The sequence below is a fragment of the Variovorax sp. MPBD4-3 genome (genome assembly GCF_058809745.1).
Window position 1 is genome coordinate 1 of the sequence record NZ_JBXASW010000019.1, and the last position, 55772, is coordinate 55772.

The 55772-nt window shown below is 65.8% G+C and carries 54 protein-coding genes (1 of these 54 running past the window's edge); 31 read left to right on the top strand and 23 right to left on the bottom strand.

The window, feature by feature from the left end; genetic code table 11:
* Positions 1–807, bottom strand: an 807-nt coding sequence (locus AC1RVW_RS13950; RefSeq protein ID WP_493200555.1) for a phospholipase D-like domain-containing protein, incomplete at its 3' end; no start/stop codon positions are given.
* Positions 808–985: 178 nt separating this feature from the next.
* Between AC1RVW_RS13950 and AC1RVW_RS13955 the strand changes: the two genes are divergently transcribed.
* From AC1RVW_RS13955 to AC1RVW_RS13970, 4 genes are all read left to right on the top strand, one after another.
* Positions 986–3106 carry a TonB-dependent siderophore receptor gene (locus tag AC1RVW_RS13955; protein ID WP_106935567.1) on the top strand — a complete coding sequence of 707 codons (2121 nt, stop codon included), beginning with the start codon at positions 986–988 and terminating at the stop codon, positions 3104–3106.
* A 30-nt stretch (positions 3107–3136) separates the two neighbouring features.
* Entirely contained in the window at positions 3137–4285 is a 1149-nt protein-coding gene (locus AC1RVW_RS13960) for a PepSY-associated TM helix domain-containing protein (RefSeq protein WP_493200557.1), read from the top strand.
* A complete protein-coding gene (locus tag AC1RVW_RS13965; RefSeq protein ID WP_106935565.1) occupies positions 4282–4470 on the top strand; it encodes a hypothetical protein in 189 nt (62 codons plus the stop codon). The genes AC1RVW_RS13960 and AC1RVW_RS13965 overlap by 4 nt, the downstream gene beginning before the upstream one ends.
* 74 nt (positions 4471–4544) lie before the next feature.
* Positions 4545–6668, top strand: a complete 2124-nt coding sequence (locus AC1RVW_RS13970) for a TonB-dependent receptor domain-containing protein (protein WP_493200559.1) — start codon at positions 4545–4547, stop codon at positions 6666–6668.
* Positions 6669–6985: 317 nt separating this feature from the next.
* On the opposite strand, the gene AC1RVW_RS13975 is transcribed toward AC1RVW_RS13970, so the two are convergent.
* Genes AC1RVW_RS13975 through AC1RVW_RS13985 form a run of 3 tightly spaced genes read right to left on the bottom strand, consistent with a single transcriptional unit; the run spans position 6986 to position 9743 of the window.
* Positions 6986–7864: an ABC transporter permease gene (locus tag AC1RVW_RS13975; protein ID WP_081268065.1), complete on the bottom strand. Its 879-nt coding sequence runs from the start codon at positions 7862–7864 to the stop codon at positions 6986–6988.
* A gap of 20 nt (positions 7865–7884) precedes the next feature.
* Complete coding sequence (locus tag AC1RVW_RS13980) at positions 7885–8706, bottom strand: ABC transporter ATP-binding protein (RefSeq protein ID WP_493200561.1); 822 nt, start codon at positions 8704–8706, stop codon at positions 7885–7887.
* Positions 8707–8708: 2 nt separating this feature from the next.
* Positions 8709–9743 carry an ABC transporter substrate-binding protein gene (locus AC1RVW_RS13985; protein ID WP_493200563.1) on the bottom strand — a complete coding sequence of 345 codons (1035 nt, stop codon included), beginning with the start codon at positions 9741–9743 and terminating at the stop codon, positions 8709–8711.
* Positions 9744–9917: 174 nt separating this feature from the next.
* Here AC1RVW_RS13985 and AC1RVW_RS13990 point away from each other — a divergent pair, with 174 nt between their 5' ends.
* Entirely contained in the window at positions 9918–10592 is a 675-nt protein-coding gene (locus tag AC1RVW_RS13990; RefSeq protein WP_081268062.1) for a response regulator transcription factor, read from the top strand.
* A gap of 1 nt (position 10593) precedes the next feature.
* Positions 10594–12024 (top strand): sensor histidine kinase, encoded by a 1431-nt coding sequence (locus AC1RVW_RS13995; RefSeq protein ID WP_234382816.1) that lies wholly within the window; start codon positions 10594–10596, stop codon positions 12022–12024.
* Between the two features lie 21 nt (positions 12025–12045).
* Here the strand turns inward: AC1RVW_RS13995 and metK are convergent, their stop codons facing one another.
* Complete coding sequence (gene metK / locus AC1RVW_RS14000; RefSeq protein ID WP_081268060.1) at positions 12046–13233, bottom strand: methionine adenosyltransferase; 1188 nt, start codon at positions 13231–13233, stop codon at positions 12046–12048.
* A gap of 217 nt (positions 13234–13450) precedes the next feature.
* Here metK and AC1RVW_RS14005 point away from each other — a divergent pair, with 217 nt between their 5' ends.
* Complete coding sequence (locus tag AC1RVW_RS14005; protein ID WP_409194980.1) at positions 13451–14341, top strand: lysophospholipid acyltransferase family protein; 891 nt, start codon at positions 13451–13453, stop codon at positions 14339–14341.
* Positions 14338–15222, top strand: coding sequence for an LpxL/LpxP family acyltransferase (locus AC1RVW_RS14010; RefSeq protein ID WP_081268058.1), 885 nt, complete (start codon positions 14338–14340; stop codon positions 15220–15222). Before AC1RVW_RS14005 ends, AC1RVW_RS14010 begins: the two co-directional genes overlap by 4 nt.
* Positions 15223–15317: 95 nt before the next feature.
* Here the strand turns inward: AC1RVW_RS14010 and AC1RVW_RS14015 are convergent, their stop codons facing one another.
* Positions 15318–16229 carry an alpha/beta fold hydrolase gene (locus tag AC1RVW_RS14015; RefSeq protein ID WP_493200566.1) on the bottom strand — a complete coding sequence of 304 codons (912 nt, stop codon included), beginning with the start codon at positions 16227–16229 and terminating at the stop codon, positions 15318–15320.
* A gap of 85 nt (positions 16230–16314) precedes the next feature.
* Complete coding sequence (gene yihA, locus AC1RVW_RS14020) at positions 16315–17055, bottom strand: ribosome biogenesis GTP-binding protein YihA/YsxC (RefSeq protein WP_081268056.1); 741 nt, start codon at positions 17053–17055, stop codon at positions 16315–16317.
* A 73-nt stretch (positions 17056–17128) separates the two neighbouring features.
* Here yihA and AC1RVW_RS14025 point away from each other — a divergent pair, with 73 nt between their 5' ends.
* The 5 genes from AC1RVW_RS14025 to msrQ all read left to right on the top strand — a co-directional run bounded on the left by AC1RVW_RS14025 (position 17129) and on the right by msrQ (position 23245).
* Positions 17129–17809 carry a c-type cytochrome gene (locus AC1RVW_RS14025; protein WP_081268055.1) on the top strand — a complete coding sequence of 227 codons (681 nt, stop codon included), beginning with the start codon at positions 17129–17131 and terminating at the stop codon, positions 17807–17809.
* A gap of 121 nt (positions 17810–17930) precedes the next feature.
* Entirely contained in the window at positions 17931–20102 is a 2172-nt protein-coding gene (locus AC1RVW_RS14030; RefSeq protein WP_285414964.1) for a cytochrome c biogenesis protein ResB, read from the top strand.
* Complete coding sequence (gene ccsB / locus AC1RVW_RS14035; RefSeq protein WP_493200569.1) at positions 20099–21415, top strand: c-type cytochrome biogenesis protein CcsB; 1317 nt, start codon at positions 20099–20101, stop codon at positions 21413–21415. Before AC1RVW_RS14030 ends, ccsB begins: the two co-directional genes overlap by 4 nt.
* Before the next feature lie 116 nt (positions 21416–21531).
* Complete coding sequence (gene msrP / locus AC1RVW_RS14040; protein WP_409194983.1) at positions 21532–22554, top strand: protein-methionine-sulfoxide reductase catalytic subunit MsrP; 1023 nt, start codon at positions 21532–21534, stop codon at positions 22552–22554.
* 28 nt (positions 22555–22582) lie between these two features.
* Positions 22583–23245 carry a protein-methionine-sulfoxide reductase heme-binding subunit MsrQ gene (gene msrQ / locus AC1RVW_RS14045; protein ID WP_493200571.1) on the top strand — a complete coding sequence of 221 codons (663 nt, stop codon included), beginning with the start codon at positions 22583–22585 and terminating at the stop codon, positions 23243–23245.
* 27 nt (positions 23246–23272) lie between these two features.
* Here the strand turns inward: msrQ and lysA are convergent, their stop codons facing one another.
* From lysA to AC1RVW_RS14060, 3 genes are all read right to left on the bottom strand, one after another.
* Positions 23273–24562 (bottom strand): diaminopimelate decarboxylase, encoded by a 1290-nt coding sequence (lysA, locus tag AC1RVW_RS14050; protein WP_493200573.1) that lies wholly within the window; start codon positions 24560–24562, stop codon positions 23273–23275.
* Positions 24559–24837: an LPS translocon maturation chaperone LptM gene (gene lptM / locus AC1RVW_RS14055; RefSeq protein ID WP_493200575.1), complete on the bottom strand. Its 279-nt coding sequence runs from the start codon at positions 24835–24837 to the stop codon at positions 24559–24561. The genes lysA and lptM overlap by 4 nt, the downstream gene beginning before the upstream one ends.
* Before the next feature lie 766 nt (positions 24838–25603).
* Entirely contained in the window at positions 25604–26179 is a 576-nt protein-coding gene (locus tag AC1RVW_RS14060) for a recombinase family protein (RefSeq protein WP_493200643.1), read from the bottom strand.
* A gap of 63 nt (positions 26180–26242) precedes the next feature.
* Between AC1RVW_RS14060 and AC1RVW_RS14065 the strand changes: the two genes are divergently transcribed.
* Positions 26243–26647: a hypothetical protein gene (locus AC1RVW_RS14065; protein WP_493200577.1), complete on the top strand. Its 405-nt coding sequence runs from the start codon at positions 26243–26245 to the stop codon at positions 26645–26647.
* A 50-nt stretch (positions 26648–26697) separates the two neighbouring features.
* On the opposite strand, the gene AC1RVW_RS14070 is transcribed toward AC1RVW_RS14065, so the two are convergent.
* The 10 genes from AC1RVW_RS14070 to AC1RVW_RS14115 form a co-directional block, all read right to left on the bottom strand.
* Positions 26698–27861 carry a zonular occludens toxin domain-containing protein gene (locus tag AC1RVW_RS14070; protein WP_493200579.1) on the bottom strand — a complete coding sequence of 388 codons (1164 nt, stop codon included), beginning with the start codon at positions 27859–27861 and terminating at the stop codon, positions 26698–26700.
* Positions 27862–28161, bottom strand: coding sequence for a DUF2523 domain-containing protein (locus AC1RVW_RS14075; RefSeq protein ID WP_493200581.1), 300 nt, complete (start codon positions 28159–28161; stop codon positions 27862–27864).
* 1 nt (position 28162) lies between these two features.
* Positions 28163–29638 (bottom strand): virulence factor TspB C-terminal domain-related protein, encoded by a 1476-nt coding sequence (locus AC1RVW_RS14080; protein ID WP_493200583.1) that lies wholly within the window; start codon positions 29636–29638, stop codon positions 28163–28165.
* A 152-nt stretch (positions 29639–29790) separates the two neighbouring features.
* Positions 29791–30003, bottom strand: a complete 213-nt coding sequence (locus tag AC1RVW_RS14085; protein WP_493200584.1) for a major capsid protein — start codon at positions 30001–30003, stop codon at positions 29791–29793.
* A gap of 304 nt (positions 30004–30307) precedes the next feature.
* Positions 30308–30685 (bottom strand): hypothetical protein, encoded by a 378-nt coding sequence (locus AC1RVW_RS14090; protein WP_493200586.1) that lies wholly within the window; start codon positions 30683–30685, stop codon positions 30308–30310.
* A 201-nt stretch (positions 30686–30886) separates the two neighbouring features.
* Positions 30887–31087 (bottom strand): hypothetical protein, encoded by a 201-nt coding sequence (locus AC1RVW_RS14095; protein WP_454914139.1) that lies wholly within the window; start codon positions 31085–31087, stop codon positions 30887–30889.
* Between the two features lie 52 nt (positions 31088–31139).
* Positions 31140–31451 carry a hypothetical protein gene (locus AC1RVW_RS14100; RefSeq protein ID WP_454914286.1) on the bottom strand — a complete coding sequence of 104 codons (312 nt, stop codon included), beginning with the start codon at positions 31449–31451 and terminating at the stop codon, positions 31140–31142.
* 24 nt (positions 31452–31475) lie between these two features.
* Positions 31476–32627, bottom strand: a complete 1152-nt coding sequence (locus AC1RVW_RS14105) for a replication initiation factor domain-containing protein (RefSeq protein ID WP_493200589.1) — start codon at positions 32625–32627, stop codon at positions 31476–31478.
* Between the two features lie 516 nt (positions 32628–33143).
* Positions 33144–33581 (bottom strand): hypothetical protein, encoded by a 438-nt coding sequence (locus AC1RVW_RS14110; protein WP_493200590.1) that lies wholly within the window; start codon positions 33579–33581, stop codon positions 33144–33146.
* Between the two features lie 74 nt (positions 33582–33655).
* On the bottom strand, positions 33656–33862 hold the full coding sequence (locus tag AC1RVW_RS14115; RefSeq protein WP_493200592.1) for a hypothetical protein: 207 nt from the start codon (positions 33860–33862) through the stop codon (positions 33656–33658).
* Positions 33863–33900: 38 nt separating this feature from the next.
* On the opposite strand from AC1RVW_RS14115, the gene AC1RVW_RS14120 reads away from it, so the two are divergent.
* Complete coding sequence (locus AC1RVW_RS14120; protein ID WP_493200594.1) at positions 33901–34155, top strand: hypothetical protein; 255 nt, start codon at positions 33901–33903, stop codon at positions 34153–34155.
* An 11-nt stretch (positions 34156–34166) separates the two neighbouring features.
* Here AC1RVW_RS14120 and AC1RVW_RS14125 read toward each other — a convergent pair whose 3' ends face one another.
* A complete protein-coding gene (locus tag AC1RVW_RS14125; RefSeq protein WP_493200595.1) occupies positions 34167–34493 on the bottom strand; it encodes a hypothetical protein in 327 nt (108 codons plus the stop codon).
* Between the two features lie 100 nt (positions 34494–34593).
* Here AC1RVW_RS14125 and AC1RVW_RS14130 point away from each other — a divergent pair, with 100 nt between their 5' ends.
* Positions 34594–34857 (top strand): hypothetical protein, encoded by a 264-nt coding sequence (locus AC1RVW_RS14130; RefSeq protein WP_493200597.1) that lies wholly within the window; start codon positions 34594–34596, stop codon positions 34855–34857.
* The gene (gene cyaY / locus AC1RVW_RS14135) at positions 34857–35189 is read left to right on the top strand and encodes an iron donor protein CyaY (protein ID WP_081266477.1); all 333 of its coding nucleotides are present in this window, start codon (positions 34857–34859) and stop codon (positions 35187–35189) included. Before AC1RVW_RS14130 ends, cyaY begins: the two co-directional genes overlap by 1 nt.
* A gap of 12 nt (positions 35190–35201) precedes the next feature.
* Here the strand turns inward: cyaY and AC1RVW_RS14140 are convergent, their stop codons facing one another.
* Positions 35202–37613: a penicillin-binding protein 1A gene (locus AC1RVW_RS14140; protein WP_493200599.1), complete on the bottom strand. Its 2412-nt coding sequence runs from the start codon at positions 37611–37613 to the stop codon at positions 35202–35204.
* Between the two features lie 239 nt (positions 37614–37852).
* Between AC1RVW_RS14140 and AC1RVW_RS14145 the strand changes: the two genes are divergently transcribed.
* Genes AC1RVW_RS14145 through AC1RVW_RS14195 form a run of 11 tightly spaced genes read left to right on the top strand, consistent with a single transcriptional unit; the run spans position 37853 to position 48489 of the window.
* The gene (locus AC1RVW_RS14145; protein ID WP_081266475.1) at positions 37853–38932 is read left to right on the top strand and encodes a pilus assembly protein PilM; all 1080 of its coding nucleotides are present in this window, start codon (positions 37853–37855) and stop codon (positions 38930–38932) included.
* The gene (locus AC1RVW_RS14150; RefSeq protein WP_081266474.1) at positions 38929–39552 is read left to right on the top strand and encodes a PilN domain-containing protein; all 624 of its coding nucleotides are present in this window, start codon (positions 38929–38931) and stop codon (positions 39550–39552) included. The genes AC1RVW_RS14145 and AC1RVW_RS14150 overlap by 4 nt, the downstream gene beginning before the upstream one ends.
* 6 nt (positions 39553–39558) lie before the next feature.
* The gene (locus tag AC1RVW_RS14155; RefSeq protein WP_081266473.1) at positions 39559–40236 is read left to right on the top strand and encodes a type IV pilus inner membrane component PilO; all 678 of its coding nucleotides are present in this window, start codon (positions 39559–39561) and stop codon (positions 40234–40236) included.
* On the top strand, positions 40233–40772 hold the full coding sequence (locus AC1RVW_RS14160) for a pilus assembly protein PilP (protein WP_285414968.1): 540 nt from the start codon (positions 40233–40235) through the stop codon (positions 40770–40772). The genes AC1RVW_RS14155 and AC1RVW_RS14160 overlap by 4 nt, the downstream gene beginning before the upstream one ends.
* A complete protein-coding gene (locus tag AC1RVW_RS14165) occupies positions 40769–42940 on the top strand; it encodes a type IV pilus secretin PilQ (RefSeq protein ID WP_081266471.1) in 2172 nt (723 codons plus the stop codon). The genes AC1RVW_RS14160 and AC1RVW_RS14165 overlap by 4 nt, the downstream gene beginning before the upstream one ends.
* Positions 42941–42963: 23 nt before the next feature.
* Positions 42964–43512, top strand: a complete 549-nt coding sequence (locus AC1RVW_RS14170) for a shikimate kinase (RefSeq protein ID WP_081266470.1) — start codon at positions 42964–42966, stop codon at positions 43510–43512.
* Positions 43513–43546: 34 nt separating this feature from the next.
* Positions 43547–44656, top strand: a complete 1110-nt coding sequence (gene aroB / locus AC1RVW_RS14175) for a 3-dehydroquinate synthase (RefSeq protein ID WP_081266469.1) — start codon at positions 43547–43549, stop codon at positions 44654–44656.
* Positions 44653–45783, top strand: coding sequence for a deoxyguanosinetriphosphate triphosphohydrolase (locus AC1RVW_RS14180; protein ID WP_081266468.1), 1131 nt, complete (start codon positions 44653–44655; stop codon positions 45781–45783). Before aroB ends, AC1RVW_RS14180 begins: the two co-directional genes overlap by 4 nt.
* A complete protein-coding gene (locus tag AC1RVW_RS14185) occupies positions 45780–47036 on the top strand; it encodes an MFS transporter (protein WP_493200603.1) in 1257 nt (418 codons plus the stop codon). The genes AC1RVW_RS14180 and AC1RVW_RS14185 overlap by 4 nt, the downstream gene beginning before the upstream one ends.
* Positions 47033–47608, top strand: coding sequence for a DUF1415 domain-containing protein (locus AC1RVW_RS14190; protein WP_285414973.1), 576 nt, complete (start codon positions 47033–47035; stop codon positions 47606–47608). The genes AC1RVW_RS14185 and AC1RVW_RS14190 overlap by 4 nt, the downstream gene beginning before the upstream one ends.
* On the top strand, positions 47605–48489 hold the full coding sequence (locus tag AC1RVW_RS14195) for a class I SAM-dependent methyltransferase (protein WP_493200605.1): 885 nt from the start codon (positions 47605–47607) through the stop codon (positions 48487–48489). Before AC1RVW_RS14190 ends, AC1RVW_RS14195 begins: the two co-directional genes overlap by 4 nt.
* 16 nt (positions 48490–48505) lie before the next feature.
* Here the strand turns inward: AC1RVW_RS14195 and AC1RVW_RS14200 are convergent, their stop codons facing one another.
* Positions 48506–49213 carry a DUF1266 domain-containing protein gene (locus tag AC1RVW_RS14200; RefSeq protein ID WP_493200607.1) on the bottom strand — a complete coding sequence of 236 codons (708 nt, stop codon included), beginning with the start codon at positions 49211–49213 and terminating at the stop codon, positions 48506–48508.
* Between the two features lie 68 nt (positions 49214–49281).
* On the opposite strand from AC1RVW_RS14200, the gene AC1RVW_RS14205 reads away from it, so the two are divergent.
* From AC1RVW_RS14205 to AC1RVW_RS14215, 3 genes are all read left to right on the top strand, one after another.
* On the top strand, positions 49282–49977 hold the full coding sequence (locus AC1RVW_RS14205; protein ID WP_081266463.1) for a transposase: 696 nt from the start codon (positions 49282–49284) through the stop codon (positions 49975–49977).
* A 185-nt stretch (positions 49978–50162) separates the two neighbouring features.
* A complete protein-coding gene (locus AC1RVW_RS14210) occupies positions 50163–54920 on the top strand; it encodes a glutamate synthase-related protein (protein WP_081266462.1) in 4758 nt (1585 codons plus the stop codon).
* 34 nt (positions 54921–54954) lie between these two features.
* Positions 54955–55772: the 5' portion of a glutamate synthase subunit beta gene (locus AC1RVW_RS14215; RefSeq protein WP_106935546.1), read on the top strand. 661 nt of this gene lie beyond the right edge of the window; 818 of the gene's 1479 nt are visible here — the first part of the coding sequence; the start codon lies at positions 54955–54957; the stop codon falls past the right edge of the window.

Genomic DNA, 55772 nt, shown 5'->3' on the forward strand with positions numbered 1-55772 from the left:
GGCGTTGGCGGGGGAGGTGGCGGCCTCGAAGTCGGCTTTCAGCGTCTCGGTCGAGCGGCTGGTGCTGGCGACCCGCTGCAGCGGGTAGACCACGTCGCTGTTCCAGTAGGTGTCGAAGATGGCCGCGGCCTCGGGCACGACCGGGCCGGCCAGCAGCAGTTCGAAGTCGATGAAGTTGGCGCTCTCGCTGCGCAGGAAATATTCGTCGGCGAGGTTGCGTCCGCCCGCGATGGCCATCGCGCCGTCCGCCAGGAACAGCTTGTTGTGCATGCGGTGGTTGAGCCGGCGGAAGTCGGAGAAGAACTCCAGCCAGCGGCCCGACGAATGGTCGCGCGCATTCACGAAGGGGTTGAACAGCCGCACTTCGGCATTGGGTTCGGCGGCCAGTCCGAGCAGCAGGCGGTCCATGCCGGCGGTGTAGAAGTCGTCGAGCAGCAGCCGTACGCGCACGCCGCGCCGCGCGGCATTGCGCAGTTCGCGCAGAAGCAGCCGGCCGGTCTTGTCGTTGCCGAGCTGGTAGGTCTGCACGTCGAGGGAGGACTGGGCCCGCCGCATCAGCTCGAGCCGCGCATCGAGCGCGAACGAGGCCTCGATCAGCGGGCGCATGCTCGTCAGCCCGTCCGGCGGCGTGTTCAGGGCGATGGCCGCGCGGCCGAGCTCCGTGGCCGGCGAGGCGGCGATGGATTTCACCGGCGGCTCGGGCGCGCGCGGCGGCAGGCCGGCGCAGCCGGTCAGTGCAAGGGCAATCAGCCACAGAGCCGGACCGCGCAGCGCGGGAAACAGAAAGGCAATGAGCTTGATGAACATGGGGCCTGCCGACGCATGAGAGGAAGCGTGCGGGCGGGATCGTAGCCTTTCGGCCCTTTTTTGAAGACGCAATTTCGCAACGCAACGCCCTTGCGATCCTGCTGGAAATCGGCCGGCCGAGACTTTTTGACAATTAGAATGAGAATGCTTCTTAATTGTGTCTTGGAGTGGAGAAGGAATGTCTAGATTGGTGGCGCGGCGCAAGGCCGCATCGGTGCTGGTGGGGTGCCTGGCTATTTACACGCAGCACCAGGTGCTGGCCCAGACGGCGAACGCAGCTTCCCTGCCGGAAGTGAGGGTGGACGCGAATGCCGAAGCCGAGACCGCGAAGACGTCGGTGATCGGCTACCGCGCAAAGAATGCGGTCACGGCCACCAAGACCGACACGCCGCTGGCCGAGACGCCGCAGTCGGTGACTGTCGTCACGCGCGACCAGATGGTCGACCAGGGCGCCACCAACCTGCAGGACGCGCTCACCTACGCCGCCGGCGTGCGCTCCGACGCCTACGGCATCGATTCGCGCTCCGACAGCTTCTCGGTGCGCGGCAGCGACCCGTCCGTCTACCTCGACGGGCTGCAGACCTATTCCTCCGGCTGGTACACCGCCACGGCGCGGCCCGACCCGTACACGCTGGAGCGCCTCGAAGTGCTGCGCGGGCCGGCCGGCATGCTGTTCGGCGCAGGCACCGCGGGCGGTGTGATCAACATGGTCAGCAAGCTGCCGCAGCAGCAGGCCTACCGCGAGGTGGGCGTGCAGCTCGGCTCCTTCGGACGCAAGCAGCTCCAGGCCGATCTGACCGGCCCGCTGACCGCCGACGGCGAGTGGTCGTACCGCCTTGTGGCATTGCAGCGCAAGTCCGACACGCAGGTCGACTACGTGCCGGACGACCGCTCGCTCATCATGCCGTCGCTCACCTGGCGCCCCAGCGCCGCGACCTCGCTGACGCTGCAGGCCCTGTGGCAGAAGGACAAGACCGGCAGCACCTCGCAGTTCTTCCCCTGGCAGGGCACCATCCTGCCGAACGTCAACGGCCCGCTGCCGTCCAGCCGTTTCATCGGCGAGCCGGGCGACGGCTACGACACCGAGCGCAAGACCTTCGGCTGGCAGTTCGAACACAAGTTCAACGAGCGCTGGACCTTCAGGCAGAACTTCCGCGCATCGCGCACCTTCAACGACTCGCACTACCACTACGCGGATTCGTTCTCCGTGCCCGGCGGCTGGTCGCTCGACCCCGCCGGCCAGCGCCTGCTCGGCCGCTACAACGACAAGTCGCTGGCATGGACCAGCATGACCGGCATCGACAACCACGTCGAAGGCCATTTCGACACCGGCGCGCTGCGCCACACGCTGCTGGTGGGCGCGGAGTATTCGCGCCAGCGCCAGGACAAGACCGAAGGCTCCGTCTACAGCACCATCGACGCCTACGCGCCGGTCTATGGCGTCGGCTACGTGCCGGTCACCGAGCTGACGCGCAGGCCGCGCACCACCCAGCGCAACGCCGGCATCTACGTGCAGGACCAGATGAAGCTGGACAACTGGATCTTCGTGGCCGGCCTGCGCTACGACCGCAGCACCGCCGGCACCGCGGGCAGCGCCTCGGAGACGACCAGCGCCACCTCGCGCCGGCTGGGCGTGATGTACACGCTGCCTTCGGGCTGGTCGCCGTACCTGAGCTACACCGAATCCTTCACGCCCCAGGCCGGCACCAACGCCGAGGGCAACCTGTTCAAGCCGCTGCGCGGCGAGCAGGTGGAGGCCGGCGTCAAGTACCAGCCCGCCGGCTCGCCGACGAGCTTCACCGCGTCGGTCTTCTCGCTGAAGGAAAAGAACCGCCTCGTCTCCGACAGCACCAACCCGGACTACGGCCGGCAGGTCGATGCGACGAAGAACAAGGGCGTGGAGCTCGAGCTGAAGACGACGCTGGGCCGCAACTTCGACCTGATCGCCAACTACACCAACATCGACGTCGACGCCAAGCTCACCGAGCAGCCGCGCAACCAGGCCTCGGTGTGGGGCAAGTACCGTTTCTCCATCGCCGGGGTGCCGGGCTTCTCCGCCGGTGCGGGCGTGCGCTACATGAGCGGCTTCACCGACGTGGACGGCTCCAGCGCCGGGCCTCGCGTGCCCTCGGTGACCCTGCTCGACCTGATGCTGGCCTACGAGTCGGACAGGTGGCGCTACGCGCTGAACATCAACAACGCGACCGACAAGACCTACTTCAGCACCTGCCTGTCGCGCGGCGACTGCTGGTTCGGTGCGCGCCGCAGCGTTGTGGCCAGCGCCACCTATCGCTTCTGATCGCCGCCCTTCGAGCGGAGCCGCCACGACATGAACAGCCGAACAATCAAGACCTGGGCCTGGGTGCACAAGTGGAGCAGCCTCGTGTGCACCGTGTTCATGCTGCTGCTGTGCATCACGGGCTTGCCGCTGATCTTCCACCACGAGATCGGCCACCTGCTCGGCACCGAGGTCGAGGCGCCGAAGATGCCGGCGGACACGCCGCGCATCAGCCTCGACCGCGTGCTGGAGATCGCCAAGGCCAAGCACCCCGACCGCGTGGTGCAGTTCGCCTCGCAGCCCGAGGACGACGAAGGCCTGTGGTTCGTCACGCTCACGCCCACGCCGGCGCCCACCGACGACTTCAAGTCGGTCGCGGTCGACGCGCGCACGGGCGACGTGCTCGCCCAGCCCAAGTTCGACGAGGGCTTCATGTACGTGATGTTCAAGCTGCACGTCGACCTGTTCGCCGGGTTGCCGGGCAAGCTGTTCCTCGGTTTCATGGGCCTGCTGCTGCTGGTGGCCATCGTCTCGGGCGTGGTGCTCTATTCGCCGTTCATGCGCAAGCTCGACTTCGGCACGGTGCGGCGCGACAAGCGCCCGCGCCTGAAGTGGCTTGACCTGCACAACCTGCTGGGCGTTGTCACGCTGGTGTGGCTGTTCGTGGTGGGCTCCACCGGCATGATCAACACCTGGGCCGATCTGCTCATCAAGTACTGGCAGTACGACCAGCTCAGCGCGCTGCTGGCGCCCTACAAGAACGAGCCGGTGGTGGCGGTGTCGCAGCGCGGCTCGGTGCAAAGCTCGATGGAAGCCGCGCTGCAGCGCGCGCCCGGCATGAAGCTGTCGTTCATCGCGTTCCCGGGCACCTCGTTCTCGAGCCCGCACCACAACACCTTCTTCCTGCGCGGCAACGAGCCCTTCAGCTCCAAGCTGTTCCAGCCGGTGCTGGTCGACGCCAAGACCGCGGAGGTCACGGCGGCGCCGAAGCTGCCCTGGTACCTCACGGCGCTGCTGGTGTCGCAGCCGCTGCACTTCGGCGACTACGGCGGCATGCCGATGCAGATCCTGTGGGCGCTGCTCGACATCGCGACCATCATCGTGCTGGGCAGCGGCCTGTACCTGTGGCTCAAGCGCGGCAGCTCCGCACCCGCCGCGCAGCCACCCGAGCCGGCCGCGGCAATGAAGGCCCGGGCATGAAGCATCGTCACGGCTTCTGGCGCATGTGGGGCTGGCCGATCGTGCTCGGCCTGCTCACGACACTGGGCCTGGTCTCCGCGCTCTTCAGCGACGGCGGCTTCGGCGACATCCTTGCCTGGATCGCGCTGGGCGTTCCGGTTGTCGTGTGCGTCTGGTTCGGCTGGCTGCGGTCTTCCGCCCGCTAGGACGCCCGGCTTGCGCCGGCACCCGGTGAAAGCCTGAGGTCCCGGGCGGGCGGCATGGCCCCAGAATGGGCGCGATGAAACTCTCGCCCGTTGCCGCCGCCGCCGTTGCCTGCCTGTCGCTTCATGTCCCGTCGCCTGCCGATGCGCAGGAGGCGGCACCGGCCGCACTGCGCGAGATCACGGTTTCCACGCCGCGCGGCGAGGTCGCGCCTTTCAATGTGCCCGGCTCGGTCGACCGGGTCGACGGCGCAGAAATGCGCGACAGCCGCCTGCAGGTCAATCTCTCCGAAAGCCTGGGCGCCGTGCCCGGGCTGCAGGTGCAGAACCGGCAGAACTACGCGCAAGACCTGCAACTGTCGATCCGCGGCTTCGGCGCGCGCTCCACCTTCGGCGTGCGCGGCGTGCGGCTGTACGTCGACGGCATTCCCGCCACCTTGCCCGACGGGCAGGGCCAGACCTCGAACATCGACATCGGCTCGGTGGACCGTGTCGAGGTCTTGCGCGGACCGTTCTCCGCGCTCTACGGCAATTCTTCCGGCGGCGTGGTGCAGGCCTTCACCGCATCGGGCGAGGGAGCGCCGCGGCTGGCGTATTCGCTCGCGGGCGGCAGCTTCGGCACCTGGCGGCAGTCGCTGCAGCTCAGCGGCTCGCAGGGCGCGGTCGACTACATGCTCGACGCCAGCCGCTTCCGCACCGACGGCTGGCGCGAGCACAGCGCCGCGCGGCGCGACATCGCCAACGGCAAGCTGGGCATCGCGCTGGACAACGGCGACAAGCTCACGCTGGTCATGAACAGCGTGCGCATCGCCGCGCAAGACCCGCTCGGCCTCACGGCCGACCAGTACGCGCTGGCGCCGCGCAACGCGCCGCTCGCCACCCAGTACGACACGCGCAAGACCGTCGAGCAGACGCAGGCCGGGCTGCTCTACGAGCGCCGCATCGATGCCGGCCAGGCACTGCGCCTCATGGTCTATGGCGGGCAGCGCGAGACCACGCAGTACCAGTCGATTCCGCCTTCGGCGCAGCAGAACCCGCTGCATGCGGGCGGCGTGATCGACCTGTCGCGGCAGTACGGCGGCATCGACCTGCGCTGGAGCGCCGCGCTGCAGCTCGCCGACCGGCCGCTCGACGTGGTTGCCGGGCTGGGCTACGACAACCTGCGCGAAAAGCGGCGCGGCTACGAGAACTACCTGGGCCCGCTCGCAAACCCGGTCCTCGGCGTGCAGGGGCGCCTGCGCCGCAACGAGCTCAATACCGTCTGGAACCTCGACCCCTACGCGCAGGCGACATGGCGCCTTGCCGAGCGCTGGACGCTCGAGGCCGGCGTGCGCCGCAGCAGCGTGCACTTCGATTCGCACGACCGCTACATCATGGGCGCCAACCGCGACGACAGCGGCAGCGCGCGTTACAGCAAGACCCTGCCCGTGGCGTCGCTGCGCTACCAGGCCACGCCCGACTTCGCGCTGTACGGCTCCGCCGGCCGCGGCTTCGAGACGCCGACGCTCAACGAGCTGTCGTACCGCGCGAACGGCGCCAGCGGCCTCAACTTCGCGCTGCGGCCTTCGGTGAACGACAGCCTGGAGGTCGGCGCCAAGGCCCGGCTCGCGGGCGGGCTGCTGACGGCGGCGCTGTTCCAGACCCGCACGCGCGACGAGATCGTGACCGACACCAACGTCGGCGGCCGCGCGACCTTCCAGAACGCGGGCCGCACCAAGCGCAACGGCTTCGAGCTGGGCTGGCAGCACGAGACCGCCAGCCATTGGCGCACGCAGCTGGCCTACACGTGGCTGGACGCGACCTACCGCGATGCCTTCTGCTCGCCGTCGCCTTGCGCCACGGCCAACACCGTGGCGTCGGGCAACCGCATTCCCGGCATCGCGAGGCAATCGCTTTTCGCGTCGCTGGGCTGGGTGCCGCCCGAGGGCTGGCGTGCCGGTGCGGAAGTGCGAGCGCTCGGGCGCATTCTGGCCAACGACGTCAACACGGCCGTGGCGTCGGGCTATGCGGTGGCGGCGGTCTATGCCGGCTACCTGAAGAAGTGGGAGCGCTGGGAGCTCAACGCCTTCGCGCGCGTCGACAACCTGTTCGACCGCCGCTACGTAGGCTCGGTGATCGTCAATGAAGGCAACGGGCGTTTCTACGAACCCGCGCTGGGCCGGAACTGGACCGTGGGGTTGAGCGGCGCCTACAGGTTCTGACGTGTGGTCGTTCGGGGCGCGATCCCGCCGACGGGGTACTCTGCTCCGCGAATGTCCCCCGGCCTGCGGCCTCCTCCTTTATTTCGCTGCGCAGAGCACCCCGCCAGCGGGATCGTTCAGAGCACTGGCTGGTCGAGCCGAACAAGCGCTGCGTCCATGTGCGAAGGGCGCCGGGTAGCTCCCGCAGCGAAACAAAGGAGGAGGGCGAAGCCCGGGGGACATTCGCGGAGGGAGCTACCCGGTGGCCTTCGCACGCGCCCCGAAAAAAAAACGGCGGGCAACAAGCCCGCCGTTTTCGCCATATCGAATGGAGAAAATCAGAACGCAGCAGGCCGCCACTTCAACAGCCGCTTCTCCAGCGAACTGAGCAGGAAGTCAGCCGCCAATGCAACCACAGCCAGAACGATCATCGCCGCGAACACACCGCTGGCGTTGAACGCGCCCTGGGCCGTGGAGATCAGCAGCCCGATGCCTTCCTTCGCGCCGAGGAACTCGCCCACCACCGCACCCACCAGTGCAAAGCCGAAGCTCACGTGCAGGCTTGCCAGGATCCACGACATCGCCGACGGAATCACCACCGACATCGTCACCTGCCGCGGCGAAGCGCCCAGGATCTGCGCGTTCGCGATCATGTACTTGTCGGCCTCCCGCACACCCTGGAAGGCGTTGCCGAACACCACGAAGAACACCATCACCACCGCCAGCGCCACCTTCGAGGCCATGCCCAGGCCCAGCGCAATCACGAAGATCGAGCCCAGCACCACGCGCGGAATCGAGTTGGCGATCTGGATGTAGAGGCTGAACACATCCGACAGCAGCTTGTTGCGGCCCAGCACGATGCCGCACAGCACGCCGGCGATCGAGCCGATCAGGAAGCCGATCACCGTTTCCTCGAGCGTCACCGCCACCTGCATCCACAGCGAGCCTTGCGAGGTGCCGTCGCGCATCCATTCCACGAGCTGGTCGTAGATCATCGAAGGCATCGAATAGAAGAACGGGTCGATCCACTTCAGGCGCGCCGCGATCTCCCAGCCGCCGAGCGCGATCACCAGCACCGCCAGCCGCAGGCCGATGATCATGCGGCGCCGGCCGCGGATGGCCGCCTGCGCGACCTCGGATTCACGCGCCAGCGCGGCGTCGCTGAGCGACGAGGGCAGCACGGCTGCCGTCGGTGTGGTGGTGGAGGGTGTGGTCATGGTTCTTGTCGTCGTCGTGTTCACTGGATCACCACTTCTTCGCGCAGGTCGTCCCAGATGTGCTTGGAGAGCTCGATGAACTGCGGGTCGTAGCGCACCTCGGACATGACGCGCGGGCGCGGCAGGTCGATCTCGTACACGCGCTTGAGCGTGGCGGGGCGCGCCGACAGCACGAACACGCGGTCGGCCAGCGCAATCGCCTCTTCCAGGTCGTGCGTGACGAACACCACGCTGCCGCCGGTGCCCGACCACAGCTGCAGCAGCTCGTCCTGCATCAGCGTGCGGGTCTGCATGTCCAGCGCCGAGAAGGGCTCGTCCATCAGCAGGATCTCGGGGTTGTTGATGAAGGTCTGCGCCAGCGCCACGCGCTTGCGCATGCCGCCCGAGAGCTGGTGCGGGTAGTGCTTGCCGAACTTCGAGAGGCCCACGCGATGGATCCACTCCTGGGCCAGTTCCATCGCCTCCTTCTTCGGCTTGCCGCGGAAGATCGGGCCGGCGGCCACGTTGTCCTCCACGCTGCGCCACGGGAACACCGCGTCGGCCTGGAACACGAAGCCGATGCGCGGATCGACGCCGGTCACGGGCTTGCCCATCACCTTCACGTCGCCCACGGTGGGCCTGAGCAGGCCGGTGATCATGTTCAGCGTGGTCGACTTGCCGCAGCCCGTGGGCCCGACGATGGCGACGAACTCGCCGCGCGCCACCGACATGCTGAAGTTGCGCAGCGCCACGGTGGCGTTGCCGTCCTGCGAGATGAAGCGCAGCGACACGTCGTTGAAGTCGATCGCCGACGTCACGGCGCCGTTGCTGCTGTTGCTGCTGGGGGGTGTTCCGTTGCGCATGGTCACTTGGCCGCCGCTGCCGACAGGTAGGCGTTGGTGTAGGTCTTCGACAGATCGATGTTCTTGCTCTTGACCAGCGGCTTGTAGGTGGCGAGCACCTTCAGCACGGTCTCGGGGCCGCCGGCAGGCATCTTGGCGTCGGTGGTGAACATCGGCAGCGAGGCCTTCAGCGCCTGCACGTAGAGCTCCTTGTCGTTGCCGTAGTAGTCGCGCGGCACCTTCTCGGCGATCTCTTCGGCGCTGTGGGTGTGGATGTATTCCATGGTGCGCGCGAAGGCGCGGGCCAGCTTGGTGGCCTCGGCCTTGTGCGACTCGGCCCAGGTGTTCTGCACGTACAGGCTGGCCGCGGGGTAGAGGCCGCCCAGCGCCTTGACGGTGTCGGGCTCGGTGCGCAGGTCGACCAGCACCTTGGCGTCGCCGGTCTTGAGCATCTGTGACACGGTGGGCTCGGTGGTCATGCCGGCCTGGATGCGGTCCTGCTTCATGGCCGCGATGAAGGTGTTTCCTGCGCCCACGGGCAGCAGCGAGTAGTCCTTGGAGGCCACGCCGGCGCGGTCGGCCAGATAGCGCGTGAGGAAGTCGGTGGAAGAACCCAGGCCGGTCACGCCCAGAGTCTTGCCGCCCTTGGCGTCGGCCATGGTCTTGAAGCCGACGGCCGCGGCCTTGGTCGACACCAGCTCGACTTCGCCCGGCACCTTGCAGAACACGGCGATGGCCTGGATTTCCTTGCCCTTGCTCTGCAGGTCGATGGTGTGGTCGTAGAAGCCCACCACGCCCTGCACGGCACCGGCGATCAGCTGGTTCTCGGCGTCGACGCCGGCCGGCTGCGACTGCAGCTCGACATTCAGGCCTTCGTCCTTGAAGTAGCCCAGCGCGTCGGTGAGCTTGGCCGGCAGGTAGATGATCTTGTTGATGCCGCCCACCATGATGGTGATGGGCGCATCGGCGGCCTGCGCGAGCGGCGCGGTGGCGGCAAGGGCGGTGCACAGGGCGGCGGCCAGCAGGGTGCGGCGGGTGGCGAATGGCGACAGGGACATGGTGTCTCTCCGTGTTGGTATTGGATCGGGAGTCCGCGCACATCTGCCGCGGGACGGGGCCAGTCTAGGAAGCGGCGTCTTTCGGCCAGCTTTCGGCGGTCCGCATGATTTGTCATGGTTATCCCTAGGACTTGCCGATGCTTCCTAGAATCCACGGCCACCACCCCCGACCCCATGAAGCTGCTGCTCATCGAAGACAACCCGCAACTCGCGCATTGGCTCTCCAGCCTGCTGCGCGAGCAGGAGTTCGTGGTCGACCACGTGGACGACGGCGACGCCGCCGACCGGCTGCTCACGCAGACGGCCTACGACGTGGTGCTGCTCGACCTGAACATCCCGCAGCTCTCCGGCAAGGCCGTGCTGCGCAGGCTGCGCGAGCGCGGCGACACGGTGCCGGTGATCATCCTCACGGCCACCGCGTCGCTCGACCAGAAGGTGCTGTGCCTGGAGATCGGCGCCGACGACTATCTCGTCAAGCCCTTCGAGATCCGAGAGCTGGTGGCGCGCATCAAGGTGCTGGTGCGCCGGCAGATGCCCGGCAAGGCCAACGACATCGCCTGCGGCGACCTGCGCTACGACCTGCGCACGCGGCAGTTCGCGCTGGCGGGCGAAGAGCTGTCGCTGCCGCCGCGCGAACGCACGCTGCTTGAAACGCTGATGCTGAAGGCCGGCAGCACCGTGTCGAAGCAGGCGCTGATCGACGCGATGTTCGGCCTGGACGACGAGCCCAGCGCCGATGCGGTCGACATCTACATCCACCGGCTGCGCAAGAAGCTCGAGGCCAGCCAGGCGACGATCATCACGCTGCGCGGCGTGGGCTACCTGCTGCGCACGCGCCAGGAAGACTAGGGTGCCCGGGCGCGCCAGCCTTCGCCTGCGCCTTGCGCTGTGGCTGCTGCTGCCGATGTCGGTGTTCGTGGCCATCTGCGGATACCTCAACTGGCGCAACGCCGCGGAGGTGGCCGACTATGTGCAGGACCACGACCTGCTGTCGTCGGCCAAGGTGCTGTCGGACCGCCTGATCTGGGAAGACGAGGACGTGAAGGCCAGCGTGCCGCCGTCGGCGCTGAGCCTGTTCGTGTCGCCCGAGCGCGACCGCGTGTTCCTCAGCGTGACGGGCGCCAACGGCGAGGTGCTGGCCGGTTCGGCCGACTTCCCGCTGCCCGCCGTGCGCAAGCCCGTGGGAATCGACCGTGCGCAGTGGTACGACACCCGCTTCGCCGGCGTGCCGCTGCGCGCCGTGGTCACCACGCGCGCGATGTACGAGGCAGGCGGCGCGCGCGACATCACCATCGCCGTCGGCAAGACCGAGGGCAGCCGCGACCACATGCTGCGCACGCTGTGGTGGCCGTCGATGGAGTACCTGCTGGTGGCGCTGGCGCTCTCCATCGCGCTGGCCGTTGCGGCGTTGACGCTCGAGCTGCGCCCCATCGTGCGGCTGAGCCAGCAGCTCGCGCAGCGCGACCCGCTGCACCTCGACCTGGTGGTGGACCCGGGCGCATTGCACTCCGAGCTGCGGCCGGTGGCCGACACCATCAACCGCTTCGTGGCGCAGCTGAAGGCGCACTCCGAGGCGCAGCGGCGCTTCATTGCCGACGCGGCGCACCAGTTGCGCACGCCGCTGGCCATGCAGGCCTCGCAGATCGAGTTCGCGCGCTACACGCGGCAGCACCGCGGCGAATGGGACACGCGCCGCGCCGACATGGATGCGATGTGGCAGGAGATGCAGACCAGCAACCGCCGGCTGGTCGACGTGACGAACAAGCTGCTGCTGCTGGCGCAGGCCGAGCACGGCGACGCGCACACGCGGCTGGAGCCTGTCGACCTTGCGGCGGTGGCGCTGCGCTGCGTCGAGCAGCTCGCGGCGCTGGCGGACCGTCGCGGCATCGACCTGGGGCTGGAGTCGGAGGCCGGGCCGGGCGAGGCCGTGGTGCAGGCCCAGCCGGCGCTGCTCGATGCGCTGGCCACCAACCTGCTGGACAACGCCTTGCGCTACACGCAGGAAGGCGGCCGGGTGACGGTCGGCGTGCGCAAGGTGGAGGGGGTGGTCGAGCTGACCGTGGAAGACAACGGCCCCGGCATTCCGGCCGAGGCGCGCGAGCGCGTGTTCGAGCGCTTCTACCGGGTGTCGCAGGACACCGAGGGCACGGGCCTGGGGCTGGCCATCGTGCGGGAGATCGCACGCGCCTTCGATGCGAACGTGGACTTGGCAGCCAATCCGCGCGAGGCGCGGGGGCTGCTGGTCACTGTGCGTTTTCCTTCGGCTGCCGCCGCTGCCTGAGGAAGCAGCGGCCGGGGCTCGTCAGCCCTTGATGCCGGCGGCTGCGCGCAGGGCGGCTGCCTGGTTGGTGGCTTCCCAGGTGAACTCGGGCTCTTCGCGGCCGAAGTGGCCGTAGGCGGCGGTCTTCTGGTAGATCGGGCGCAGCAGGTCGAGCATCTGGATGATGCCCTTCGGGCGCAGGTCGAAGTGCTCGCGCACGAGTTCGGCGATCTTCTCGTCGGAGATCACGCCGGTGCCTTCGGTGTAGACCGTGATGTTCATCGGCTCGGCCACGCCGATGGCGTACGCCACCTGGATCTGGCACTGGCGCGCCAGGCCGGCGGCCACGATGTTCTTGGCCACGTAGCGCGCGGCATAGGCGGCCGAGCGGTCGACCTTGGACGGGTCCTTGCCCGAGAACGCGCCGCCGCCGTGCGGGCATGCGCCGCCGTAGGTGTCGACGATGATCTTGCGGCCGGTGAGGCCACAGTCGCCCTGCGGGCCGCCGATGACGAAGCGGCCGGTCGGGTTGATCAGGTAGCGCGTGTCCTTGAGCCACTCCTTGGGCAGCACGGGCTTGATGATCTCCTCGATGATGGCTTCGTTGAACGAGGCCTTCATCTTGGTCGGCGTCTCGCTCTGGTCGGGGCTGTGCTGGGTGGAGAGCACCACGGTGTCGATGCTGTGCGGCTTGCCGTCCACGTAGCGCATCGTGACCTGGCTCTTGGCGTCGGGGCGCAGGAACGGCAGGCGGCCGTCCTTGCGCAGCTGGGCCTGGCGTTCGACGAGGCGGTGCGCGTAGTAGATGGGCGCGGGCATCAGCTCGGGCGTTTCGTCGCAGGCGTAGCCGAACATCAGGCCCTGGTCGCCGGCGCCGGTGTTCAGGTGGTCGTCGGATGCGTGGTCCACGCCCTGGGCGATGTCGTTGGACTGCTTGTCGTAGCAGACCATCACGGCGCAACCCTTGTAGTCGATGCCGTAGTCGGTGTTGTCGTAGCCGATGCGCTTGATGGTGTCGCGCGCGACCTGGATGTAGTCGACGTGCGCGTTGGTCGTGATTTCGCCGGCGAGCACCACGAGGCCGGTGTTGGTCAGCGTCTCGGCGGCCACGCGGCTGCGGGGGTCCTGCTCGAAGATCGCGTCCAGGATGGCATCCGAGATCTGGTCGGCGACCTTGTCGGGGTGGCCTTCGGAGACGGATTCGGAAGTGAAGAGGAAATCGTTCGCCATTTGTTCAAAACTCCTTGAAGTGATTTGGCGCGTTGCCAACTCTGCGGAGCCCTGGCGAACGCTTTAGCAGATGCCGGTTGCCCGGCGGGGCACAATCGCCTCGGCGCTTGTGTTTGTCGCCCTGCAAGTTGTTCCGTAACTCGGCGACAATTTGGATTCTATTCGAGCCGTGCCTACCATGCGCGCGCGTCCGTTTTTTGACCCCCTCCCGTTTTCAATGATCACCCTGTTTCGCCTGCTTGCCCGCTTGCCGATGCCGTTGATGCATCGTCTCGGCGCCATGCTGGGCTGGCTGGTCTGGTGGTGCGCGCCGGGCTACCGCCGCCGCTTCAAGGCCAACGCCGAGAGCGCGGGCTTCGCTCCGGGCCAATACCGTCCCGCCATCGCCGCCGCCGGCAAGATGGCGTCCGAACTGCCCTGGCTCTGGCTGCGCCCGCACGGCCAGACCGTGCTGGACCGCGTGGTGCGCTGGGAAGGCGTCGAGGCCTTCGAGGCCGCCATGCAGGCGAAGAAGGGCGTGATCCTCGTCGCGCCGCACCTGGGCAGCTGGGAAATGTGCGGCCAGGCCATCGGCGAACGCTTCCTCGCGGCCTACGGGCCCATCACCGCGCTGTTCCGCCCGGCGCGCAAGAAATGGATGGCCGACCTGATCGCCGCCGGCTCGCGCGACCGGCCCGGCCTGCAGACGCTTCCCACCAACAACAGCGGCGTGCGCGGCCTCATCCGCACGCTGCGCAGTGGCGGCTACACCGGCATCCTGCCCGACCAGGTGCCCCCGCTGGGGCAGGGCGTCTGGGCGCCGTTCCTGGGCCGCCCCGCCTACACCATGACCTTGCTTCCCCGCCTCGCGCAACAAACCGGCGCGGCCTGCTTCCTGAGCGTCTGCGAACGCCTGCCCAAGGGTGCCGGCTACGTGATCCGCTTCGAGCCGATCGTCGGCACCGCGCTGACCGACCCCTCCGCCTCCATCGAGGAGGCCGCCGCGGCCATGAACGACGGCATCGGCCGGCTGATCCACAGCCTGCCCGGCCAGTACGTGTGGGACTACGCCCGCTACAAGGAGCCGCGCGCCGAGCGCGTGGCCGCCGCCACCGGAGAGGCCGCATGAGCCTCGGTTCCCGACTCGGCATCGGCTTCATGCGCGCGATCGCGCCGCTGCCCCTGCCGCTGGTGCGCGGCTTCGGCGCGATCCTCGGCCGCATCCTGCATACCGTGGCCGTGCCGCGGCGGCGCGTGGTCGACACCAACCTCGCGGTCTGCTTCCCCGGGAAGTCGGAGGCCGAGCGCCGCGCCATCGCGCGCGAGACCTTCGTCTTCGTGGCGCAGTCGTGGCTCGACCGCGGCTGGCTCTGGCATGCGCCCGAGAAGGTGGTGGCGAGCCGGCTCAAGGTGGTCGGCGCGGCTTCGGAGATCCGCGAGATCGCCGAGGGCGACGCGCCGATGATCCTGTTCGCGCCGCACTTCTACGGCCTCGACGCCGCGGCCACCGCGCTGACCATGCACACGGCGCGCCCCTCGGCCACCATCTACACGACCCAGCGCGACCCGATGGTCGATGCCTGGATCCGCGAAGGCCGCACCCGCTTCGGCGACGTGGCGGCGCTCAACCGGGTGGACGGCATCAAGCCGGTGCTGCAGGGCCTGCGCAAGGGCGGCTTGCTGTACCTGCTGCCCGACATGGACTTCGGCCGCGACCAGACCATCTTCGTGCCGTTCTACGGCGTGCAGGCGGCCACCGTGCCTTCGCTGTCGCGCTTTGCGCGGCTGGGCAAGGCCAAGGTGGTGCCGGTGGTGTCGAAGCTCACGCGCGACGGCTACGAGATCCAGGTGCTGCCGACCTGGCAGAACTTCCCGACCGACGATGTCGAGGCCGACACGGCGCTCATGAACGAGCGGCTGAAGGGCTACATCGACACGATGCCTTCCCAGTACTACTGGGTGCACCGCCGCTTCAAAACGCGCCCCGAGGGCGAGCCTCCTATATATTGAAAGCCCCCCGGCTTTTCACTTCGCTTCGCTGCGTGTAACTCCACCCCCCATGGGGGAGGCGCGGCTCGCCTAGGGGCGGCCCGGCGGCGGCCGCCTCAGTTGCGCTGCAGGAAGCCCTCGATCTCGCGGGCGACCAACTGCGGCTGCTCGTGCACGATCCAGTGGGTCGCGTCCGGCACCTTCTTGATCTCGAGCTTCGGCACGTAGTCCTCCAGGCCGTCGAGCAGGCCGGGCAGCAGCGCCGCGTCGTCGAGCGCCCAGAACACGAAGGTCGGCACATTCACCGTGAGCCGTTCGCGCGGCAGCACCGGAATGCCGTCGATGGTCTGGCCCGGCAGCGGCGGCTTCATGGGCGTCACGCGGTACAGGTTGCAGGCGCCCGTGAGGCCCGCGCCCCAGACTTCGCGGTACTTCTGCTTCACTTCTTCGGTGAGCCAGCCGAAGCCGTCCGGGCCGGCCTTCATCAGCGTGAAGAAGGGCCACATGCGCTTGAAGTCGTCGGCCGCGAGCAGCGCCTCGGCGTCGGGGCGCGCGAGGAAGTTCATGTAGGCGCTGGCTTGCTGCTGCGCCGCGCTGTTGCGCAGTTCGCGCGTGAAGGTGCCCGGATGCGGCGAATTGATGATGACCAGCTTGCCGACCTGCTGCGGGAAGGCGTTGGCGTAGCCCCAGCCGAAGGCGCCGCCCCAGTCGTGGGCCACCAGCGCGGCCATGGTGCCGTCGGCGCTCTCGGTGGCGGCGAGCTGCTGGATGTCCTGGATCAGGAGGTGCGGCTTGTAGGCCGCCACGTCGGTCGGCGCGCTCGATTTCTCGAAGCCGCGCAGGTTGGGTGCCACGCAGCGGTAGCCGCCGTGGGCGGGATCCGCGAAATATTCGAGCAGTTCGTCCCAGATGAACGCGGCCTCCGGAAAGCCGTGCAGGAACACCATCAGCGGCCGGCCCGGCTCGCCGGTGGCGCGGCAGCTCAGGGTGGTGCCGTTGGGCAGGCTGCGTTGGAATGTCTCGATCATGCTCTTGTCTCCTTCGGGTTGACTGTCACTATTCTTTTGATAGTGAACTATGCAGATGGGACGCCCGGTGCAGCCTGTTGCCGGGTCAGGCCTCCGGCGGTGGCGCGGGAGGCTCCGGCGGCGCCTCGCCGCCTTCCGGGTGCACCCAGCGCCACAGCAGTTCGGCAGCCTCGCCGACGCCCTGCTTCTTCAGCGCGGAGAACAGTTTCACCTCGCCGCCGCCGGCGTTCAGTCGCGTAATCGACAGCACCTTGGCGGCTTCGCTGCGCGTGAGCTTGTCGGACTTGGTCAGCAGCACCAGGAACTTCAGGCCCTGTTCCACGCGCGGGCGGATGACGTCGAGCAGGATTTCGTCGAGTTCGGTCAGGCCGTGGCGCGGATCGCACATCAGCACCACGCCGCGCAGGCTCTCGCGCGTCATCAGGTAGTTGCCCATGACGCGCTGCCAGCGCAGCTTGGCCTCGCGCGGCACGGCCGCGTAGCCGTAGCCGGGCAGGTCGGCCAGCACCGCGTCGTCGACCTTCTGCTTGCCGATGCCGAACAGGTTGATGTGCTGCGTGCGGCCGGGCGTCTTGGAGGCGAAGGCCAGGCGCGTCTGCTGCGTGAGCGTGTTGATGGCGGTCGACTTGCCCGCGTTGGAGCGGCCGACGAAGGCGATCTCGGGCAGGTCTACAGGGGGGAGGTGCTCCAGCTGCGGGGCGCTGGTGAGGAAGTGGGCTGTGTGCAGCCAGCCCAGCGCCACGCGCTCGCGTTCGGCGACCTGGGGGTCCGCGGCGGGCGCCGCGCGGGGAGGATAGGCAGCGGGCTTGGCGCGCGGGGAGGGCATCTACGGACTTTCGAAACTAGACCCACATTGTAGAATCGTGAGGTTTTGCGCCAATAAATTCGAAGCCCCCGATATGAAGTTGTTTGCCAATATTGTGCTTGCGGCCCTCGTGGGCCTCGCATCCAGCGTGAGTTCTGCAGCCGATGAACCCGCCGCGGCTCCCGCTGCGGCGCCGGCCAAACCGGCCAAGCCGGACCCCGCCAAGGGGGACACGCTGTTCAGCGCGAGCACGCCCACGGTCCAGAGCTGTGCCTCGTGCCACAACGCCGACGGCAACTCGACCATCGCGGCGAACCCCAAGCTGGCGCAGCAACACCCTGAATACATCCTCAAGCAGCTGCAGGACTTCAAGTCCGGCAAGCGCAAGAACAGCATCATGAGCCCCATGGCCGCCAACCTGAGCGACCAGGACATGCGCGACATCGCCTGGTTCGTGGCCTCCAAGAAGATCAAGACCGGCTTCTCGAAGGACAAGGACACCGTGGCGCTGGGCGAGAAGATCTACCGCGGCGGCATCGGCGAGCGCTCCATTCCCGCCTGCGCCGGCTGCCACAGCCCCAACGGTGCCGGCCTGCCGGCCCAATACCCGCGCCTGGGCGGCCAGAACGCCGAATACACCGTGGCCCAGCTCAAGGCCTTCCGCGGCGACGGCACCCCCGTGCGCACCAACAGCGCGCCCATGACCGGCGTCGCCGCCAAGCTCAACGACCGCGAAATCGCCGCCGTGGCCGACTACATCGCCGGCCTGCGCTGATGACGGCGCGCCCCCGAGCGTGAACTAACCGCCGACAACAACCCCAAACAAAGGGCGGGCCGATCCACCAGGATGGCCCGCCCTTTTGCTTTTCCCCCGTCTTCCCTTACTTTTCGCCCCGATGTCCGTCTCCACCCATGGCCTTCGCGTTCATCGCGGCCCGCAAATGCTTCGCGCTGCGGTGGAACTGCTGTCGTCGATGCGCTTCGCGATCGCGCTGCTCACCGTCATCTGCATCGCGTCGATCATCGGCACCGTGCTCAAGCAGCACGAGCCGATCAACAACTACATCAACCAGTTCGGGCCCTTCTGGGCCGAGCTGTTCCGCGCGGCGCGCCTCGACACGGTCTACAGCGCCTGGTGGTTCATGCTGATCCTGCTGTTCCTGGTGATCAGCACTTCGCTGTGCGTCGCGCGCAACACGCCGCGCATCCTGGTCGACCTCAAGACCTTCAAGGAAGACATCCGCGCGCAGAGCCTGAAGGCCTTCGGCCAGCGCGCCGAGAGCCGCCTGGGCGAAACCCCCGAGGCCGCCGCCAGGCGCATCGGGCAACTGCTGGTGAGCGGCGGCTGGAAGGTCAAGCTGCAGCAGCGCGAGGCCACCCATGGCAGCCGCCCGACCGGCGCGGGCTGGATGGTCGCGGCGCGCGCGGGTGGCGCCCACAAGCTGGGCTACATCGCAGCCCACAGCGCGATCGTGCTGGTGTGCATCGGCGGCCTGCTGGACGGCGACCTCATCGTGCGCGCGCAGACCTGGTTCAACGGCAAGAGCGTGTTCACCGGCGGCGGCATGATCGCCGACGTGGCGCCCGAGCACCGCCTGTCGGCCAGCAACCCGACCTTCCGCGGCAACATCCTCGTGCCCGAGGGCGGGCAGGGCAGCGTGGCCATCCTGAACCAGGCCGACGGCGTGCTGCTGCAGGAACTCCCGTTCTCCATCGAGCTGAAGAAGTTCATCGTCGACTACTACTCGACCGGCATGCCCAAGCTGTTCGCCAGCGAAGTGGTGCTGCACGACCGCGAAACCGGCGAGCAGGTGCCGGCGCGCATCGAGGTCAACCATCCGGCCAGCTACAAGGGCGTGGAGATCTACCAGTCGAGCTTCGACGACGGCGGCTCCAAGGTGAAGCTCAAGGCGGTGCCGATGGCGGCCGCGGCCAAGCCCTTCGAGGTCGAGGGCATCATCGGCGGCCCGAGCACCGAAATCACCAACGGCAAGGACAAGCTCACGCTCGAATACGCCGCGCTGCGCGTGATCAACGTCGAGAACTTCGCCGACGCCGGCGCCATGAGCAGCGGCGCCGACGTGCGCAAGGTCGACCTGCGCCACGACATCGAGTCGCGCCTGGGTGCCGCCAACAAGGTCAACAAGCCGAAGGTGCTGCGCAACATCGGCCCGAGCATCGGCTACAAGCTGCGCGACGCCGCCGGCCAGGCGCGCGAGTACCAGAACTACATGGTGCCGGTCGACACCGGCGACGGCCAGCCGGTGTTCCTGCTCGGCATGCGCGAGAAGCCCGAAGACCCGTTCCGCTACCTGCGCGTGCCGGCCGACGAGCAGGGCTCCATGGACGGCTTCGTGCGCATGCGCGCCGCGCTCGCCGACCCCGACATCCGCGCGCGCGCCATCGAGCGCTACATCGCCAAGGCCACCGATCCGAAGCGTCCCGAAATGGCCGAGCAGCTGCGCGTGTCGGCCACCCGCGCGCTGGCGCTGTTCTCGGGCAGCGAGCGCGCCAGGCCGGACGCCACCGCCCTGGGCGGCTGGCAGGCGATCGCGGAGTTCATGGAAGTCAACGTGCCCGAGGCCGAGCGCGAGCGCGCGGGCGGCGTGCTGGTGCGCATCCTCAACGACGTGCTGTTCGAGGTGCTCAACCTGAGCCGCGAAGGCGCCGGCCTGGCCGTGCTGCCGAACGACGAGAAGTCGCAGGCCTACCTCACGCAGGCCGTGCTGGCCATCAGCGACGCGCACTTCTACCCGGCCCCGGTCGCGATGATGATGACCGACTTCACCCAGGTGCAGGCCAGCGTGTTCCAGGTGGCGCGCGCCCCTGGCAAGAACGTCGTCTATCTGGGCTGCCTGTTGCTGATCATCGGGATTTTTGCCATGCTGTACGTGCGCGAACGGCGCCTCTGGGTGTGGCTGACGCCCGAAGGCAATGCGGCCGACGGCGCCACCACTGCCACGATGGCGTTCTCGGTCAATCGCAAGACCATGGACAGCGACCGCGAATTCGAGCACCTCAAGCACAAGCTGCTCGCCCTGAAGAAGACGGAACCCGAGACAACATGAACACCACGACCCTCACGCTCAATGAAAGCTGGCTCTCGCGCCGCAACCTGTTCGATTGGGTGTTCGCGGCGCTGGTGCTGGCGGGCGGCCTGTTCGCGTTCACGCGCTACGCGGGGTCGATGGACTACTACGAGAAGCCGATCCTCGCCGCCGCGGTGATCTCGATGATCGCCATCGGCTGGTTCTGGCGGCCGCTGCGGGTGCTGGCCATCGTGGTGGCGGCGGCGTCGCTGCTGTCCATCAGCTCCTACCAGGGCGACCTGGCGCGTGCCGACACGGTGTTCTGGCTCAAGTACTTCCTGTCGAGCCAGTCGGCCATCCTGTGGATGAGCGTGCTGTTCTTCATGAGCACGCTGTTCTACTGGCTCGGCTTCTTCGGCGGCAGGCAGTCGGACACCTTCGACATGATCGGCTCGCGCCTCGCCTGGGCCGCCGTGACGATGGCGCTGATCGGCACCATGGTGCGCTGGTACGAGAGCCACCAGCTCGGCCCGGACATCGGACACATCCCCGTGAGCAACCTGTACGAAGTGTTCGTGCTGTTCTGCTGGCTCACGGCGGCGTTCTACCTGTACTTCGAAGAGCGCTACAACACGCGCGCGCTCGGCGCCTTCGTGATGCTGGTCGTGAGCGCGGCGGTCGGTTTCCTGCTCTGGTACACCATCGTGCGCGAGGCGCACGAAATCCAGCCGCTGGTACCCGCGTTGCAGAGCTGGTGGATGAAGCTGCACGTGCCGGCCAACTTCATCGGCTACGGCACCTTCGCGCTGGCGGCCATGGTGGCCTTCGCATATCTCATCAAGGAACAGGCCGACGAGAAGCGCTGGTACAAGCTCACGCCGATCTGGCTGCTGGGCGTGGCGCTGTGCTTCGTGCCCGTGGCCTTCCGCCAGCGCGTGCAGGAAGCCGGCGGCAGCTACTGGGTGGTCTACGCGGGCATCTCGGCGCTGATCGCCGCGGGCATCCTGCTCGGCCGCAAGCGCATCGCGGCGCGGCTGCCTGCCAACGACGTGCTCGACGACGTCATGTACAAGTCGATCACGGTCGGCTTCGCCTTCTTCACCATCGCCACCGTGCTCGGCGCCCTCTGGGCGGCGGATGCCTGGGGCGGCTACTGGAGCTGGGACCCGAAGGAAACCTGGGCGCTGATCGTCTGGCTCAACTACGCGGCGTGGCTGCACATGCGGCTCGTGAAGGGGCTGCGGGGCACCGTGGCCGCGTGGTGGGCGCTGGGCGGCCTGGCGGTCACCACCTTCGCCTTCCTGGGCGTCAACATGTTCCTGAGCGGCCTGCACAGCTACGGAACGCTGTAGGCGCAAGCCCGCAGTCTTTCGCGAAGAATTGAAACCGCGCGCCCTGCCGGCGCGTAACCAAATCGGGGCCGGTCACGAACTACCCTGAGCACAAAGATTCCAGCGAAAGGCTTGCCATGTCGTTTCATTCCCGTCCGCTTCGCCGCCACAGCAGCGACGACAACGGTTTCATCCATCCGGTGCCGAGCGAAATCACGCCGCGCGCTGCATACGAGAGCCGGCGCGACCTGCTGAAGCTCATGGCCGGCGGCGCGGCGGGCGCGGCGCTGGCGAGCTTCGCGGCGCGCGAGGCGTGGGCCCAGGCGGCGGCGCCAGGCAAGCTCGCGGCGCTGCCGGGCGCCAAGTCGGCCGTGCCGGGTGCCATGTCCATGGACAAGCTCACCGACTACAAGGACGCCTCCACCTACAACAACTTCTACGAGTTCGGCACCGACAAGGCCGACCCGGCCAAGAACGCCGGCACGCTCAAGACCCGGCCGTGGACGGTGGAGGTCGAGGGCCTGGTCAAGAAGCCGGGCAAGTACGGCATCGAAGACCTGCTCAAGCTCAGCGCGCAGGAAGAGCGCATCTACCGCCTGCGTTGCGTCGAGGGTTGGTCGATGGTGATTCCGTGGGTCGGCTACTCGCTGGCCGAGCTGATCAAGAAGGTCGAGCCGCAGGGCAACGCCAAGTTCGTCGAGTTCGTCACTCTGGCCGACCCCAAGACCATGCCCTTCGTCGGCTCGCGCGTGCTCGACTGGCCCTACACCGAAGGCCTGCGCATGGACGAGGCGATGCACCCGCTCACGCTGCTGGCCTTCGGCATGTACGGCGAAGTGCTGCCCAACCAGAACGGCGCGCCGGTGCGGCTGGTGGTGCCGTGGAAGTACGGCTTCAAGTCGGCCAAGTCGATCGTCAAGATCCGCTTCGTCGAGAAGGAGCCGAGCACGGCCTGGAACAAGGCGGCGGCCAACGAATACGGCTTCTATTCGAACGTGAACCCGAACGTCGACCATCCGCGCTGGAGCCAGGCCACCGAGCGCCGCATCGGCGACGGCGGCGGCCTGTTCGCCAAGCGCCGCAAGACGGAAATGTTCAACGGCTACGAAGCCCAGGTCGGCCAGCTCTACGCCGGCATGGACCTGAAGAAGAACTACTGAGCCTGCGTCGCCGTCCGGCCGTTGCCCCATGAACAAGCTGCTCATGCATCCGGCGACCAAGCCGGTCATCTTCCTGCTGTGCCTGCTGCCGTTCGCGCGGCTGGCCTACGGAGCCTTCACCGACGGGCTCGGCGCGAACCCGGCCGAGTTCCTGATCCGTGCCACGGGCGACTGGACGCTGCGCTTCATCTGCATCGTGCTGGCGGTGACGCCGCTGCGCGTGATGAGCAAGTGGAACGCGCTCGCGCGCTATCGCCGCATGCTGGGCCTGTTCGCGTACTTCTACGTGGTGCTGCACCTGCTGTGCTACAGCTGGTTCGACATGGGCTTCGAGTGGGGCGACATCGTCAAGGACATTGCGAAGCGGCCGTTCATCCTGGTGGGTTTCACCGCCTTCGTGCTGCTGACGCCGTTGGCCGCCACCTCGTTCAACCGCGCGATCAAGGCGATGGGCGCAAAGCGCTGGCAGATGCTGCACAAGCTGGTGTACGTGATCGCGGGGCTCGGCCTGCTGCACTTCTTCTGGATGCGCGCGGGCAAGAACAACTTCGCCGAAGTGTTCGTCTACGCGGCGATCATCGCGGTGCTGCTTGCCTGGCGCGTGTGGGACTTCGCGCGCAAGCGCAAAGCAAGGGCTGGCGCTGGCGCCGCCACGGCGCGCGGCGGCAACAAGCCGCTGCGCACCGGCTGACCGCAAGGACTGCCGGGCAAGGGCGGATCAGCCGTCGATCTCGGCGCGCAGCTGGTCTTCCATCGTCTCGCGGCGGCGGATCAGCTTGGCGGTGGCGCCGCTCACCAGCACCTCGGCGGCACGGCCGCGCGTGTTGTAGTTGCTGGACATGCTCATGCAATACGCGCCGGCCGACAGCACGGCGAGCATGTCGCCAGCCACCACGTTGAGTGCGCGGTCGCGGCCGATCCAGTCGCCGCTTTCGCAGACCGGGCCGACCACGTCGTAGACCGGTGCATCGCCGGCGCGGGCGCGCACCGGCACGATGCGCTGGAAAGCCTGGTACATCGCGGGCCTTGGCAGGTCGTTCATGGCCGCGTCGACGATGCAGAAGTTCTTGTCTTCGCCGGGCTTGGTGTAGAGCACCTCAGTCACGCACACGCCCGCATTGCCGACGAGCGAGCGGCCGGGTTCGATGACCAGCTTGCGCCCGCCGAAGCCGCGCGCGTCGAGCTTGGCGAGCAGCTGCTGCCAGAGCGCATCGGCCTTGGGCGGCACTTCGCCGTTGTAGTCGATGCCCAGGCCGCCGCCGAAGTCGAGGTGATGGATCGGCACGCCGGCCGCCTCGATGGCCTCCACGAGGTCCAGCACGCGGTCGCAGGCGTCGAGGTACGGAGAGGCTTCGGTGATCTGCGAGCCGATGTGGCAGTCGATGCCGACCACCTCGAGGCCCGGCAGCCTCGCGGCGTGGCGGTAAGCCTCCACCGCGCGGTCATGCGCGATGCCGAACTTGTTGCCCTTCAGGCCGGTGGAAATGTACGGATGCGTCTTCGGATCGACGTTCGGATTGATGCGGATGCTGATCGGCGCGCGCCGGCCTTCGGCGGCGGCAACCTCGTTGAGCACGTCGAGTTCGGCCTCGCTCTCGACGTTGAAGCAGGCGATGCCGGCCGCGAGGGCCTGGCGCATCTCGGCGCGCGTCTTGCCGACGCCCGAGAAGATGATCTTCTTCGGATCGGCGCCGACCGCCAGCACGCGCGACAGCTCGCCGCCGGAGACGATGTCGAAACCGCAGCCCGCCTCGGCGAACACGCGCAGCACGCCGAGCGACGAGTTGGCCTTCATGGCGTAGCAGATGAGGGCATCGCGCCCCTCGAAGCCGCGCTGGTACGCGGCCAGGGCGTCGAGCATCCACTGCTTCGAGTAGACGAAGAGGGGGGTGCCGTGCTCGCGGGCCAGCGCGTCGAGCGCGACACCTTCGACATGCAGCGCGCCATCGCGCTCGGCGACGTGGGGTTGGCCGGGCAGGGAGGAGGACGAAGAAACGCTGCCGGTCATTTGCGGGTTCCGCTGCTGTCGTTGGTGTTGTTCGTGGTGGTGCCGCTGGCTGGCGTGGCTGGCGTGGGGGGAGTGTTCGTACTCGAGGTGGAATCCGATCCGCCCGGCGTCAGCAGTTGGGGCAACGTCGCCCGCTGGGCCGCCGCGGGATCGGTCGGGAGGTACAAGGCTCCCTTCTGGCCGCAAGCGGCCAGACCGGTGGTGGCTGCGGCGAGGCAGACCATGAGCGCAGCGCGGACGCGGGTGCTCACTAGAATTTGGCGAACGTTCAACATAGCGAAATTGTACTTTTCGACACTACGCCGACTTGTCAGGTCAGGCGTCTCTAGCCGCACTTGTTGCTCGGATAGTGAAATGCTCTCAGCAATCGCAACTAACGACGCCTTGCGCTAGAACTTTTCTGTGCCCCCTAAGGTAGTCTGGGCAGAAAAAAAGCCGGTGAGGCTTAGCTCACCGGCTTCTAGAGTACCGACCTAGCGCTTGCGCGATGGCGGCGTTACAGGCTTCGGTGCCGGACGCGCGGGGGAGCGGACGATTGTCTCCACGACGGTCGTAGCTGGGCGGCGCTGCGCTTCGCGGACCGGAATGAACTCGCCAGAGCGCGCGTCGCGCCCGATTTGATGCTTGGACATAGTTACCCTTTCTAAGGCTATTTACAGGTCAAGCTGTCAATCCAAACTAGTCCATGGCAAGATTCGTTTGTGGAACGTCTCTATTGATGGACACACCCCGACAGCCAAATGTTGGGCTTCAACGCCGGGCCGGAATCCCGGCGTTGTCGTTTTGGACAGGGACACTATATCTAGGGTCCGCCTACGCTTAAACCCCTAGATGTAGTGATCAACCCATTTCCGGGCAGGTACCCTCCCGTTTGTTACAAGTTCGACTTAGCGCTTATTGGGAACTTTGGATGTAGGACGAGTTTTGTAACTTCCGTAATAATTCCAGAGGTTGCGATGCTGTATGCATATAACTGTTGATTTATACAGTTGATATGTATTCTTATACAGTATGAAAACCGCCAGTTGGGGTCACTTCTTGTTAGCGCAAGTACTTGGCTGAGAGCAATCCAGCTCGACATAGGGGACCTCGAATTGCGCCGCGTTTAACGTCAAGCATTCCGGCAATCTGATCAATTGTGTAGAAGCCAGAGCGATACATCTCGACTACACCCAACTCGTCGCTCACGCTCAGTACTCGAGGTCTTCCCCAAACTTGTCCTCGAGCCCTAGCCGCAATCTGTCCAGCCAAGCAGCGATCACGAATCAATGCACGTTCGAATTCAGCAAATGAACCGAGCATCTGAACGAACAATCGACCAGCCGGCGTAACCGTCTCCACCGGCTCGGTAAGCGAACGAAAGCCAGCCGAGCGCGACTGAAGCAGCTCCAACACGGTCATAAGATGGACTACTGATCGAGCGAGCCGATCCATCTTGTAAACGACCAGAGTGTCTCCGGGTCCAATCCGCTCAAGAAGCGACTCCAGCACCGGACGCTTCTTCACCGCCGACCTCTTTTCCTCCACCACGTAGCTCACGCCAGCCTTTAAAAAGGCCTCGTACTGAATCAATGTATTTTGTTCAGCCGTTGACACTCGCGCATACCCAAAAAGCACAAACTCCTCCTCAGTCAGTACGTGTAACAATTAGTTTTCTAACAACTCTACAGGAGGGACGGGATGAAGCGCTTAGCACTTGTGATGGCCCTCACCATTGCGAGCCACTCCCATGCCGCAACGATCTATCTTTGCAAGGCCTACAACGGCTCGACTTTCTGGGCTCAAGCTCACTGCTCGAAACACAACGCCCTGATTGACCGCATCGAGACCGTCGCGGACGTACCTTGGGATCAGCAAGTAGAGCAGGCCAAAGCGAACCGCGACCGAGCTACGGGCGCGGTCAGCCAACAGCAGACAGCCGCGGGACAAAATCAATACTGCAACCGGCTTGCCAACGAACTGGGCGCCATCGAAGGCCGCTACAGCAAAGGGCAATGGCAGCCCGTTGACATCGTGAACCAGGACCAAAAGCGAACCCTCGCAATCAGGTCAGAGCTATCGCGGAATCACTGCCATATCCAGTGAAGCAGTTACCGGAAACGAAATTCACTCCCGACAAGGCCATGCCAGCACCGCTACCCCGGCTGAAATGACCATGGAGAGCCTGGTTTGACACGAGGTTGCGGCGACGGATCAGCGGGCGCTGGAACAGCAGGACGCGCCTGCTCCAAACTGCCAATCAGAACCATGCCAGGAGCTTGCTGCTGGCCTTCATGGCGGGTTTCAGCGGGCCTAGCGACTGTCGCCTGCTGATACTGCCCCGACCGCTCTCCCTCGGCCTGAAAAGCCAGGAACGAACCGTTCGCCACGAGCTGGCGACACATGGCCAAATCGACGGGATACGGCGTCGCATCTTGCGTGTAGCACTTGCACCCCACGGACTTCATCTCCACACACGCAGCAGGCACCGGAACGCGCCTAGGCTCCGTCAACTTATCGTAGGCCGGGGCGGTGTGCATCAAGCCAGCGATGCGCGGCTGATACGAAGCAATGTATTCCGCCTGAGTCATTGGCCTCACGCGATCTCCGCCGCCACTCACAGCGCCAGTCGAAACTGGACTGGCCGAAGCCGCTGAAGGGTCTTGCCCCCTGCCCATGTTCATGAGCCGAGTAGAGGCGTACCACCCGGCTGCGATGGCGAGAATCGGCGCGATCACAAGCACCCAAAACTTCATCGGAATCTTGCGCTTTCCGGTGTGCAGCATGGCACTGTCATACCAGCCGTAGACCTCCTTTGGCTGCGTGCGCGTCGATATCTGAGCCGCCTTGCCGGAGCCGTCTTTCTCGCAGTTCATGTTGACAGCATCCCACTGCAAAACGCGAGTGGCCGTGCTGGCACCAAAGACGCGTTTCAAGTGCTGATGCCAACCCGGCGACCCAATCAGCTTGCGCACAAAATTGTCGATGTTCGCCGGATGCTGAGTGAGCAAGAAGAAGTCAAAACCGCGTGCACGATGCTCAGCGAGCATGCGCACATGATCCGGCACCGCCGCGCTATTCGGCCGAAGCGGCATATCGTTATGGCACTCATCGATCAAGAAAATGGTGCCGTCCTGCTCGGCCTGCCAATCCTTGAATTCGATCCGCTTCCAGCCGAACTCAAGCTCTTTTTCCGGCTTGAGTTTGAACCGACCATTCCAAGCAACAGGGCGACCCGTCGCTAACTGCAAGTCACGCACATCCTTCAGCGTGAAAAGCGTCTTGCATGAGCCATTGGCACCAGTACGAAGGTAGAGCATTTACTTGTGCACCCAACGCTTGAAAGTGTCCGACTGGACCCCGTTGATAACCGATCTAGCAACGATGGCAGAGGTCACAATGCTGATGCACTGCCCGACACGCAGCGTACCCAGCATGCCGAAAACCTCAGGCGGCAGCTGCTGGAATGCCGCGACAGCTTGCGCCTTGAGAAATCCCAAGGATGCATTGACCCCCGTGTAGGTGACCACGCCGATACCAAGACCGATCAACACACGGCCCGCAACGGACCCCGCAATGTTGACCAAGAGCGTACCGAGCGCCCAAAGCAAAGCAGGCATATCAACCCCTTGTAACGATGCGAGCAGCCAACAACGATGCAACGCCGACCATCACAAGGCCAAGCGCTTCGAGGTACTGACAGATCATGGAGAACGCAATGTTGATGGACTTGCCCATCACCACGATGGTCTTGTCAGGAATGCAAGACGCACCGCCTCCAAGCGCATTCGAGCTATCGAAGCTACCGGCGCCAATGCTGACCGAACCATTGTTCGGGTTGTTGCCGGTCTGATTGCCAGTCTTCGCAGCTTCCTCGCGCCCGACAGACTGCGACGCCTCATCAGGATTGACCTTGCAGTTTTGACGAAACGTTTCCTCTGCCATCGCGTTGATCACAGCATCCTCACTCACGGCCTTGTATCCACCAGCGCACGACCCACCGAACCCGGTCGGCTTCTTGTCATCGTCGCCCTTGCAAGCTGCAGCGGTGCTGCCCGCACACATTTCGCTCTTCGTGCCGCTCTCCGTCTTCGTCTCGGTCTTGGAGCCCGGGCCGGTGCCGTTGGGTCCAGAGCCGCCACTCGTCACCGTGGTGATCTTCTGGCACGCATTACCGTTGCAGATCGTCTGCGTGGTGGTGGTGTTGTTAGTGGTGTTGTTCGTGACGGAGCCGTCGGGGTTCTTTGTTGACCCGTCCTCCTTCTTGGTCTCGTTGGATGCACTCGAACCACAGGGCACGACCACATCAACGCCATTGACTTGGCCAGGACACTTGCCCGGCGGCAACTTCTCCGGCACCGGGTTAGCCGCGGTCTCCTCCTTCGTCGGATCGTTCGTGGTGCCACCGTCAGTCCCTTGGGACGATGGTCCGCTCACTTCGCTCGATCCGGTGCACTTGTCGCCCGTATAGAAGCTGTTGGATATCTGGCAAACACCACGACCAGACACCATCACCCCGCTGGAGTACTGGCCACAAAAATCCAGATTGCCCTTAACGGTGCAGCTCTTGTTGCAGAACCTGCCGTAAGGCTGCGCCGTCGCCTGCTCACCAGCATTGACCTTGTACCCGTACTGGCACACACCTCCAGTACAAGCGCCGTCGTTAGGAGGTGTCATCCCCAGCACCGTCATACACCCGTTGTCGATGACACACGAGTTCCCCGATAACTCGACGTACCCTGCTGCGCATTGACACGACCCGCCGGACGCCAAACTGTTCGCGGGACAAGACCCAGACACGTAGACCATATCCTGGCTCAAAAAGAGAAAGAAGGGATCGGGGCGACTCACGTCGCACGTCTTTGAACCGCGAATCGTCCCGACCACGGTGTTCGAGCCAATCGCCGGATTGACCTGAGCTTGAAAGGCGGCGAAGGCGCTACAGGCCTGTTGCACGGTGGGAAACACTGCTGACCCAGAACTTGCTGAATAAGCCCAGCCCTCTTGAGTAGGCAAGAGCGCGTGGGCAGACGATGCCCATACCACAAGAAACAGCGAGCCCAGGAAGGCCGATATCAGGCGGAGAAAATGAGCCATACCGCCCCCAATATTGCGATGATGACGAACAGACCCATAAGACTTGCCCTCTGCGAAACGACCAGGATGACAGTCCCCAACGTGGGGACGCTCACCAGGACACTTTGAAGAAGGCACCCGAGGACGTCTCCCCGGATGCGCTCAGCGGTGGATCAGCTCAGGGCCGAACGCACCCAGCGGAAGGCCTTGACCGCGACCATCACCAGCAGCACGCCAGCACCGATGGCAACCACGGACGCAATCTGCGCGCCGATGTCGGCAGTCACGGCGGTCACGTCCACGGCAGCGGCGTTCGCTGCACCGGCGACAGCCAGAGCACTGGCAGCAGCGGCCAGACGGAGGGTTTGAGCGTTGAGCTTATTCATGTCATTCACTTTCATGGTTGGTTGTGCCGTCGGATGAACTGAGCGTTCGGGCCAGCATGCGAATGCCGAAGCCGACTGCCCAGACCGCGAGGACGGCGCCCGCGATTTGTGCGCCTTCCGCAGTCGTAAGCTGCAGAGGAGGCAAAGAAAGTTCGTGCACGACGGTCACCGTGCACGACGCCGAGCACTCGATAGTTGTCGGATCAGCCATAAAAGGCCTTGAGCATTCCGACCACCCCAACAGCAGCCAGTGCGCCGAGCTTCCACACGAAACTGCGCCCGAAAGTGCGGATGAGCCAGCGCATCACGCACGGTCCTCAGCACGCGCGGCCTTGCCATCCTGATAAGCCTTCATTGCAGCAGGATCAACAACGTCGCCGAGGCGTCGCCCCACATAGCCCGAATCAAAGGCCTCCGTCCGCAAGTTGTGACCGTACTCATCGGACTGACCGTCGCCAACAGCAGCCATCGCCGCAGCGCGCTCATAAACCTCTTCGATGCTGGCCGGCCTTTGTCGACCTGACGCAGCAGAAGACTCTCCACCATCGCCAACAAGATCGCGAAAGTGTCTGAATGCCACGATCGCGGCATAGACCATCAGGACGGCCACGCCTGCCCCGACAACGGCAGCCACCTGCCCAATGATTTCCGCTTGCGCGGCTGTAACGTTGACTGCTGCCATGCTCTCTCCTCTTTTGATCGAACCCACTTAGAAGCACCGCGCGCGATGCTTCGAGGTGGAGTCATTGCCGGATAAGCGGGACCTTCGAATGGTCTCGATGCCGAGCCTTGTAGATGCGCTCAGCAGAGCAGGCATGGGCTTCGATGGTGGCGACCAGCACACCACCAGCACATGCGCCCACGAGGAAAGCAGCAATCAACATTACGACTCCAATTGGTAGCAACGGAAAACAACCGCCTCGCCGCCGAAGTGGTCAGCCACCGCATCGGCAGCAGCCTCCCCGGTCTTAAACGGAGTAGCGTTGGTAATGAGCGGCGTGTAATCCACACCGCCCTCGCCATCGGCACGAAGAAACGCATGGTCCTCAGTGCCTTGAACGTAGTAACGAGGTGCGACTTGCATGGACGTGTACCGGAAACGAAATGCGGTCTACGCTTCCGAATACCCTTGGTGCCTAGGAGCCCGCGACGGGCTTCACGCCCTTCGTCGGAACGAGGCCATGCATCACCGTCTTCGTCGCCTTGCCGCTGGTGACAATCTCCATTTCGGCCTGCGCTTCAAACGGGAAAGGCAGGTGCTTGTACTTGGAGTACTCGTCGCTGGTGCCAAGGTTGAATTCGGAGCTGGCCATGCCCTTTGCCGTGCCCTTCGATGCATCGAGGTCGACCAGGGCATAGACCTTAGTGGAGTCGTAGCCGTTGCCGTTTTCGAGCGTACCTTTGCTGGCCTTCATGCCCACCACTTGGATGACTTGAGAGAACTTCATTGCGATTTCCTTTAACCGGCTGAATCAAAGAACCGCGACGGCCGGAACGTCGGGATTGGTGTATTTCTTGAGCGCCTTTTGGATGCCGTGCATCAACGTGCCGTGATCGAGACCACGCAGCGAGCGAGGCACGCGACGGTTCTTTTCTTCGAGGACGAGGCCGACGAGCCAGTCTTCGTTGGGCATGATTTGCGTGATCTGCACGAGGGTCGGCGCGACGACGCGGCGGACCCATTCGATGCAGCGTTCAGCACTTGCTTCGGCGACCTTGGTAGCCGTTGGCACACGAATTGCCACGTGGTGATTGCAAAGCCAGTTGGTGGCCTCGTAGGCACCGGCATAGAAATCCGCAGGCTGCACGAGGGCATCCCACGGAATGACGCGATTCACGTTGCGCAACTCCACCTCGCCGCGCAGCCACTTGGACGACATATCGCCAAACGCATGGCCCTTTTCGTAGCCGCGGAAAAGCTTGCCGCTCTCGCGCAAACCGACTTGGAAGGTGCGCGAGTCGCCGGGCTTGAACAGGGAGACAGTCGCAATGCGACGCAGGTCGATGCAATCGAGCTTGACTCGCGTGTAGTCGGCCTCGTCGCCGTCATCGATGCCGATCCACGCGCCGTGGCATTGGTGCTTCGGCCTGCGGTTGCGGTAGCTGAAGCCGTGGGCCTTGTAGAGGCCAACCAGCTCGCTGATGTCTACCTCGCCTTCGAAGAAGTCTTTGGCCAAATCGATGCGGGTGATGGTGGGGGCGAACTCGCCGAAATAGGCGTGCACACGCGTTTCCCACCCGGGCCGGGCATAGGTACAGCCCTCACCCTTGAGCGTGAAACAGACCGTTCCGCGCTGCGATTCACCGCCCGCAGATACGCTGGCCACCTCATGACCGAAGGCGTTGTCTATGGTGGTGGTGAACTCGTAGTAGTCGCGGCCTGGACGATCCAAGCCGACCACGAAGCCGAGCAGTTGAGCGAAGACGTGAGCGAACCAGCGCGCGAGGTTCTGATCGTCGGTATCGCCCGGAACCTTGCGCGTATGAGGCACGTTGGCGCGCTTGAACGTGAAGCGAAAGTAGTCCACGATCACACCCGACTGCCCGGCAGCAGCGACTTGCCGACCCTGAGTCAGGACCTTCACGCGGTTGCCTTCGAGAACCAGCTTTTCGTCAACCGCCATTGCCCACCTCATCAACTTCGTTGTTTACCCCCGTGTTACTCGGGGGGGTATAAAAACCGGGCGCCGCCGCGTCGGCGTCCGGCAAGCCGTGCCGCTCGACGCTGGCGGCTCCGGCCGTGACAGCACAGCCCGCACAGTTGCGGTCGCAACGGTCGGCGAGGTACAGGCATTGCAGGAGGCATGCGCCATCGGATGCGGGCGCGTCCTGCGGACCGGGCTCTAGCCCTTCGGGTTGAGCCACGGAGTACCGCGTCTCAATCGCTGGAGCGACAGCCGATCCCTCGCGCTTCATGGCGATCAACGGCTGCTCGCGGGCTACGTCTCTGCGAGCCGCAGCGGTCAACCGGCCATGGCTGCACGCCATGGAACAGCCGCTCAGCAAGAAAGGGGGCGACTCGAAGGCAAAGGCCCGTACGGCGCGCTGGGCGGCCGCGTAGGCAGTCTGAAACGGCGATGGAGGGGGCAGCGCGTCCGCGAACGTCATCGCGGCTGCATTGGCGCCTGCGCGCGTCGTGATCACAGGCGCGGCTCCATGCCCAGCGAACGGCGACGGAACGCGGCGGCGCGCAACAGCTGCGGATCGCCGGAGGCCTCCTCGTTGGCGATCAATTCGAGCACCATCTTTCGACGGTGCTGCGCGACGGTCAGCCCGCCGCGACGGCGCAGAGCCTCGCCCTGGTCAACGCATCCCCATTGCGGAGACGTTTCAACCTGGCTGGAAATTCCCCGGACTGGGGACTCGTCGTCCTGGTCATGGGCTCCCCACGCTGGGGACTGCTCGAGGGGAACGACCAGGAGGCCATTGCGCTGCGATCCCCGAAGCGGGGAAGCCACACCTGGAGCAGAAGCTGCGCGCGGATGGTCCGGGCAGATGCCGCCCGTGCGGACCTCGAAACCATGCTTGCGGCACGACCAGTACGTGACTTGATTCAGGCCGTTTTCTTCGCCAGTCATGAACTGGCAATTGCGACAGCAAGGCCGAGCCTGAGGGGTGACATACCCCGCCTGCTGATGCTTCGGAATAAGCCTCATAGACGCCCCTGCACGCCTTCAAGGCGCAGGCATGCGACCTTGGCGCGGTCCGGCTGGACGCCACGTCGAACGAAAGCCGCACAGACCGCCGCGTCGTCGCGGTATTGCGCCGATGCGACGGCCGAGCCATTGCGGATGCCCGTGGGGATCGGAGCGCTGATGGCGACGAACGCGCGGCGCTTCCATTCGAGCTTTTCGGCCAACGTCATACTTGCCCCCACGAACTCTCCAAGGGACTGCAATGAACCACTGGACGCATAAATGGGACGAGCGCATCGAGGGGGAACAAACGATTCGAAACACGACCTACAGGGACGCTCGACTCGAAGTCACAGCCCAAGAAATCGGAACGGAAGGCGACTTCGTTGCCACCATCCTTCGCGTCGATCCGCACGGAGCTCCAAGCAGGAGCGGACCGCACTGGGGTAAATCCACCGAAGAAGCACTCGACCGCGCATGCCGATCCGCGCTGCAGCAGGTGGATGCCGATAGGTAGCGAACCATCACTCACTGCAACCCCTTTGCGCCATAGAGGCCGACTTGCTTCCAGTTGCGGTTCGTCAACGCAAAGCGGGTGATTGACTGCATCAACTCGTTCACCGAGCAATCCAACTCACCGGCAATCTCGGCCAGCTTCGCCTTGATCTCGGGCTTGTCGCTGTAGTCGATGCGCGGCTTCACGGCGCGATGCGCACGCACGCGCGCGGCATCGTTGGCGTAAATAGCAGGACGACCGGAGCGCACCTCCCGCACGGACTCACCCAGAGCCGCCAAGCTGCCAGACGAGCCGCTATCGGCGGGAGGTGCGCAATCGAAAAGGTCGGGATGGTGCATGGCGGCTCCTAGTGGCAAAATGCATTCACTGGCAGAAATGGCAATTACTTGCTATTTCGTATTTTGCCACCAGTAGCAATTATTGCAATTGGAGTTCGCTATGAAGATCGAAGAGTTGATTGCAATTGCTGCAATCAGAAGCGGAAAAGAAAGGCGTCAACTTGCCGAAGAAATGGGCATAGACGCGAGCCGGCTGAGCAAGATCGCGAAAGGGAAACTTGCTCCGCAGCCGGGTGAAATCATCTACCTCGCCACCGAGGCAAAAACTGATGCCATGCGAGCACTCGCAGACATCGAATCAGAGCGCGAACCCCGCTTCGCAAACCTGTGGAGTCAGGCGCTCATGAACATGGCAAAACTGTAATGACCGACATTGAGTACATGGACCGCGCCGAAGCCGCGCTCGCCGCCATCGAGGAGAGCTGCGACCGCATCAACGACGCGACCGATGCCGACATCGACAACCAGAGGGTTGGCGGGATGATCACGATTTCATTCCAGAACGGCAGCCAGTTGATCGTGAATCTGCAGAAGCCCCTGCAGGAAATCTGGTTGGCCGCGCGTTCGGGCGGCTATCACTACCGGCACGACGGCAAGGCCTGGGTCGACACCAAGACCGGCGAAGAACTCTTCGCCAATCTCTCGCGCGAAGCGACCTTGCAGGCCGGGCAGCCGCTGGAATTCGCGGCTGCCTGATCCGCCGCCGCGTCAGTTCCTGAAGAGATCGAGGATGCGGCTGCGTTCCTCGGGCGGGGCCGGCGGGCTGACCGGCGCGCCGGTCAGGGCTTCGACCGGTGCCACTGGCGCGGCTTCCACGCCGAGCGATGCCACGCCGCGGCCTGGTGCGTAGTCGTCGTAGTACCACTCGCCGCCCACGTTCACGATGCCGGAGGGCGGTGCCGTCGCGATGTCGGTCACCGGCACGCCCTTGATGGCGGTTTCCATGTAGTTGATCCAGATCGGCAGGCTCAGGCCGCCACCGGTCTCGCGGTCGCCCAGGTTGCGGGGCGTGTCGTAGCCGATCCACGAGATGGCGGTCATGGTCGGCTGGAAGCCGGCGAACCAGGCGTCGAGGGAGTCGTTGGTGGTGCCGGTCTTGCCGTAGAGGTCGGGCCGCTTGAGCATGGCCTGCGCCTTGGCGGCGGTGCCGGCGCGCGCCACCGACTGCAGCAGCGTGTCCATGATGAATGCGTTGCGCTGTGGAATGGCGCGCAGCGACTCGTTGAGCAGCGGCGGCTGCTTGTCGACCAGCACCTTGTCCTTGTGGTCGGTGATGCGGGTCACGAGGTAGGGGTTGACGCGGTAGCCGCCGTTGGCGAACACCGAGTAGCCCACCGCCATCTGCATCGGCGTGACCGAGCCCGCGCCCAGCGCCATCGGCAGGTAGGCGGGGTGCTTGTCCTTGTCGAAGCCGAAGTTGGTGATCCACTCCTGGGCGTAGCGGGTGCCGATGGACTGCAGGATGCGGATCGACACGAGGTTCTTCGACTTCATGAGCGCGGTGCGCATCGACATCGGGCCGTCGTAGCCGCCGCCGTAGTTCTTGGGCTCCCAGGGCTGGCCGCCGGTGGTGCCCGCGTCGAAGAACAGCGGGCCGTCGTTGATGACGGTGGCGGGGGTGAAGCCCTTTTCGAGCGCCGCCGAATAGATGAACGGCTTGAAGCTCGAACCCGGCTGGCGCCAGGCCTGGGTCACGTGGTTGAACTTGTTCTTGCCGAAATCGAAGCCGCCGACCAGCGCCTTGATGGCGCCGTCGCGCGGATCCATGGCGACGAAGGCGCCTTCCACTTCGGGCAGCTGGGTGATTTCCCAGGTGTTCTTGGGCGTCTTCACCGCGCGGATGACCGCGCCGCGACGGATCTTGATGTTGGGCGGCGCCTTGTCGGAGAGGCCGGACTGCGCGGGCTTGAGCCCTTCGCCGGTGATCTGCACAGCGTCGCCGTTGGCGCGCACCGCGTCGATCTGCTTGGGCGTGGCCTTGAGCACCACGGCGGCCATCACGTCGCCGTTGTCGGGGTGGTCGCTGAGCGCGTCGTCCACCGCTTCGTCGAGGTCCTTGGCGTCGGCGGGCAGGTCGACGAACTTCTCGGGTCCGCGATAGATCTGGCGGCGCTCGTAATCCATGATGCCCTTGCGCAGCGCCTTGTAGGCGGCAGCCTGGTCGGCCGCCACCAGCGAGGTGTAGACCTTGAGGCCGCGCGTGTAGGTGCTGTCGCCGTATTGCGCGTACATCAGCTGGCGCACCGTCTCGGCCACGTATTCGGCATGCAGGCGGTTCGGGTCGGCGGCGTCGCGCAGGTGCAGCTCTTCCTTCTTGGCCTCGGCCGCCTGTTCGGCGGTGATGAAGCCGGCCTCCTGCATGCGGTCGATCACGTAGAACTGACGGCCGCGCGCGCGCTGCGGGTTGTTCACCGGGTTGTTCGCGCCAGGCGCCTTCGGCAGGCCGGCCAGCATGGCGGCCTGGGCGATCGTGAGTTCCTGCAGGGGCTTGCCGAAATACGCTTCGGACGCGGCGGCAAAGCCGTAGGCGCGGTTGCCGAGGTAGATCTGGTTCAGGTAGATCTCGAAGATCTGGTCCTTGGTCAGCAGGTGCTCCAGCTTGAAGGTCAGGAGCACTTCGTAGACCTTGCGGGTCAGCGTCTTTTCGGAGCTCAGGTAGACGTTGCGCGCGACCTGCATGGTGATGGTCGATGCGCCCTGGCTCTTCACCCGGTTCAGGTTGGCCAGGCCGGCGCGCACCATGCCCTTGTAGTCCACGCCGCCGTGGTCATAGAAGCGCGAGTCTTCGGCGGCCAGCACGGCGTCTTTCACGACCTTGGGAATGGCGGAGATGGGCGTCAGGTTGCGGCGCTCTTCCCCGAATTCCCCGATCAGCGTGCCTTCCGCCGAGAACACCCGCAGCGGCAGCTTGGGCCGATAGTCCGACAGCTCGCTGATGTCCGGCAGGTTGGGATACGCGACCGCCAGGGCCACCGCCACCACGCACAGGACCGACAGCACGCCGGCCGCGGCAATGCCGAATCCCCAGAAGAACAGGCGCAGCAGCCATCTCAGCCAGGCTGGGCGTTTGGGGGGAGGGGTCTTGGCTGGCCCTGTGGGGCTTGAAGTTTTTTCTTGCATGGAGGGCCGGGGAGTCACCCGACATTATAAAAAGCCGCTCCCTTCGAACCATCCGATCTTTGTTACCCTCGCGACGCGCTAATTCAAAAGTTACAGAATGCGGCTTTGCCGTCAGCTTTTGACAACGCTCCGGAACTTTGCCCCCTGGCGTCGCTTGGTTGCCGCTACGCCTGCTGCTAGCATGCAACCGAACGCAAGTTTTTCCATTGGTTACAAATACAGGGGAAAAGGGACCTCACTTGGCTTCTCTTGGATCATTGTTTCGTCGTCAGAACGCTCCCCTGCTGGGGTTGGACGTCAGTTCGTCCAGCGTCAAGCTGGTCGAGCTCGGCCGTGAGGCCAGCGGCAAGCTGGTCCTGGAACGCTGTGCCATCGAGCCCCTGGAGCGTGGCTGGATCACCGACGGCAACGTCGAGAAATTCGACGAAGTGGCCGAAGCCGTGCGCCGCGTCGTCCGCAAGAGCGGTACGCGCACGCGCAACGTCGCGCTCGCCTTGCCCCCTTCCGCGGTGATCACCAAGAAGATCATTCTTCCGGGCGGCATGAGCGAGCAGGAGCTCGAGATTCAGGTCGAGTCGGAAGCCAATCAGTACATCCCGTTCTCCCTGGATGAGGTGAGCCTCGACTTCTGCGTGACCGGCCCGAGTGCGACTTCGGCCGGCGACGTGGAAGTACTGATTGCGGCTTCCCGCAAGGAGAAGGTCCAGGATCGCGAAGGCCTGGCCGAAGCGGCGGGTCTGAAGGCGATGATCCTGGACGTCGAGTCCTATGCATCGCGCCTGGCGACCGCCCGGCTGATCGAGCAATTGCCCGGCAAGGGCGTCGACGCCGTCGTCGCGCTTTTCGAAGTGGGCGCTTTCACCACCAGCATGCAGGTGCTGCGCAATCAGGAAGTGCTGTACGACCGCGACCAAGCATTCGGCGGCGCCCAGCTGACCCAGCTGATCGTCCGGCAGTACGGTTTTTCCGCGGAAGAGGCCGAGGCGAAGAAGCGCAGCGGCGACCTGCCCGACGACTACGGCTCCGGCGTGCTCAAGCCCTTCGTGGAAAGCATCGCCCAGGAAATCGCGCGTGCGCTGCAGTTCTTCTTCACCAGCACGCCGCACAACCGCGTGGACTATGTGTTGCTGGCGGGCGGCTCCTCGTCGCTGCCCGGGCTGACCAACGCGGTGACGCGCCAGACCTCGTTCGCCTGTTCCCTGGTGAATCCCTTCGACGGCATGGACTTCGGCCCGAACATCCGGGAGAAGAAGGTGCGGCGCGAAGCACCTTCCTACCTCACCTCGTGCGGGCTGGCCATGCGGAGATTTCTGCAGTGATCCTGATCAATCTGCTCCCGCACCGCGAAGCCGCTCGAAAGCGGCGGCGCGAGGCGTTCTATGGAACCCTGGGCGCCGCGGCTCTCCTGGGCGTACTGATTTCCGTGCTGGGATACCTCTGGTACGAAGCCCAGATTTCCGCCCAGCAATCGAAGAACAGCTTTCTTCAGGCGGAGATCAAGAAGCTCGAAGTCGAGATCAAGGAGATCTCGACATTGCAGGAAGAAATCGCGGCCCTGCGCGCACGCCAGCAGGCGGTCGAAGACCTTCAGGGCGACCGGAATCTTCCGGTGCACCTTTTCAACGAACTGGTGCGGCAGCTGCCCGACGGCGTCTACCTGACCAGCATGAAGCAGGACAACCAGACCGTCACGCTGCAAGGCATGGCGCAGTCGAACGAGCGGGTGTCCGAACTGCTGCGCAACCTGGGCAACAACAGCCCCTGGCTCGTGAAGCCGGAACTGGTCGAAATCACTTCGGCGAACGTCAACCTGAGCCAGCGTGACCAGCGACGCGTCGCCAACTTCACGATGCGCATCGGCCTGAAGCGGCCCACCGACGCCCAGAAGGAAGCCGCCGACAAGGCGTTGACGCCCGCCGCGGCGCAATCCAAGGGGTAACCGATCATGGCAAGCAAACGATCCTTACCCAAAGTGGATGTCGGCGCTGCATTGCAGCGTTTCAGCGAGCAGTTCCGCGGGCTCAATCCGAACGACCCCTCCGTGTGGCCGGCCATACCGCGCTATGCGCTGTGCCTGGCGGTGACCGCACTGGTGCTGGTGGCCCTGTGGTTCGTCTGGCTGACCAATTCGAACGACGAACTCGAAGCCGAGCGCAACAAGGAAGTCACGCTCAAGGCCGACTATCAGAAGAAGGTCGCGCAGGCCGCCAACCTCGACCTGCTGAAGAAGCAGCGCGAGCAGGTGCAGCAGTACGTGACCTTGCTCGAGAAGCAGCTGCCCAGCAAGGCGGAAATGGATGCGCTGCTCTCGGACATCAACCAAGCCGGGCTTGGCCGCAGCCTGCAGTTCGAACTGTTCCGGCCCGGCCAGGTGGTGGTCAAGGACTACTACGCCGAATTGCCGATCGCTGTCCGCGTCACCGGCAAGTACCACGACATGGGCGCCTTCGTGGCCGACGTCGCCGGCCTCTCGCGCATCGTGACGCTCAACGGCGTGACGATCACCCCGCTGAAGGACAAGGACACGCTGACGATGGACGCCACGGCGCGCACCTTCCGTTATCTGGACGATGACGAGCGGGCCGCCCAGAAACGCGCTGCAGCACCGAAGGCGAAGAAATGAAAGTCGCCACCAAAGTCATAGGGATCATGCTGGTCGCCGCGGGCCTCAGCGCCTGCGATTCCGACCAGGAAGACCTGCAGCGCTGGATGGCCGAGCAGCGCGCCCAGGTGAAGCCCTCGGTGCCCCGCATCACGGAGCCCAAGAAGTTCACGCCGCAGACCTACACCGAAGCTTCCTCGTTCGAGCCGTTCAACATGTTGAAGCTCACGCAGGCGCTGCGCCGCGAATCGAACCAGCCGAGCACCTCGGAGCTGATCGCGCCCGAGCTGGCGCGCCGCAAGGAAGCGCTCGAAGCCTTCCCGCTCGACGCCATGGCGATGGTCGGCAGCATGAACCGCAACGGCCAGCCGGTGGCGCTGGTGCGTGTCGACAAGCTGCTCTACAAGGTGCGCGTCGGCGAATACCTGGGGCTCAACTACGGGCGCATCACCCGTATCAACGAAACCGAAGTGGCCTTGCGCGAAATCGTGCAGGACGCCGCCGGTGAATGGATCGAACGCGTAGCCACGCTGCAGTTGCAAGAGAGTGCGAAATGAACCAGAAAAAATCAACGATGGCACAGTGGCTGCGCGCTGCCGGGCTGGGTCTGCTGACCTTGGGCGCCTGGGCCGTGGCCCATGCGCAGAACGCGATCGAATCCGTCACCAGCTCGACGCAATCCGGCGCGGAAGTGATCCGCATCGATCTCGCGCAGCCGCTCGCCGCGGTTCCGGCTGGATTCGCCGTTCAGACGCCTGCACGCATCGCGCTTGATTTCCCGGGCGTCACGAACGCCATCGGACGCTCCGCCATCGAAGTGAACCAGGGCAACCTGCGCTCGGTCAACGTGGTCCAGGCCGGCGACCGCAGCCGCGTGGTGCTGAACCTGAAACAGGCAACCGCCTACAAGGCCGAAATCCAGGGCAAGTCGCTGCTGGTCGTGCTCGAGCCCGTGGCCGGTACGGCGCTTGCCGTGTCCGCCGCCACCACCTTCGCCGAGAACCGCAACCGCGACACCCTGCCGCTGCGCGATGTCGACTTCCGCCTCGGCTCCGACAACACCGGCCGCGTGATCGTCGATCTGCCGAACAACCAGGTCGGCGTCGACGTCAAGCAGCAGGGCAAGAACCTCGTCGTGGAGTTCACCAAGTCGACCTTGCCCGAAGGCCTGCGCCGCCGCCTCGACGTGGCGGACTTCGGTACCCCGGTGCAACTGATCACCTCGCAGCAGGCCGGCGACCGCGTGCGCATGACCATCGAGGCCAAGGGCGACTGGGAGCACAGCGCCTACCAGAGCGAAAACCAGTTCGTGGTCGAGATGCGGGCCCGCAAGGTCGATCCGACCAAGCTGACCCAGGGCGTCGGCTACAACGGCGAAAAGCTCTCGCTGAACTTCCAGAACATCGAGATCCGTTCGCTCCTGCAGGTGATCGCCGACTTCACGAACTTCAACATCGTGACCTCCGACTCGGTGACCGGCGCCCTGACGCTGCGCCTGAAGGACGTGCCCTGGGACCAGGCGCTCGACATCATCATGCAGGCGAAGAACCTGGGCATGCGCAAGAACGGCAGCGTGCTGTGGATCGCGCCCAAGGATGAGATCAACGCCAAGGAAAAGCTCGAATTCGAGGCCAAGGCCACGATCGAGAACCTGGAGCCGCTGCGGACCCAGTCGTTCCAGCTCAACTACACCAAGGCCATTGCCATTGCGCAAGGCCTGACCGGCACGGGCGCCTCCGGCGGTGGCGGGGGCGGTGGTGGTACCACCACCCGTATCCTGAGCCCTCGTGGCAGCGTGATCGCGGAATCCCGCACGAACCAGTTGTTCGTGTCGGACATCCCGTCGCGGCTCGCGCAGATCGCCGACCTCATCCAGAAGCTGGACATCCCGGTGCGGCAGGTGCTGATCGAAGCCCGGATCGTCGAGGCTTCCGACACCTTCGGCAAGTCGCTGGGCGTCAAGCTGGGCGGCGGCGTGATCAACCGCAACAACTCGTTCGGCACATGGCCCTCGGTGACCGGCGGGGGAACCACCTCTTCGTCCACGACGACCGGCGGCACCACGACGCTGAGCTCGACCACCACGAGCCCGACCGTCACTTTCGGCTCGCCGACCAGCAGCAACTTCATCAACCTGCCTGCAGGCGATGCGGGCGGCACGGGCAACTCGGCCGGTTCCTTCGCGTTCTCGCTCTTCAATTCGAGCTTCTCGCGCATGCTGAACCTCGAAATCTCCGCGCTCGAAGCCGATGGCAAGGGCAAGCTGGTTTCCAGCCCCCGCGTCATCACGGCCGACCAGACCAAGGCGCTGATCGAGCAGGGCGAGGAAATTCCCTACCAGCAGGCCACGTCGAGCGGCGCGACCTCCATTTCGTTCCGCAAGGCCGTGCTGAAGCTGGAAGTGACGCCGCAGATCACGCCCGAGGGCAACATCATCCTGACCCTGGACGTGAGCAAGGATGCGCGCGGCGTCAACACTTCCGCCGGCCCGGCCATCAACACCAAGCACGTGCAGACCGAAGTGCTGGTCGAGAACGGCGGCACGGTCGTCATCGGTGGTATCTTCGAACTCACCGAAACCAATGACGAATCGCGCGTGCCGGTGCTGGGTGAAGTGCCCTACCTGGGTGCACTGTTCCGCAAGCGCGAACGCGTTGCCAACAAGACTGAAATGCTCGTCTTTATCACCCCGAAGATGATTACCGACCGCAACGCCGCGCGCTGACGCGCGGGCGTAGCAGCCACCGCGTGGCGGTCGCACTCGTCGGCTTGCCCGGCGCCGGAAAATCCGCAGTGGGCCGGCGCCTGGGGATGCGGCTGAACCTTCCATTCGTCGATACCGACCACGTGATCGAGCACCGCATCGGCTGCTCGATCCGTGATTACTTCGACCGCGAAGGGGAGGCCGCCTTCCGGGACCTCGAACAAACCGTGATCGCCGACCTGGCGGCCAACGCCCAGGGCGTGCTGGCCACCGGCGGCGGCGCGGTGCTGCGGGAAGCCAACCGCACCCAACTGCGCGATCACTTCCACGTGATCTATCTGCGCTCCTCGCCCGAAGACCTGTTCCGGCGCCTGCGCCACGACGTCAAGCGCCCCTTGCTGCAGGTGGCCGACCCGCTGGGCCGGCTGCGCGAACTGCACGACGCGCGCGATCCGTTCTACAGGGCCACGGCGCACGACGTGGTCGACACCGGCCGTCCGTCCATCGCCATGCTGGTGAACATCATCGTCATGCAGCTGGAGCTGGCCGGGATCGTCGAGCCGGGTGCCCACCCGGAAGAGCCCTCCGACTGAGCCGGCCCCGGCCGCAGCGCCTAAACTCGCTGCCATGTCCCTGTCCGTACTTTCCGCTCCGCCAGAACGCGTCGACATCCAGCTCGGCGACCGCAGCTACCCGATCCTCATCGGCGCCGGCCTGCTGGACGACCCCGCGAGCTTTGCCGCCACGCCGGCCGCGGCCAGCGCACTGATCGTCAGCAACACCACGGTGGCGCCGCTTTACGCCAAGGCGCTGCAGGCCGCGCTGGCCGGCCGCTTCCGCACCGTGCACCTGCTCGAGCTGCCCGACGGCGAAGCGCACAAGAACCTGCAGACGCTGAACCTGATCTTCGACGAACTGCTGGGCCGCGGCAGCGACCGCAAGACCGTGCTGTTCGCCCTGGGCGGCGGCGTGGTGGGCGACATGACGGGCTTCGCCGCCGCAAGCTACATGCGCGGCGTGCCGTTCGTGCAGGTGCCGACCACCTTGCTGGCGCAGGTCGACTCCTCGGTCGGCGGCAAGACGGCCATCAACCATCCGCTCGGCAAGAACATGATCGGCGCGTTCTACCAGCCGCAGCTCGTGGTGTGCGACCTGGGCACGCTCCAGACGCTGCCGCCGCGCGAGCTCAGCGCGGGGCTGGCGGAGGTCATCAAATACGGCCCGATCCACGACATGGCCTTCTTCGACTGGATCGAGGCCAACATCGAGGCGCTGACCGCGCGCGACCCGGCCGCGCTGGCCCATGCCGTCAAGCGCAGCTGCGAGATCAAGGCGCTGGTCGTCGGCCAGGACGAGCGCGAGACCGGCCTGCGCGCCATCCTCAATTTCGGCCACACCTTCGGGCATGCCATCGAATCGGGCCTGGGCTACGGCGAGTGGCTGCACGGCGAGGCGGTCGGCTGCGGCATGGTCATGGCGGCCCATCTGTCGCAGCGCCTGGGCGGCGTCGATGCCGCATTCGTCGAGCGCCTGACGCGGCTGATCGAACGCGCCGGCCTGCCGATCGTCGGCCCGGCCCTCGGCGCGGAGCGCTACCTGGAGCTGATGCGCGTCGACAAGAAGTCGGAAGCCGGCGAAATCCGCTTCGTGGTGATCGACAAGCCCGGCTCGGCCGTGGTTCGCAGCGCGCCCGATGCGCTCGTGCGCGAAGTGCTCGCGCAGTGCTGCGAGGGATGAGCCTCGCGGCCTATGCCTGCCAGCCCGCGCAGTCGCGCGGCAGGCGCCATGCGGAGCCGCCCGCGCCCACGCGCGACGCCTTCCAGCGCGACCGCGACCGCATCGTGCATTCCACGGCCTTCCGCCGGCTGGTCTACAAGACGCAGGTCTTCCTGAACCACGAAGGCGACCTGTTCCGCACGCGGCTCACGCATTCGCTGGAAGTCGCGCAACTGGGGCGGTCGATTGCCCGCGCCCTGCGCCTCAACGAAGACCTGGTCGAGGCAATCGCGCTGGCCCACGACCTGGGCCACACGCCCTTCGGCCATGCGGGCCAGGATGCGCTCAACGATTGCATGGCCGAGCACGGCGGCTTCGAGCACAACCTGCAGAGCCTGCGCGTGGTCGATGCGCTGGAGCATCGCTATCCGCAGTACGACGGCCTGAACCTGAGTTTCGAGACGCGCGAAGGCATCCTGAAGCACTGCTCGCGCGCCAATGCCGAACGGCTGGAGGCGGCCGAGCCCCATGGCGTGGCCCGCCGCTTCCTCGACCGTACGCAGCCGGGCCTGGAGGCGCAGCTGTGCAACCTGGCCGACGCCATCGCCTACAACGCGCACGACATCGACGACGGCGTGCGTTCCGGGCTCATCGGCGTCGAGCAACTGGGCGAAGTGGAGCTGTTCGAGCGCTACCGCCGCGAAGCGCTTGCCGAATATCCCCGGCTGCAGGGCCGCCGCGTGCTCTACGAGACCATCCGGCGCATGCTCAGCGCGCAGGTCTACGACGTGATCGACACGACGCGCGCTGCGATCGAAGCCGTTGCACCGGCCGATGCCGACGCCGTGCGGCATGCCCCGCCTCTCGTCGCCTTCAGCGAGACGATGCAGGCGCAATCCGAAGCGCTCAAGCGCTTTCTCTTTCGCAACCTGTACCGCCATCCGCAGGTCACCCAGACCACCGACCAGGCGCAGCAGGTGGTGCGGGAGCTGTTCGACGCCTACATCGAGCGCGGCGGCGAAATGCCCGCCTCGTACGCCGACCGCCGCGACCGGCCCCGCGCGGTGGCCGACTACATCGCCGGCATGACCGACCGCTTCGCCGTGCGCGAGCATGAAAGGCTCACCGGACGGCGGGGGATCGCGTGAGCAACGCCGCGCGTCCCCGCGTTCCGGTTGCCGCCTTCGCCGTGCTGCTGGGTGGCGTGAGCGGCGCCTTGCACCTCGGCAAGCTGCCGCCCGCGGTGCCCGCGTTGCAGGCTTCGCTGGGCATCGGGCTGGTCGAGGCTGGCTTCCTGCTGTCGCTGGTGCAGGTCGCCAGCATGACGCTGGGGCTGGTTGCCGGGCTCGCGGCCGACAGCATCGGCCTGCGGCGCAGCATGCTGACGGGGCTCGTGGTCCTGACGGTCGCCAGCCTGCTGGGCGGCTGGGTCGGCAGCGGCGCGGTGGAAGGTTCCCATGCGGTGCGGTGGCTGCTTGTGCTGCGGGCCGTCGAAGGCGTGGGCTTTCTGCTGACCGTCATGCCGGGCCCGGGGTTGATCCGCGCCTTGACGCCCCCGGGCGCCGACAAGGCCGCGCTGGGGCTCTGGGGCGCCTACATGCCGCTCGGCGTTGCGCTGGCGCTGTTGGTCGGGCCGGCCCTGATCGGCTGGGGCGGATGGCCGGACTGGTGGTGGGCGCTGTCGGTGGTTTCCGCCGTGGCCGCGCTCTGGCTCTGGCTGGCGGTGCCGGCCGACCGGCTGCGCCCGGCCGCTGCGGGCGGCGCTTCGACGGCATGGTCGTCCCGGCTGCGCGCCACGGTGGGCGCGCGCGCGCCCTGGCTGGTCGCGCTGACCTTCGCCGTCTACTCCGCCCAATGGATGGCGGTGATCGGCTTTCTTCCGGCCATCTATGCCGGCGCCGGCGTGCCGGCCGGCTGGAATGCCTTGCTGACCGCGCTGGCAGCCGCCATGAACATCGTCGGCAACATTGCCGGCGGCCGCTGGCTGCAGCGCGGCGTGGCGCCCGAGCGGCTGCTCCAATGGGGGTTCCTCGCGATGGCGCTCGGCGGCGTCGCGGCTTTCGCTCAGGCCGGGCAGGGCGCCGATGCGCTGGGCCTGCCGCCTGCGCTGCGCTACGTCGCGGTCTGCGCCTTCTCGCTGGGCGGGGGCATGGTGCCGGCGACGCTGTTTCTGCTCGGCGTGCGGTTCGCGCCCGGGCCGGCCACGGTGTCCACCACCGTCGGCCTGATGCAGCAGGCCTCCTCGCTGGGCCAGTTCCTGGCGCCGCCGGCGGTCGCCTGGGTGGCGCATCGCGTCGGCGGCTGGCACTGGACCTGGGCGGCCACGCTGGCCTGCTCGCTGGTCGGCATGACGATCGCGCGGCGACTGGGGCGGATTCGCCCTGCGGCGGGGATGGCATGAGCGGCCCGGCGACAATCGGGGCCGCCCAGGCCTGCGCCGACATGCGGCGCTGGCTCGAACGAGCGGTGATCGGCCTGAACCTGTGCCCCTTTGCGAAGGCGGTGCACGTGAAGGGGCAGATCCACTACGCCGTGTACGAACCCGCCGAAGAAGCCGACCTGATGGACGCGCTGCTGGCCGAAGCCAGAGACCTCGCGGCGCTCGACGCCGCCGTGCGCGACACCACCCTTTTGATTGCACCGAACACCTTGGCCGATTTTCTGGATTTCAACGATTTCACGGCGCGTGCCGAGCGCCGGCTCGCCCGCGCAGGTTTCGACGGCGTGTTCCAGCTGGCGAGCTTCCATCCGCAATTCCAGTTCGCCGGCACGGAGCCGGACGACATCGGCAACGCCACCAACCGCGCGCCGTATCCCACGCTGCACCTGCTGCGCGAGGAGAGCGTGGACCGCGCGGTCGATGCGTTTCCCGAGGCGGAGGCGATCTTCGAGCGCAACATCGATACGCTCGAAGCTCTCGGCCCGACGGGCTGGGCGGCGCTCGACGTCGGCCCCGGGAGTGCCAAGCCATGAACACCAGATTCGCCCCCAAGGCTGCAAAGACGAACAAGCTCGCCAAGGCCGACGCCGAGCTGGCCGAAGTGCTGAAGCCTGGCCAGTCGGTGGAGCTGCTCAAGGAGCTGCACATCCTCACCCGCGAGGGCCGGCTCAACCAGGATTCGCGGCGCAAGCTCAAGCAGGTCTACCACCTGTTCCAGTTCATCGAGCAGCTGCTGCGCGAGCTGCCGGAAGAAGGCGCCTGGGCCACGCTGGCCGACCACGGCGCGGGCAAGTCGTACCTGGGCTTCATCATCTATGATCTGTTCTTCCGCGCGCGGCAGGGCGGGCATGTGTACGGCATCGAGACGCGCAGCGAGCTGGTCGAGCGCTCGCGCGGCCTGGCGCAGCGGCTGGGTTTCGGCCGCATGTCGTTCCTGAATCTCACCGTGGCCGAATCTGCGCAGGCGAGCGAGCTGCCTGCGCAGATCGACGTCGTCACCGCGCTGCATGCCTGCGATACGGCTACCGACGACGCCATTGCCTTCGGCCTTGCCAAGAAAGCACGCTGCATGGTGCTGGTGCCCTGCTGCCAGGCCGAAGTGGCCGCCTGCTTGCGCGAGACCAAGGCGCTGGCGCTCTCGCGCACCCCGCTGGCCGAGCTGTGGCGCCATCCGCTGCACACGCGCGAGATCGGCAGCCAGCTCACCAACGTGCTGCGCTGCCTGTATCTGGAAGCCAACGGCTACAGCGTCACCGTCACCGAATTGGTCGGCTGGGAGCACAGCATGAAGAACGAGCTGATCCTGGCGCGCTACACGGGCCAGCGCAAGGCGAGCGCGGCGGCGCGCCTGGGCGAGCTGCTGTCGCAGTTCGGGCTCGACGCGCTGGGCGACACGCGCTTCAAGCTGGGCTGAGCCCCGCGGTGTTCTCTCAGGCGGGGCGTGAGGCCAGCAGGGCGGGCAGCTCGTCCCGCGTGGGCCAGGCCACGGTCTTCCAGGGGCTGCGCTCGTTTTCGAGCAGTTTCTCCGTCACTGAAGCCAGGAGCTTGCGCCCGACGAAATTGCTGCCCGGCGCGTCGCGTTCGCCCGCGAGGAAGTTGCGGGCGTAGTCGTCCCAGCCGCTGAAACGCTCGACGGCCAGTTCCACGACGGGCACCAGCCACGCCAGTGCCGTATGGGCTTCCACATGGCCGACTGCCGCCGCGCCCGTGGCGAGGTGGCTGGCGCGGCCGATCCACAGCGCCAGGTCGCCGTCGTTGGGTTGGGAGGGGAGGTCGCCGGCGATGGTTGCCACCGTGGCTTCGGCGCTTTCGCCGTCCGTGACGGAGAAGTCGCGGTCCAGCAGCTTCTTCCAGGGCTCGATCTCCTTGTCTGGAATGCCGATGCACAGCAGATGCACCGCGCTGCGACGGGCTTCCTCGGCTTCCCGCAGGTCCGACGCGAAGGTCTCCCGGTACACGGCCGCCAGCGCCACGGCGAAGTTCTCGAAGCGGGACGAGGCGGCGAGGCGCGCGTCCAGCGCCGCACCGGTTTCCTGCAGCTTCGCCTCGCGCTCGGCGGCTTCCTGCGCCAGTTCGGCCCTTCCCTCCGCCATGCCTTCCTTCACCGAATCGATCAATTCCTTGAAAAGCTTGAACATTCGCGGCTCCCACCAATTGTTTGTAAACGGGCCGCTTAGCATACAAGTCCCGAGCGTCAACACCATCCATGGCCCGTCTTCCCCGTCTCACCCTGGCAGGCATGCCGCACCACGTGATCCAGCGCGGCAACAACCGCCAGCCGATCTTCGTGGACCGGGCGGACCACGAGAAGCTGCTCGCGCTGATGGCCGAGAACGCCGTGCGCTTCCGCGTCGCGGTGCATGCCTACGTGCTGATGGACAACCACTTCCACCTGCTGGCGACGCCCGACAGCACCACCGGCCTGCCGCAGTTCATGCAGTCGGTGGGGCGCAGCTACGTGCGCTACTTCAATGACCGCCACGGCCGCAGCGGCACCCTGTGGGAAGGGCGCTACAGGTCGACGCTGATCCAGACCGAGCGCTACCTGCTGACCTGCATGGCCTACATCGACCTCAACCCGGTGCGGGCCGGCATGGTGGCTGATGCGCGCGACTTTCCTTGGTCCAGCCACGGCCACTACGCGGGGCTGCGGCACGACAAGCTGCTGACGCCGCACCCGTTGTACTGGGAGCTCGGCAATACGCCGTTCGCGCGCGAGGCCGCCTATGTCGAGTTGGTGCGCGCCGGCGTACGCATGGCCGACCAGGATGCGCTCACCGAGGCCACCCTGCGCGGCTGGGCGGCGGGCGACGATGATTTTCTGGGCACTTTGCAGAAGTCGACGGAGCGCCGGGTGGTGAAGGCCAAGGCGGGCCGGCCGCCTTCAGGCACCGTTTCCTGAAGGCGGATCGGCGCCAAGCCATTGACCTGTCTCAGCCTTTTGCTACCTTTTTTAATGCGTCCCCAATTAAATTCTGACAAGAAAACTCAACATTTAATTCGAATCTGACCCCCATTAAAGTGTTTGGCATTCTTTGTGCATCGCAATATGCTCCCTTTCCCTGCGAAAACTGAAGGAGCGCGCCCATGACGACGGCTGCCGAGATTCAACATCTCCAAGAACACGGTCTGTATTCCGGTGCCGACGAGCACGATGCCTGCGGCGTCGGCTTCGTCGCACACATCAAGGGCGAGAAAAGCCATGCCATCGTGCTGCAGGGCTTGAAGATCCTCGAAAACCTCGACCATCGCGGCGCCGTGGGTGCCGACAAGCTGATGGGCGACGGCGCGGGCATCCTGATCCAGCTGCCCGACCACCTGTACCGCGAAGAAATGGCGAAGCAGGGCGTCACGCTGCCCCCGCCGGGCGAGTACGGCGTCGGCATGATCTTCCTGCCGAAGGAACACGCCTCGCGCGAAGCCTGCGAACAGGAAATGGAACGCGCCATCAAGGCCGAAGGCCAGGTGCTGCTCGGCTGGCGCGACGTGCCGGTCAACCGCGACATGCCCATGTCGCCGACCGTGCGCGAAAAGGAACCGCTGCTGCGCCAGGTGTTCATCGGCCGCGGCAACGACGTGATCGTGCAGGACGCGCTGGAACGCAAGCTCTACGTGATCCGCAAGACCGCCAGCGCCAACATCCAGCGCCTGAAGCTCAAGCACAGCAAGGAATACTACGTTCCCAGCATGTCCAGCCGCACCGTGGTCTACAAGGGCCTGCTGCTGGCCGACCAGGTCGGCACCTACTACCTCGACCTGCAGGACAAGCGCTGCGTCTCGGCCCTGGGCCTGGTGCACCAGCGCTTCTCCACCAACACCTTCCCCGAGTGGCCGCTGGCCCACCCGTACCGCTACGTCGCCCACAACGGCGAAATCAACACGGTCAAGGGCAACTACAACTGGATGAAGGCCCGCGAAGGCGTCATGTCCTCGCCCGTGCTGGGCGCCGACCTGCAGAAGCTCTACCCGATCAGCTTCGCCGGCCAGTCCGACACCGCCACCTTCGACAACTGTCTCGAGCTGCTGACGATGGCCGGCTACCCCATCAGCCAGGCCGTGATGATGATGATTCCCGAGCCCTGGGAACAGCACGCCACCATGGACCCGCGCCGCCGCGCGTTCTATGAGTACCACGCCGCCATGCTCGAGCCGTGGGACGGCCCGGCCTCCATCGTGTTCACCGACGGCCGCCAGATCGGCGCCACGCTCGACCGCAACGGCCTGCGTCCCTCGCGCTACTGCGTGACCGACGACGACCTGGTCATCATGGCCTCCGAATCGGGCGTGCTGCCCGTGCCCGAGCAGAAGATCGTGCGCAAGTGGCGCCTGCAGCCCGGCAAGATGTTCCTGATCGACCTGGAACAGGGCCGCATGATCGACGACGAGGAGGTCAAGGCCAACCTCGCCAACAGCAAGCCCTACAAGCAGTGGATCGAGAACCTGCGCATCAAGCTCGACAGCGTCAAGGCCGAGCCGGTCTCCGCGCCGCTCTCGCAAGTCGCGCTGCTCGACCGCCAGCAAGCCTTCGGCTACACCCAGGAAGACATCAAGTTCCTGATGAGCCCGATGGCGCAGGCCGGCGAAGAGGGCATCGGCTCCATGGGCAACGACAGCCCGCTGGCCGTGCTCTCCAGCAAGAACAAGCCGCTGTACAACTACTTCAAGCAGCTGTTCGCGCAGGTGACGAACCCGCCGATCGATCCGATCCGCGAAGCCATCGTGATGTCGCTGGTGTCCTTCATCGGCCCCAAGCCCAACCTGCTGGACATCAACCAGGTCAACCCGCCGATGCGGCTCGAAGTGAGCCAGCCGATCCTCGACTTCGCCGACATGGCGAAGCTGCGCGACATCGGCAAGTACACGCAGGGCAAGTTCAAGAGCTACGTGCTCGACATCACCTACCCGCTCGCGTGGGGCGACGAAGGCGTCGAAGCCAAGCTGGCCTCGCTGTGCGCCGAAGCGGTGGACGCCATCAAGGGCGGCCACAACATCCTGATCATCAGCGACCGCGGCGTGAGCCCGACGCAGGTGGCCATTCCCGCCGTGCTGGCGCTGTCGGCCGTGCACCAGTACCTGGTTCGCGAAGGCCTGCGCACCACGGCCGGCCTGGTGGTCGAGACCGGCTCGGCGCGCGAAGTGCATCACTTCGGCGTGCTGGCCGGCTACGGCGCGGAAGCCGTGCACCCCTACCTCGCCATGGAAACGCTGGTGGCCATGCATGCCGACCTGCCGGGCGAGCTGAGCGCCGACAAGGCGGTCTACAACTACGTCAAGGCCATCGGCAAGGGCCTGTCGAAGATCATGTCGAAGATGGGTGTCAGCACCTACATGAGCTACTGCGGCGCCCAGCTGTTCGAAGCCATCGGCCTGAACAGCGAGACGGTGAACAAGTACTTCACCGGCACCGCCAGCCGCGTGGAAGGCATCGGCGTCTTCGAGATCGCCGAGGAAGCCATCCGCATGCACAAGGCCGCCTTCGGCGACGACCCGGTGCTCGCCAACATGCTCGACGCCGGCGGCGAATACGCCTGGCGCACGCGCGGCGAAGAGCACATGTGGACGCCCGACGCCATCGCCAAGCTGCAGCACAGCACGCGCGCCAACAACTGGAACACGTACAAGGAATACGCCCAGCTCATCAACGACCAGAACCGCCGCCACCTCACGCTGCGCGGCCTGTTCGAGTTCAAGATCGACCCCGCCAAGGCCATTCCGGTCGACGAAGTCGAGGCTGCGTCCGAAATCGTGAAGCGCTTCGCCACCGGCGCGATGTCGCTCGGCTCGATCAGCACCGAGGCGCACTCGGTGCTGGCCGTGGCCATGAACCGCATCGGCGGCAAGAGCAACACCGGCGAAGGCGGTGAAGACCCCGCGCGCTACCGCAACGAACTCAAGGGCATCCCGATCAAGCAGGGCGACACGCTCAAGAGCGTGATCGGCGCGGCCAACGTCGAGGTCGACATGCCGCTGCGCGACGGCGACTCGCTGCGCTCGCGCATCAAGCAGGTCGCGTCGGGCCGCTTCGGCGTCACGGCCGAGTACCTGCATTCGGCCGACCAGATCCAGATCAAGATGGCACAGGGCGCCAAGCCGGGCGAGGGCGGCCAGCTGCCGGGCGGCAAGGTCACCGAGTACATCGGCAAGCAGCGCTATGCGGTGCCGGGCGTGGGCCTGATCTCGCCGCCGCCGCACCACGACATCTACTCGATCGAAGACCTGGCGCAGCTGATTCACGACCTGAAGAACACCGCGCCGCACGCCAGCATAAGCGTGAAGCTGGTGAGCGAGATCGGCGTGGGCACCATCGCCGCGGGCGTCGCCAAGTGCAAGAGCGACCACGTCGTGATCGCCGGCCATGACGGCGGCACGGGCGCATCGCCCTGGTCGTCCATCAAGCATGCGGGCAGCCCGTGGGAAATCGGCCTGGCCGAGACGCAGCAGACGCTGGTGCTCAACCGCCTGCGCAGCCGCATCCGCGTGCAGGCCGACGGCCAGATGAAGACTGGCCGCGACGTCGCCATCGGCGCGCTGCTGGGCGCCGACGAGTTCGGCTTTGCCACGGCGCCGCTGGTGGTCGAGGGCTGCATCATGATGCGCAAGTGCCACCTGAACACCTGCCCGGTGGGCGTGGCCACGCAAGACCCGGTGCTGCGCAAGAAGTTCTCCGGCAAGCCCGAGCACGTCGTCAACTACTTCTTCTTCGTTGCCGAAGAAGTGCGCCAGATCATGGCCCAGTTGGGCATCCGCAAGTTCGACGACCTGATCGGCCGTGCCGACCTGCTCGACATGCGCAAGGGCATCGAGCACTGGAAGGCCTCGGGCCTCGACTTCAGCCGCCTGTTCGCGCTGCCGAGCGTGCCGGCCGACGTGCCGCGCTTCCATGTCGAGAACCAGGACCACGGCCTGGACAAGGCGCTCGACGTGAAGCTCATCGAGAAGTCGCGCCCCGCCATCGAGAAGGGCGAGAAGGTGCAGTTCATCGAGGTGGCGCGCAACGTCAACCGCTCGGTGGGCGCCATGCTCTCGGGCGCGCTGACCAAGGTGCATCCGCAGGGCCTGCCCGACGACTCGATCCGCATCCAGCTCGAAGGCACGGGCGGCCAGTCGTTCGGCGCCTTCCTGGCGCGCGGCATCACGCTGTACCTGATCGGCGACGCCAACGACTACACCGGCAAGGGCCTCTCGGGCGGCCGCGTGGTGGTTCGACCCAGCCTCGACTTCCGCGGCGAAGCGGTGCGCAACACCATCGTCGGCAACACCGCGCTGTACGGCGCGACCACCGGCGAGGCCTACCTGTGCGGCGTGGCCGGCGAGCGCTTCGCGGTGCGCCTGTCGGGCGCCACGGCGGTCATCGAAGGCACCGGCGACCACGGCTGCGAATACATGACCGGCGGCACGGTCGCCGTGCTCGGCAAGACGGGCCGCAACTTCGCGGCCGGCATGAGCGGCGGCGTCGCCTTCGTGTACGACGAAGACGGCCAGTTCGCCTCGCGCTGCAACCTCTCGATGGTGTCGCTCGACAAGGTGCTGACCTCGGCCGAGCAGACCGCGAGCGTGCACCGCAAGATCTGGCACGGCGGCGAGACCGACGAAGCCCAGCTCAAGAAGCTGCTCGAAGAGCACCATCGCTGGACCGGCAGCAAGCGCGCGCGCGAGCTGCTCGACAACTGGGCCGTGTCGCGCACCAAGTTCGTGAAGGTGTTCCCGAACGAATACAAGCGCGCGCTGGCCGAGCTGCACGACCGCAAGGTCGAGCTCACCAGCACCGGCAACAACGCGCACATCGGCCTCGAGCCGCATGCGCTGACGGCCCCCGCACCGCAAACGGCCCCGGCTTCGGTCTGAGCGCCCACGAGTACAGAGAACAAAGGAAAGCACGATGGGAAAGATCACCGGCTTCATGGAGCATGAGCGCATCGAAGAGGGCTACAAGCCCGTTGACGAGCGCGTCAAGCACTACAAGGAATTCGTCGTCGGCCTGAACGCCGAGCAGGCCAAGGTGCAGGGTGCGCGCTGCATGGACTGCGGCACGCCGTTCTGCAACAGCGGCTGCCCGGTCAACAACATCATTCCGGACTTCAACGACCTGGTGTACCGCAACGACTGGCAGAACGCCTTCGCGGTGCTCGACTCGACCAACAACTTCCCCGAGTTCACCGGCCGCATCTGCCCCGCGCCCTGCGAGGCGGCCTGCGTGCTCAACGTGAACGACGACGCGGTCGGCATCAAGTCGCTGGAGCACGCGATCATCGACCGCGCCTGGGACGAAGGCTGGGTGGCGCCGCGCGTCGCCAAGCACAAGACCGGCAAGAAGGTGGCGGTGGTGGGCGCGGGCCCGGCCGGCATGGCGGCTGCGCAGCAACTGGCGCGTGCCGGCCACGACGTGACGCTGTTCGAGAAGAACGACCGCATCGGCGGCCTGCTGCGCTACGGCATTCCCGACTTCAAGATGGAGAAGTCGCACATCGACCGCCGCGTGGAGCAGATGAAGGCCGAAGGCGTGGTGTTCCGCACCGGCGTGATGGTCGGCGCCGCGAAAGACCCGCTGGGCAAGGGCTCCAAGGTCACGAACCTGGCCAAGGAAACCGTCACGCCCGAGCAGCTGCAGAAAGAGTTCGACGCCGTGCTGCTTACCGGCGGCGCCGAGCAGTCGCGCGACCTGCCGGTGCCCGGCCGCGACCTCGACGGCATCCATTT

What these genes read in the sequence shown, in the direction of transcription:
- AC1RVW_RS14165 (WP_081266471.1), top strand. Translation starts at nt 40,769, where the DNA reads ATGAACCAGAAAAAATCAACGATGGCACAGTGGCTGCGCGCTGCCGGG.
- AC1RVW_RS13975 (WP_081268065.1), bottom strand. Translation starts at nt 7,864, where the DNA reads ATGACCACACCCTCCACCACCACACCGACGGCAGCCGTGCTGCCCTCG.
- AC1RVW_RS14120 (WP_493200594.1), top strand. Translation starts at nt 33,901, where the DNA reads ATGAACCACTGGACGCATAAATGGGACGAGCGCATCGAGGGGGAACAA.
- AC1RVW_RS13960 (WP_493200557.1), top strand. Translation starts at nt 3,137, where the DNA reads ATGAACAGCCGAACAATCAAGACCTGGGCCTGGGTGCACAAGTGGAGC.
- AC1RVW_RS13985 (WP_493200563.1), bottom strand. Translation starts at nt 9,743, where the DNA reads ATGTCCCTGTCGCCATTCGCCACCCGCCGCACCCTGCTGGCCGCCGCC.
- AC1RVW_RS14065 (WP_493200577.1), top strand. Translation starts at nt 26,243, where the DNA reads ATGAAGCGCTTAGCACTTGTGATGGCCCTCACCATTGCGAGCCACTCC.
- AC1RVW_RS14160 (WP_285414968.1), top strand. Translation starts at nt 40,233, where the DNA reads ATGAAAGTCGCCACCAAAGTCATAGGGATCATGCTGGTCGCCGCGGGC.
- AC1RVW_RS14085 (WP_493200584.1), bottom strand. Translation starts at nt 30,003, where the DNA reads ATGAATAAGCTCAACGCTCAAACCCTCCGTCTGGCCGCTGCTGCCAGT.
- AC1RVW_RS14095 (WP_454914139.1), bottom strand. Translation starts at nt 31,087, where the DNA reads ATGCAAGTCGCACCTCGTTACTACGTTCAAGGCACTGAGGACCATGCG.
- yihA (WP_081268056.1), bottom strand. Translation starts at nt 17,055, where the DNA reads ATGCCCTCCCCGCGCGCCAAGCCCGCTGCCTATCCTCCCCGCGCGGCG.
- AC1RVW_RS14140 (WP_493200599.1), bottom strand. Translation starts at nt 37,613, where the DNA reads ATGCAAGAAAAAACTTCAAGCCCCACAGGGCCAGCCAAGACCCCTCCC.
- AC1RVW_RS14010 (WP_081268058.1), top strand. Translation starts at nt 14,338, where the DNA reads ATGAGCCTCGGTTCCCGACTCGGCATCGGCTTCATGCGCGCGATCGCG.
- AC1RVW_RS14110 (WP_493200590.1), bottom strand. Translation starts at nt 33,581, where the DNA reads ATGACTGGCGAAGAAAACGGCCTGAATCAAGTCACGTACTGGTCGTGC.
- lptM (WP_493200575.1), bottom strand. Translation starts at nt 24,837, where the DNA reads ATGTTGAACGTTCGCCAAATTCTAGTGAGCACCCGCGTCCGCGCTGCG.
- AC1RVW_RS13965 (WP_106935565.1), top strand. Translation starts at nt 4,282, where the DNA reads ATGAAGCATCGTCACGGCTTCTGGCGCATGTGGGGCTGGCCGATCGTG.
- AC1RVW_RS13970 (WP_493200559.1), top strand. Translation starts at nt 4,545, where the DNA reads ATGAAACTCTCGCCCGTTGCCGCCGCCGCCGTTGCCTGCCTGTCGCTT.
- metK (WP_081268060.1), bottom strand. Translation starts at nt 13,233, where the DNA reads ATGGCGAACGATTTCCTCTTCACTTCCGAATCCGTCTCCGAAGGCCAC.
- AC1RVW_RS13980 (WP_493200561.1), bottom strand. Translation starts at nt 8,706, where the DNA reads ATGCGCAACGGAACACCCCCCAGCAGCAACAGCAGCAACGGCGCCGTG.
- aroB (WP_081266469.1), top strand. Translation starts at nt 43,547, where the DNA reads ATGTCCCTGTCCGTACTTTCCGCTCCGCCAGAACGCGTCGACATCCAG.
- AC1RVW_RS14210 (WP_081266462.1), top strand. Translation starts at nt 50,163, where the DNA reads ATGACGACGGCTGCCGAGATTCAACATCTCCAAGAACACGGTCTGTAT.
- AC1RVW_RS14100 (WP_454914286.1), bottom strand. Translation starts at nt 31,451, where the DNA reads ATGAAGTTCTCTCAAGTCATCCAAGTGGTGGGCATGAAGGCCAGCAAA.
- AC1RVW_RS14090 (WP_493200586.1), bottom strand. Translation starts at nt 30,685, where the DNA reads ATGGCAGCAGTCAACGTTACAGCCGCGCAAGCGGAAATCATTGGGCAG.
- AC1RVW_RS14125 (WP_493200595.1), bottom strand. Translation starts at nt 34,493, where the DNA reads ATGCACCATCCCGACCTTTTCGATTGCGCACCTCCCGCCGATAGCGGC.
- msrQ (WP_493200571.1), top strand. Translation starts at nt 22,583, where the DNA reads ATGAACAAGCTGCTCATGCATCCGGCGACCAAGCCGGTCATCTTCCTG.
- AC1RVW_RS14105 (WP_493200589.1), bottom strand. Translation starts at nt 32,627, where the DNA reads ATGGCGGTTGACGAAAAGCTGGTTCTCGAAGGCAACCGCGTGAAGGTC.
- AC1RVW_RS14025 (WP_081268055.1), top strand. Translation starts at nt 17,129, where the DNA reads ATGAAGTTGTTTGCCAATATTGTGCTTGCGGCCCTCGTGGGCCTCGCA.
- AC1RVW_RS14070 (WP_493200579.1), bottom strand. Translation starts at nt 27,861, where the DNA reads ATGCTCTACCTTCGTACTGGTGCCAATGGCTCATGCAAGACGCTTTTC.
- AC1RVW_RS14205 (WP_081266463.1), top strand. Translation starts at nt 49,282, where the DNA reads ATGGCCCGTCTTCCCCGTCTCACCCTGGCAGGCATGCCGCACCACGTG.
- ccsB (WP_493200569.1), top strand. Translation starts at nt 20,099, where the DNA reads ATGAACACCACGACCCTCACGCTCAATGAAAGCTGGCTCTCGCGCCGC.
- AC1RVW_RS14075 (WP_493200581.1), bottom strand. Translation starts at nt 28,161, where the DNA reads ATGCCTGCTTTGCTTTGGGCGCTCGGTACGCTCTTGGTCAACATTGCG.
- AC1RVW_RS14190 (WP_285414973.1), top strand. Translation starts at nt 47,033, where the DNA reads ATGAGCGGCCCGGCGACAATCGGGGCCGCCCAGGCCTGCGCCGACATG.
- cyaY (WP_081266477.1), top strand. Translation starts at nt 34,857, where the DNA reads ATGACCGACATTGAGTACATGGACCGCGCCGAAGCCGCGCTCGCCGCC.
- AC1RVW_RS14015 (WP_493200566.1), bottom strand. Translation starts at nt 16,229, where the DNA reads ATGATCGAGACATTCCAACGCAGCCTGCCCAACGGCACCACCCTGAGC.
- AC1RVW_RS14005 (WP_409194980.1), top strand. Translation starts at nt 13,451, where the DNA reads ATGATCACCCTGTTTCGCCTGCTTGCCCGCTTGCCGATGCCGTTGATG.
- AC1RVW_RS14195 (WP_493200605.1), top strand. Translation starts at nt 47,605, where the DNA reads ATGAACACCAGATTCGCCCCCAAGGCTGCAAAGACGAACAAGCTCGCC.
- AC1RVW_RS14180 (WP_081266468.1), top strand. Translation starts at nt 44,653, where the DNA reads ATGAGCCTCGCGGCCTATGCCTGCCAGCCCGCGCAGTCGCGCGGCAGG.
- AC1RVW_RS14155 (WP_081266473.1), top strand. Translation starts at nt 39,559, where the DNA reads ATGGCAAGCAAACGATCCTTACCCAAAGTGGATGTCGGCGCTGCATTG.
- AC1RVW_RS14130 (WP_493200597.1), top strand. Translation starts at nt 34,594, where the DNA reads ATGAAGATCGAAGAGTTGATTGCAATTGCTGCAATCAGAAGCGGAAAA.
- AC1RVW_RS14200 (WP_493200607.1), bottom strand. Translation starts at nt 49,213, where the DNA reads ATGTTCAAGCTTTTCAAGGAATTGATCGATTCGGTGAAGGAAGGCATG.
- lysA (WP_493200573.1), bottom strand. Translation starts at nt 24,562, where the DNA reads ATGACCGGCAGCGTTTCTTCGTCCTCCTCCCTGCCCGGCCAACCCCAC.
- msrP (WP_409194983.1), top strand. Translation starts at nt 21,532, where the DNA reads ATGTCGTTTCATTCCCGTCCGCTTCGCCGCCACAGCAGCGACGACAAC.
- AC1RVW_RS14030 (WP_285414964.1), top strand. Translation starts at nt 17,931, where the DNA reads ATGTCCGTCTCCACCCATGGCCTTCGCGTTCATCGCGGCCCGCAAATG.
- AC1RVW_RS13990 (WP_081268062.1), top strand. Translation starts at nt 9,918, where the DNA reads ATGAAGCTGCTGCTCATCGAAGACAACCCGCAACTCGCGCATTGGCTC.
- AC1RVW_RS14080 (WP_493200583.1), bottom strand. Translation starts at nt 29,638, where the DNA reads ATGGCTCATTTTCTCCGCCTGATATCGGCCTTCCTGGGCTCGCTGTTT.
- AC1RVW_RS13955 (WP_106935567.1), top strand. Translation starts at nt 986, where the DNA reads ATGTCTAGATTGGTGGCGCGGCGCAAGGCCGCATCGGTGCTGGTGGGG.